The organism is Micromonospora sp. PTRAS2 (assembly GCF_054052245.1).
In genome coordinates, this window is record NZ_JBSWBU010000006.1 from 344,812 (window position 1) to 395,677 (window position 50,866).

Genomic DNA, 50,866 nt, shown 5'->3' on the forward strand with positions numbered 1-50,866 from the left:
CATCGCGCGCCGCACCGTCCACTCCACCGGCTCGTCCTCCTGGCGCAGCACCGCCCCGGTGTCGGTGTGGAGCCGAACCCACTCGGTGGCGCCGGCCCGCCGGCCCGTCGGGTCCGTCCGGTCGGCGTCACCCGCCGGGCCGGACTGCGCCGCCGGCATTGTCGGAGAGGTGATCATCGCGCGTAGGCCGGCGGGGACGACGCTCGTGCGGCCCGTCTGCTCCGGCCGGAACACCCGCCATCCACCGAGCTCGTCGTCGCCGCTGGTGGGCACCGCCCTGATCGCACCGGTGCGCGTCGAGACCTCGATGTCCGCCCCGTGGGTCAGGACCACCGGTGTGACGAGGAGCCTCGGCTGCTCGGTGACCGTCTGGCCGAGCAGGTCGACCAGGGCCTGCGCCGCCGCGTACGGCCGCGGGTGCCCGATCAGGAGGACGCCCTCGACCGGTGTCGACTGGGCGATGATCGCCCGGACGACGGCCGTCGCCCAGCCGGGCACGTACGTGGGCGCGTCGGGGCCGGCGAAGACCACCTGGTAGCCGCGGGGCGCCTGGATCAGCGGCACGAGGTCGAGGACGGCCGGGTCCCCGGTGCCGACGACGGAGGGCAGGGTGTGCTCCACGTCCGGCGGGAACAGGTTCAGTTGCACCGTCACCGGCGGCACCAGCTCGGTGCTGTCACTCAGCCGCATGAGCCGACCCCCGGGGCCGGCCCCCCACCAGCGGGTCAGATCGGCGCCGGCCTCGTACGCCGCCGGCAGGAACTCCAGCCACGGCCGGATACCGTCGGGCCAGTCGACCCGCACATCGCCCAGCTCCGGATCCCACCTCGCCGTCGCCTCCTCGGCCAACGCGTAGACGGGCCGACCGGTGAGGTCCGCGAGGCGTTGCAGGGGGATGACCTTTTCCGAGAGGCTCACCCGCTGGACGACGCGGATGGCGGCCACCTCGTCGGGAACCGGCAACAGGGGTCGCAGCGACCAGTCCGGCTCGTCCAGGGGCAGCTCCACGGTGAGCAGCCCCGGCGGGCCCGCGTGGCGCCACATCGGCCAGAGCCGCCGGTCGGACGGCAACGCCAACTGCACGCCACCCGGCCGGGTCACCGCCGTGCCGGTGACCCGCAGCGCCTCGTCGAAGGCCGCCCCGGCCGCCCGCCGCAGCGACTCCGCCTCCCCCTGTGCGGCGACGCCGTCGACGTGCTGCGCGCCGAAGTAGCGGACCTCCAGCACCATTAGCGGCAGCGCGCCGTTGGACTTGTCGAGGCCATTGAGCACGGTCATCCCGCCGTATCCGAGGTGCTGCCGCACTTCTGCGCGGAGGTAGTCGATGATCGACTGCTCCTTGCCGTCGTTCTCCTTGTCGACAAAGGCGGGGCTGGAAAAGAAGTCACTGGTCAGCTCGACGCCGGTCTCCCTCTGGAAACGCGCCTCGATGTCCGGAACCCGAGTCGTGAACATCCGGCGGAAGAGCTGCTCCATCCTGTTGAGGTTCGCCGTGAAATGGTCCTGTGCCGCCGGTGACAGCTGGTCGAGCAGCATCCGCATGTCCTGCCGGGACAGCGCCGCGACGTTCTCCTTGACCAGGCCCTCGTGGATCCACCACCCCGTGACGCCTGCGGTGTTGGAGTAGAGCACGGTCGCGAAGCCGCGCAGCTCCGCGACGTCCCGGGCGCTGCCCCCCTGGCTGGCGAAGTGATCGGCCACGATGTCGGCGAAGCGCAGCGCGTCCTGCAGGTGCGGGCGGGCATGGGAGGGGGACACGCTCGTCGGGCTGCGCCAGGTGCGCTGGGCGACGTAGCTCAGGAACGAGTGCGCTCCGGCGAGCGGGACGCCGATGCTGTGGTGCACCCGGGCACCCGGCTCGCTGTCCGGCGGGCGCGGCCCGATCTTGACCTTCGTCCCGAGCGGTGTCAGCACCACCTGGGGGAGATGGCCGGCGGCCTTGACCTTGGCCAGGAGGTGGGCGAACGGGACGGGACGGGTCAGCGCCGACAGGGCGTTGCCCAACGCGGTCATCGACGGGAACAACGACTCGTCGCCGCGATGCGCGTCCAGCTCGGCGTCGGTGTCGGGCACGACGCCGACGATGACCTCCAGGATGGCCACCGTCTCCGGGGTCCGCTCCGGCATCGGCGAGCCCTGGCCGTCCGCGCCGTCGACCGTCTCCGGATCCTGTTCCGGCACCGGCTGACGGTAGAGCCTGCCGTCGCGGCTGTCGCGGAAGTAGGTCTTGGTCTCGACCTCGATGACGATCGTTCCTGTGGGATCTGCGGCGAGAGCGCTCGTCCGGGCCCGGGTGGGGACGGTCTCGACGGTGGCGTCCTTGAACATGTCGACGGCCGCGCTGAGGTCGAGCATCTCGAAGAACTCGAACTCCGCGCCGTGCCCCAGGAAGGTCCGGTTCACCGGCGCGTCCACCATCGACCGCGCCACCGAATCCGACGCGACAGGCACGGGCGCCGCCACGTCGACCAGGGCCGCCGGATCCACCGTACCGTCGGGATCGACCAGGACCGCACGGGCCGCGACCTCCGGGCCCAACGCGTTCAGCCGCGGCAGCCGGTTGTCGGCCGCGACCTGCGGCAACACCACCGCACCCCGCTCACCACCGAACTGCACCCACCGCACCGGATCCGTGGCGCGATCCAACCGGTAACCGGCGAAGGCATGCCCCGGCGCACGACCAGGCCGCTCCAACAGGACGAACGCCGCCGTGCCGGGCACGGCGGCGACCAGCGCCGCCTCGACCCGCGCCCAGGAGTCCACCACCGCCCAGTCGGACCGGTCACCGGCGAAGTCGCCGGCCCAGCGGATGCCGATCGCGGCGTCGTCACGGGTCCGACCGACCCGCAACCCCGACCGGGCGAACCCGTCGACGCCGGCGTGCAGGACGGCCGCGAACCGCCGGACCAGAGCCAGACACGACAACGGATCCTCAGGCGGGTTCCAGGACGCCGCCGAGGCGGCCGGATCGGCCGCTCGGACGGCCGCCTGGGCGTCCAGGGTCGCCCGCACAGCCGTCTCCAACCCGGCCGGGGTCAACGGGTGCCGGGTCCGGTCAACCCGCCGGGACACCTCGATCCGCTCGCTCCCGGCTTCACCGGCCGCCACGTCCCCGGACTCGGTGTCAACCGCCGGAAGCGGCTGACCCGCCTGGTCGATCGCGGTCTGCGGCGCGCGGGGCGCGACACCGATCCGCTCGGAGGTGGGGGCCGTCCCCCGGTACGCCCCGTCGGCGTCCGGCTCCCCGATCAGCGCCGCCAGCAGCTGCAGGTGGCGGGGCCGCAGCCCGGCCCACTGCATCCCCCGCAACTGGATCTCCTCCTCGTCGGACAGCTGCGCCAGCTCGTCGGAGGTCAGTGCGTCGCTGGCGACACCGGTGAGGTCACCGAGGAGGCTGCCGGGCACGTCCGGACGGTGCGACGAGGTGCTGTCCCGGTACTCGTCGCGCAGGCCGAGCTGGTGGGCGAACTCGTGCAGTCGTTGCTCCGGTGTGGCGTCGTGTCGCCAGTGGAACTGATCGGTCGGGCCTTCGTCGACCATCTGCACCGCCAGGTGGGCGTCGTCCGCGGAGGTGGCCCGCGCCACGGTGACGTGCAGTCGGTCGCCGTGGCCGTTGGGCAGCACGTAGGCGTCCTCGCCGGCGTGGCTGTCGCCGTTCAGCATCAGGTGCACCATGTCCCGGAGGTCGGCGAGCACCTCGCCGGCAGGGTCGCCGTCGATCCAGACCCGCACGGTCAGGTCGGTCACCGGCTGGCCGTCGTACTCGAAGCGGCGGACCTCGAAGCGCGACTCGACCACATACCGGTCGTGCTGGCCCGGCCCGGGCAGGCTCACCGGGTCCACCCAGCGGTGCTGGCGGACCGCCACCGGCGCCGCCGCCCGCCGCGCTGCCCACCCCGGCGGCTCGTCCGGGTCGCGCAGCGCCGCCCCGGTGTCGGTGTGCAGCCGGACCCACCCGGCGTCGCCGGCCCCCGGGCCGACCGGGCCCGCCGCCGTCGCCGGCGAGGTGATCGCGGCACGCACGGCGTCGGGGACGGCGGTCGTCCCGCCCTGGGCAAACGGCCGGAACACCCGCCAGCCGTCCAGCTCGTCGTGGCCGGTGACCGGCACCGTCCTGACCTCACCGGTCCGCGTCGAGACCTCGATGTCGGCCCCGTGGGTCACGACGACCGACGCGATGCCTGCTCCCTGCGCGTCGGCCACCCGGCCGAACTCGTCGGCCAGCGTCTGCGCCGCCAGGTGCGGCAGCGGATGCCCGACCAGGAGGATCGCCTCAGCCGACACGGAATGCGTGGTGGCCGCCTCGACGACGTCCGCCGCCCAGCGATGCACGTCGGCCGGCGCGTCGGGGCCGGCGACGACCGCCAGGTAGCCCAGGGGCACCTGGATCCGGGCCGCGGCAGCGCGCACCTCCGGATCGTGGGTGACGACGACGGGGGGCAGGTGCTGCCCGGGCGTCGGGAGCAGCTCCCTCGGGTGGACGGTCAGGGCCGGCTCCGAGCCGTCGCCGTCGGTCAGCGGGGTGAGCTGGCCGCCGGCACCGATCCCCCACTGACGGGGCGGATCGGTGGTGACAGCCTCGTACGCCGCCGGCAGGAACTCCAGCCAGGGACGAACGTCGTCAGGCCCGTCGACCCGCACGTCCCGCAGGTCCGGGTCCCAGACCGCCGCCGTATCGTCGGCCAGCGCGTAGACCGGTCGGCCGGTGAAGTCAGCCAGGCGTTGCAAAGCGACGAAGTGCTCGGGGAGGTCGACGTGTTGGACGACCCGGATCGCCGTCACGTCGGCGGGCATCGGCAGCAGGGGACGCAGCGACCAGCCCTGCTCGTTGAGAGGAAGCTCGACAGTGAGCAGCCCGGGTCGGCCGGTGCGACGCGACAGTGACCAGAGCCTCTGGTCGGGCGGCAGCGTGACGGCGCCTGACCGGAGCACCACCGTGCCGGTGACGCGCAACGCCTCGCTGAAGGCCGCCCTGGCCGCCTCCCGCAGCGCCTCGGCCTCGGCCTGGGCCGCAGCCCCGACAACGTGCTGCGCGCCGAAGTAGCGGACCTCCAGCACCACCAGCGGCAGCGCGGCGTTGACGTCGTCGAGCGCCGGGAGCACGGTCATCCCGCCGAACGCCGTCCGCTGGGACACCCGTCCGGCGAGGTAATCGACGACCGTCGGCGTCTGCCCACCGGGCAGTTGGAAGAAGTCACCGGGCAGTTCTTCGCCGTGCCTGTCCCTGAAGCGGTCCGCGAGATCCGGGAAGCGGGCCGTGAACTGGGCACGGAACAACCCTTCGACCTCGGTGAACCCCTCCGTGAAGAAGGTTCTGGCCGCCGCCGGGAGCTGCTCGATCAGCACCGCCATGTCGTGTCGGGACGCCGCCCCGAGGTTCTCCTTGGCGCCGCCGCGGTAGATGAAGCGGTTCGCGTACCCGGCCGCATTCACATACAGCATGGCGGCGAAGCCGCGCAGCTCCGCGACGTCCCGGGCCGATGCACCGGTGGCGGCGAACCGGGCCGCCAGCGCGTCGGCGAACCGCAGCGCGTCGTCCAAGTGGGGCCGGGCGTGGGACGGCGCCACGCTCGTCGGGCTGCGCCAGGTGTGCGCGGCGACGTAGGCCAGGAAGGAGTACGCCCCGGCGAGCGGGACGCCGATGCTGTGGTGCACCCGGGCACCGGGGTCGCTGTCCGGCGGGCGCGGCCCGATCAGCGCCCGCTCTCCCACGGGCGTCAGCCGCAGCTCGGTGAGGTGGCCGGTGGCCTGGAAATCAGCCAGGAGATCCGCGAACCGGACGGGACCGGTCAGGGCGGACAGGGCGTTCTCGAACGCCGCGATCGACGGGAACAGTGACTCGTCGGCGAGATGCGTGCCCACCTCCGCGTCGGTGTCGGGCACGACTCCCGCGACGACCTCCACGATGGCGACCGTCTCCCGGATCCGCGTCGGCGCCGGCCGGCGGTAGAGCCGGCCATCCTGGCTGTCGCGGTAGTAGTCCTTCTTCTCGACCTCGATGCTGATCGTTCCGGCGTCGTCGGCGGCGAGGGGGTACGTCTGGGCGGCGAGGGGCAGGGTCTCGACGGTGGCGCCCTCGATCAGGTCGATCGCCGGGCCGAGATCGAGCATCTCGAAGAACTCGAACTCCGCGCCGTGCCCCAGGACGGTCCGGTTCACCGGCGCGTCCACCATCGACCGCGCCACCGAATCCGAGGCGACAGGCGTGAACGCCCCGCCGTCGACCAGGGCCGCCGAGTCCACCGTACCGTCGGGATCGACCAGGACCGCACGGGCGGCGACCTCCGGGCCGAGGGCGTTGAGCCGTGGCAGCCGGTCGTGCGCCGCGGCCGGTGGCAGCAGCGCCGCGCCCAGGTCGCCGCCGAACTGCACCCACCGCACCGGGGCGGTGGCGCGGTCCAGCCGGTAACCGGCGAAGGCATGCCCGGGGGCGCTGCCGGGGCGTTCCAACAGGACGAAGGCGGCGGTGCCGGGCGCGGCGGCGGCGAGTGCCGCCTCGACCCGCGCCCAGGAATCCACCACCGCCCAGTCGGACCGGTCACCGGCGAAATCGCCGGCCCAGCGGGTGCCGATCGCGGCATCGTCCCGGGTCCGACCGACCCGCAACCCCGACCGGGTGAACCCGTCGACGCCGGGGTGCAGGACGGCCGCGAACCTGCGGGCCAGGGCGAGACACGACTGCGGGTCCTCGGGCGGGTTCCAGTCCGTCGCCGAGGCGGTCGGATCGGCCGCTCGGACGGCGGCCGCCGCGTCGACGGTCGCCCGTACGGCCGTCTCCAACCCGGCCGGGGTCAGCGGATGCCGGATCCGGCCGGCCGGCCGGGGCGCGCCGGCATCGCTGTCCGGATGGCCGAGGACGGCGCCGTCGGACCCGGCATCGCTCTCGGCATCACTGAACACGGCGTCGCTCTCCGCGTCGCCGTGCCCGGGATCGCTCTCGATCGCCGTGGATCGGAGGGTGGCCGGGGCGGTGTCGTCGCGCCAGAGGCCGACCGCCGGGCGGGGCAGCGCGATCGCCTCCTCCCGGGCCTGGGCCAGATCGAGCACGTCCGCCTCCGGCAGCCAGGCCCGATAGTGCCCGTTCGCCAGGTAGAGCAGCACCGGTCCCTCGCTGATCCGGGCCTCGGCGCCGTCGAAGCGCGGGTTGTAGACCGTCCGGACCGACCAGCCGCCGACGGTCGCCTGGGCGCCGTCGTCGGCCTGGTCGTCGGCAGCCGCCCGAGCGTCGTCGTTGGCCCGAGCGTCGTCACCCGCCCGAGCGCCGTCGTTGGCCTGGGCCCCGCCGGTCGCGGGGCCAGCCGGACGGGCCGTCGGGACGGGGGTGGCCAGCACCACGGGCCGGCGCAGCGCCGCCCCGACCAACAGGACGAGGTAGTCGCCGGCGTCGGCCGCCCAGTCCGCCTGCCACCTGCTGACGGTCTGCACGAGTTGGGCGTGCAACCGCCGCTGCGCCCGGACGCCCTGGCCCAGCAGTCCGTCGCCGGCGATCGCCCGTTCCACCTCGGCGAGCCGGCCGTCGACGAGCAGGGCATGGATCTGGGCGCGCAGGCCGTCGGCGACCCGCAGGACCAGCGGGCGCAGGCGGGAGGGCAGGGTCACGTCGACGGGCTCCCGGGCGTCCCGCCATGCCTGGATCTCGTCGAGGTGCCCGCGGTACCCGTCGGGCAGCAGGCCGCGCACCTCGGGCAGCGCGCTGACGACCACGGATTCGAGCAGGCAGAGGCCGTTACGGTTGACATCGACGATCTCCCCGGCGGTGGGGGGAGGGAGGGCGGTGAACTGGTTGTCGGCGACCGCGCGAACCGTCGCCGGTGGCGGTGGCGGTGGCGGTGGCGGTGTCGGCCCGGCCGGGGCCACCGCTGCGATCGACTCGGCCGGCTCACGGTCGGCGACGACCGGCTCGGCCGGGTCAGGCCGCCCGGCCGCCGTCGGGGCGGGCTGTCCACCGGGCGGTGTCGGATCGGTGCCGTCGGTCGGGGGCAGCAGGACCGGCTCGGCGACCGGGTCTGCTGCGGAACCGCGGCCGAGGTGGCCGGCGGCCAGAGCCACCAGCCGTTCGACCTCGGCGCGCGCCTCCCACCACCGGCGGCGGGCGGACACCTCCGCCTCGGCCCGTTCCGCCGCGTTCGCGGCGGCGGCCCTGGCGACCGTGTCGGCGGCGGTGCCGGCGTCGCCCGGGAACTCGGCGACCAGGGCGATCCGTTCCAGCTCCCGCCAGGACTTCAGCGCCTTCTGCGCCTGCTGCGCGGCGTGGACCGCCTGCTCCAGGAGTCCGGCCACGACCACCCGGTCGACGTCGGCGCTGCCGGGGACATCACCGGCCAGCAGGTGGTCCAGGGCTTCGGCCTGGTCGACCAGCACCGGCTGCGAGTCGGGCATGGTCACCTGCACGGCGGTGCGGCGGGTGCCGGTGAGGTCGGTGTGCTCGGCGACGACGACCGTCTCGGTGGTCCACCACACCTTCGCCCGCGCGCCCTCGTCATCCGGCCCCAGCCGCATCACGTCGGTCCGGTGCCCGGTGGCCTCCTGCTGGCTGGAGCTGCCCGGCACGGAGACGCCGAGCGCCGGCACGACCCCGACCGAGGTGCCGAGGGTGTCCGGCAGGGCGGCGTCGGCGCGGGCCACCAGCCGGGCGTCGCCGTGCCGGCCGGCCCCGCCGACACCGGAGGCGCCCTCGGCGGGCACGAGCACGCTGTCCAGCCGCACCGAGGTGACCCGGGTGTGCAGGACGAGGCGGTACCCGTCGGCGAGGGTGATCTCGTAGGGGCCGGCCATCCGGTGTGGGGTGGCGGCCCACAGGTGGGTCCGTCCCAGCAGGGTCATCAGCTGGTAGTTGAGGGTCGATCCGGGCATCCCCACCGTCGGTCCGGAGCCGACGATCCGCAGCGCCCGCAGCGCGGCGGCCTGGAGGGCGGCGGCCCCGTTGAAGCCGAGCGCCGCGTACCGGCCGGGCACCGGCACGGCGGCGTCCCGCCAGGCCAGCCAGTTGTCGGCCGGGATCGGCACCAGCCGCAGCGGCCCGTCCGTCCCGCCGACGGTCAGCGGGGCGTCGGTCACCGCGGCCGGGTCGGGCAGCACGGTGGCCGGGCCGGACGGCCGGTAGGTCAGGTTGAGGTGTTCGGCGGCGGTCTCGGTGCGCAGCGGCACGGTGATCTCGTGCCGGCCGATCTCCTGCCGGCGACGGTGGGCGGTGAAGACCAGGCGCTGCGGGCCGTAGTCGACCGGCAGCCACGGGCCGGGGGTCTCGACGGCGGTGACCGCCCGGCTGACGGCGACATCGCTGGACCGGCCGGCGGCGGCACGCCCGAGCACCCCGAGCGCGTTGAGCGCCGCCCGTTCCCCGACGTGCGCCACCGGGACCACCTCGTCGGTGACGGCCTCGCCGGACTGGCGTCCGCCGCCGACCTCGCTGACGGCGCTCAACTCCAGGTTGCTGGCGCCCGCCCGCAGCTCGCCCACCTGCGGAGGGTCGGCGGCGGGTACGGCCCGGACGATGATCTGCACGGCCGGGCGGCTGAGCAGTCCCGGGTAGCGCAGCACGAAGCTCAGGCCGCCGTCGAAGAGGTCGCCCAGGTGTGCGGCGACGGTCACCGGGTCGGTGTGGTGCAGGACGGTGCTGATGTTCATGCCCGCGTTGCGGTCCTGACCGACCAGCTCCATCCCCTCGTCGCCGCCGAGGCGCAGCGAACGCAGCCAGCTCAGCATGGCCTGACCGATGGCCGGGGCGTCCACCAGCCGGCTGGTCTGGTGCATCACCTGCGCCGCCGGCGGGGTGACCTGGCGCGGCAGCCGCCAGCCGCCGGGGGTCAGGCCGAGGGCCTGCCGGTACTCCTCGGCCGACATCTGACCCAGCAGGGACACGTCGCCCACCTGCTGGTAGCGGGTGAAGGCCCGGTCGGGCAGCACCCACTTCGGTTCGGTGAGCACCACGGCGAGGTGCACCCGCAGCCGACCGTGCACGCCCAGCAGGACCGTCCGGGACTCGGAGTGCTTGATGTTCCGTTCGACCTCGGCGGCGGCGAGGACCGTCTCGCCGCTGGTCCACTCGATCTGCCGCCGGCCGAACAGCCGCAGCGCCAGGGTCGCGGGTGGCTGGGTGGGGGTGCGGGCGGCCGGCTGGGTGGGGTTCGGGGCGGGCGGCTGGCCGCCCGGCGTCGCCCCGCCCGCGTCACCGGGCTGGCCGGCGGGCGCGGCGGGCTCGGCCGCCCGCCACGCCGCGCCACCCCCACCGACCTCCAGCCGGAACTGCCCGCCCCGTTCGGCGGCCGAACGGCGCACCGCGAACCCGGCCACCGCGCTCTCGTACCCGTCGCCGGTGAGCGCGCCGGCCGGTGTCTGGTCGTGCCCGATCACCTCGGCGAAGACGAACACCGTGGCAGGCACGTCGTCGCCGAGGACCACGCTGGGGGCGTGCACCGGCTGGGGTTGCTGGGTCGCCGGTGCCAGCAGCGCCGCCAGGTGGCCCTGGTCGACGAAGGCGTTGAGCCACTGGTGCAGGGGGGTGCCGGGGATGTCGCCGCTGAACGCCGTGCCCCGCCGGCGACCGCCCGCGCCGGACGGCAGGTGCCCGGCGTCCATGTAGTCCGTGGTGGCGCCCCGCAGCGCGTCCAGCAGTTGTTCGCGCAGCTCGGGCATGCCATGGACGTGGTGGGTGACGGTGTGCTGGGCCAGGGCCGCCCCGAGATTCCGGAGCCGTTGCCGCTGCGGGTTCACCGCCGGGGGCAGCAGCTCGCCGAGCGCCTCGCGCAGCACGATGCCCGCGCTCGGCGCACCGGTCGGCGTCGGCAGCACGACCGGCTGCGGCTGCCCGGCCGCGATGGTCTGGGTGAACGGCACCGAGAAGCCGAGTTCGAGGTCGATGGTGGAGTCCCCGGCGAAGCGCAGTGGCTGCGCCTGCACGGGTTGGTCGGCCAGCCACCGCCAGGCGTCGGCGAGGAAGCCGCGGTACTCGACGATGACCGACGCCGACAGCTCCAACTGGACGTCGTCGGCGAACACGGCGACCGCGCCGCCGCCGACGCCGACGACGCCGGCCTGGCTGCCCTGGGTCACCTCGATGACGTCCCGCCAGACGCCCTGGAGTCGCACCCCGATCCCGGCGGCTCCGCCGATCGCGTCGCTGCCCACCGACGCGCCGGCCTGCACGCCCGACGCGACGCTGCGTACCGCCCGGTTCGTCCCCGCCTGCGCCCGGCCCTGGCTGGTGCGCAGCTTCACCGTCGGCTCGTCGTCCTCCGACTCACTCGTCTCGCTGTCGCTGGGCTCGGGGATGTCGGCGGTGACCGGGTCCGGGTGGGTGCCCCGCCGGCCGAGGTACCGGGGTGCCGTGTCCGGGTGGCGACGCCGCACCCCGATCCGCACCTCCAGCGTCCGACCGGACAGGATGTTTCGCACCCGCAGCTCGATCAGCAGCTCCCCGTCGGCGGTGCCCAACAGGCGGGCCGAGTAGCGGCTCGGGCTGTTCTGCGCCGAAAGGCGTTCCTCGTTGCCCAGTCGGTCCAGGGCCCGCCGGATCCGGGCGGTCTGCACCTGTGGGTCGTCCCAGTCGGGCAGGTACTGCCGGTGCACCGCGTTGCGGTCGTCGTCGAGCAGTTGCCGCAGCCGGTCGGCGACCAGGCCGGCGACCAGCTCCCCGCCGTGCAGGAACCCGCGTCCGATCCGCAGCCGGTCGCCCTGCCACAGGTAGTCGGGCAGGGTACGCGGGTCGTCGGGGTCTTCCTCGACGGTGCGGGCCAGCAGGGCGACCAGGTCGCGGTCGGGCCGGGCCGTCGAGGGAACCCGGGGGAGCTCCGCCACGTGCCGCTGCGGCACGACCAGCAGCGTCCGCACCGTCACCGGCTGCGCCCCGCGCCGCAGCCCCCGGTGCGCCAGCGACCGGGTGACCGACCGGTGCATGCTCCACTGCAACGTGCCGGTGTATTCCGCCAGGTAGAGCCCCAGGGCGTGGTCGCCCGTCTCCTGTCCGGCGGTGGTCTCGACCTGCGGTGCGATGGCCTGCGCACGCCGGTCGACGACCGAGACGCTCGGCCCGGCGGAGAGCCGGAACAGGCCGAACGCCCGGCCGATCAGCACCGCGAGGAAGCCGCCCCGGTCCGAGGCGGACTGCACCGACTGACCCGTGGTGGCCGAGGCCGCCGCGCGCAGCAGCGCCGACTCGGGCAGCTCTCCGATCGGGGTCAGCCGGGTCAGCCGCAGGGCGGGCCGGACCCCCTGGGCGTAGGCGGGCCGGCGCAGCCACGACGAGCTGGTCGCGGTCAGACCGGTCGCGCCGGGCTGCACCGCGTCGAGGGCCCGATGGCCGCCCCAGAGCCGCCAGACCCTGAGGTTGCTCCTCCGGCGGACCACGTCGGGAATGCCGGAGAGCACGTTGGTCGCCAGGGCGCCGTCGTCGACGACCTCCACCGAGTAGCTCGCGTCCCGCAGGAACGCCGCCCCGGCGCGACTCACCGTCAGCGCGGTGCCGTCGCTGATCGGCCGCATGGTGGCAAGCACCTCGGGGGTACGGAACCAGAAGCGGTCGCCGTCGCCGGGCACCCAGGCGGCCGGGACGTCGGCCCAGGCCGGCGGGGCGGGCCGCTCGGTGATCTCGACCTGGACGTACACCGCGCTGCGGGTGAGGAACGAGTCGGGCACCCCGATCATCATCCCGTTGTCCCCGGTGGTGAGGGACTGCCCGATCGTGCGGACCGCCCGGCTGCTCAGCACGCCGCCCAGGACGGTCACCCCGACGCCTCCGGCGGGGATCGGCACCACGATCCGGGCGGTGGTGGTCTGTGGCTGGGCCCACGTCGACGCCGACACGGCCGTGCTGCGGCGGTCCTCGATGCCGCCCAGCCCGGGGGCGAGCCGCACCTCGTCGGCGTCGCTCGGACGGGGCACGAGCCGTACCCAGGCGAACCGCTTGCTCCGGCCCACCCGGACCGGGTGGCCGGAGCCGTGGTGCAGGAACTCGGTGGGGTCGGTGGCCAGCGCGTGCAGCAGGGGCCGGGCGGTGGGCATGGTCACGCCCAGCGCGGCCAACCGCCGGGTCACCCGGGCGCCGAGCCCGTCGCCCCACACCGGGTGGTCGGTGTGCGGCACCCCGATCAGCAGCGGCTGCGCGGTGATCGCGGTGCGGACCGCGGTGACCTGCTCCGCGGTGGGTTCCCGGCCCGGCACCTGGCGGGCCGCGCCGGTCGGGTCGAGCAGCAGCACCTGCGCCCGGCCGGTGGACAGCTCCCGGGTCAGGTCGGCGTCGCTGAGGTCGGCGGCGTCGACCCCGACGACCGTGAGCTGGGCGGGCACCGTCGCCACCCCGGGCTCGACGACGAACATGAGCAACCGGCCGGGTTCCTCGGCCCGGGGCAGGTACGCCAGCGCCAACGAGCCCGGCGCGGCGCGGAGGGCGGTGACGGTCGCCTCGACGTCGTGCAGGGGTTCGAACTGCCCGCCCAGCGCGGCGGCCAGGGTGCCGGGGATCGTCTCCGGGGTCACCGTCAGTTGCGCGCCGAGCGTGCGGGGGGTCCGCCCGAAGTAGCCGTCGACCAGCCGCACCATGGCCTGGACCAGGTCGGTGGCGTCGGCCACGACCAGCGCCGGGTCACCGGCGGCCCGGGTGAGCCCGGCCGTCGACGGGGCCAGGAAGTCGGCCAGGTCCATCGCGTCGCCCCGGGCGTCCACCGCCAGCGCGGTGGTGCCGGCGCGGATCAGCGCCGCGGCGGTGACCGGGTCATCGACGGCGGACCGGGCGAACACACCGGACCGGCCGGGATCGACCACCCGGGGCACCACGGCGCCGTCGCGGTCGTCGGCGACCAGCCAGAACACCCGGGCGGGCGCGTCCGGCGGCCGTTCGTGGACCAGGATCATCGCCCCCGGTCGGCGGGTCAGCGCCTGGACCAGCGAGCCGGGGTGGCCGGCGTCGAGCGGTTCCGGTCGCCCGCCCAGCGCCTGATGGAGCCCGTCCAGGGTCAGTGCGGTCACCGCCGTGTCGGTCACCGGGAGGTCGCCGATCCGCCCGTGCAGGGCGAGGTAGGCGCTGACCGCCCGGACCCGGAAGCTGTCCCCGGTGGCGTCGGCCTCGTCGACCTGCACCGCGTCGACCCACTCGGCGAGCCGGGGCAGGGACGGCCGGCCCCGGCGGACCTGCCGGCCGGCCGCGAGGCGGGCCGCCGGCAGCCGGCGCAGCGCCTCCCCGACGGCGTGCAGCGCCGCCGGGGATGGCCCGGCCGCGGCGGGTGCGGTCTCCTGCGCCGAGCCGGTCGACACGGACGCGGTGTCGACCGAGCCGGTCTCCGGCACCGCCTCGCCGGTCGACGCGGAGTCCGGGTCCCGGTCCGACGGCGGGTCCTGATCCTGCCTCCGGTCCGGGGGTGGGTCCTGGTCGGGGTCCCGGTCCGAGGACGGGTCCTGGTCCTGGTCCGGGTCCTGGTCCTGGTCCTGGTCCGAGGGCAGGTCCGGGTCCTGGTCCGAGGGCAGGTCCGGGTCCTGGTCCGCCGGCCGCTCCTGCACGGGGTACGGGGGTGGGTCGGATACGACCTGGCCGCCGAGCACCCGATGGCCGCTCGCGACGCGCACCGCCACCAGCCGTCCGCGCGCCAGCAGCATCCACGGCAGTTCGGTCAGCTCGTCCGGGTCGAGCGGGGTCAGCCGGTCGGCTGGCTCGGCATCCGGCCGCACCAGCGTCAGCGCGCCGCCGGGGGCCCGGTGGACGAGGACTATGGCGTCGCCCAGCCAGACCAGGGCGACCGAGTTGGCCGGCAGCAGCCCCAGGGCCGTGACCGGCACCGGGGCGAACTGCAGCGCGTGCAGCCGCCGGGCCAGCAACGCCGGGTGCTGCCCCGCCGCTCCGGGCAGACCGAGCCGGGTGAGCACGCGCCCCACCGACTGCTCGCCGGAGGGCCCGTCGACGGCGGCCCGCAGCCGGTCCATCCCGAACAGGGCCGAGGCGAGCCGAGCGGCCCGGTCCGCCGGGGTGCCGGCGGGCAGCCCGGACAGCCGGCCCCACAGGTTGACGCCGTCGCGCGAGATGTTCCCGCCCCACTCCTGGCCCAGGGCGTTGACCGCGCCGGCCAGGTCGGCCAGGTCGGCGGTGACCGCCGTGACGGCCTGGTTGACCAGCTGGAACGCCTGGGGTCCCGGCGTGACGTCGGCGGTGCCGGTGCTCGGCCGGGGATGGTGGGCCCGCCACTGCCCGTCATCGGTCCGGACCAGCACCACGGCCGCCAACACGGCGAGCGCCCCGGCGAACGCCTCCGCCGCCGGGCCGGTGTCGAGCAGCACGACGACGGGGAGGCCGGCGGCGGTGTCCGGCAGGATCGCCCGGTAATCGCGGGCGGGCAGCGCGCCGCGCCCGTCGGGCCGCCCGGTGGTCACCCCGTCACCGGTCACCACACCGGGCTCGACGAGGACGCCCCGTTCGCCCAGCAGCGGGCCCAGCCCCCACGCCCAGACCTGGTCGGGCAGGACGCGCAGCAGCGGCCCGTCCCGGTAGGGGACCGCCATCAGCTGCGGCGGCGGCACGTCGTCGGACGGCTGCCCGGTGTCGGTGGCCGGAGGCATCACCTCCCACGCCAGCACCCGTCGGGCGGTGAGCCGGCCGGAGGGGGTCGACGTGATCTCGGTGACCGACACGCCCGCGCCGACCCACCAGGCCGGTCCGACCGGTGCGCCGACCGGCACCGTCCAGTCGGGTACGAGCGTGCGGTCGACCGGGCGGATGCCGTGCTGGCGCAGCGGATTGTCGGTGACGGGATGTCCGACGCCGACGAGACGGGCCAGTTCGAGCAGCGCGAGCCGCCGCTCGTAGGGCAGGTCTTCGGCGAGTTGGGTCGGCAGGATCACGGCGAGCGGCCCGTCGTCCTCGGCCAGGAGGTCGTGCCCGGACTCCTCCAGGATCTCCCCGTCGATGAACCAGCCCTGCAGGACCGGTTCCCCGTCCGGCCCGGGTGCCATGACCCGCTGCACCGAACCCTCCGGTAGCGAGAACAGGTGGTCGTCGGCGCTGATCTCGTCGACAGCGACGAAGGCGACGTCGGTGACGGGGACGACGTCGTCCTCCTGGCCGGCCGCCGTATCGGCCAGGAACCGCACGGCCGACTGCGGCAGCGCCAGTACCGGCGGCGCCGGTTGGTTCTGTTGCCTCAGCACCGGGTCGGTGGCGACCATGGCGGCGACGACGTACGCGAGGTCCGCACCGCTCAGCACCCCGATCCGTTGTTCCTCGTCGGACCACGCGTACGCCGTCCACCTCCCGGGGTCACCGATCGTGGAGCGGGTGACCACCGCGTACACCGCGCCGAAGATCTCAGGGATCTCCCCGATCGCGTCGACCTCGCCGGGCACCACGATGACCCGGGTCCCCGGGGGCAGCCGGTCGGTCAGGGCCGCGACGGCGTCGGCCGCGTCGTAACCCGCCCGGGCACCGTCGATGATGTCGTCGATCTCGGACAGCGGGACCACGGCCAGCCGGGACACCGCACGCAGGGCGGCCGGCAGGCCGGAGCGACCGGGCGACCAGAGCACCACGCCGTCGGCGTACCGGTCGGCGGTGGGCACGGCCGACGCCGACATGCCCGCGACGAGCACGGACGTGCCGCCGCCGACCGGAAACTCCACAGCGACCATCCCGTCGCCCAGCCACACCAGCGACTGGGCGTCGTCGGCCGCACTGCGGTCCACCGCCCAACCCCGGCTGCGCCACGACGGGTGTTCGCGGGTCGTCCGGATCAGGTCGTCGATGTGGTCGGGCGAAATCGGTAGGCCGCCCAGACCGACGTGGTCCGCGTAGGGCCGGCCCACGTTCGCCCCCTGCGCCGCCCGGCCCAGGTCGGGTGTCCAGCGGACGACCGGCCCGGTCGCGATCCGGTCGCGGAGGAAGTCGGTGACCGGGGCGACCGTGGCCAGGTCCACCGTGACCAGGTAAAGCTCCTCGCCGGACCAGCGCTGGAACACCCGGACCTGGTCGGCTGCGACCCGCAGCGTCAGGTCGTGCTGGTGCTGGCGCTGGTTGGAGTCGCCGAGGAGCAGCAGCCCGTCGTGGCCGGTGTCCTCCGCGAACGCCTCGGCCGAGGCCCACCGGTCCAGGTGGAAGTGGACCTGGCCGTCGACGACGTCCTGCCCGTACGGCCGGCCGAGCACGTCGAAGACCGCGCGGATCAGCGCGGTCTGCGTCGGGGTCCGGCGTCGGGCCGTCGCCGCGCCGAGGACCACGACGTCGAACTCGTGCCGGAGCTCGCGCAGCAGGTCCGCGCTGTCCGGGCCGGTCAACTCCAACTGCCAGCCGGGGAGTTGATAGACGGCGGTCCAACCGGCCAGGTCGGCGTTGGGTGCGAGCACGCCGACGCCCCGCTCCAGCAGCTGCTCGACGAACGGGCTCCCCTCCGGTGGCGACCGGTCGAACAGCACGACCCGGGGATGCGCCCGCAGCGCCTCGCTCTCGACCACCTCGTCGACGGTCACCTCCCAGCCGTCGCCGATCAGCCGGTCGCCGTCGAGTTGACCGACGGCGACGACCAGGCCCCGGCCCTGCACGTCCTCACGCTGGGGGATGGTGACCGCTGCCCGGGCCGGGGACGGCCTCGGGACGAAGTAGACCACCGGGTATTCGACGATTCCCCGGGCGGTCTCCTCGACCAGCAGCATCGCCTGGGTCGGCGAGTCGAGGGAGCGGGTCCAGATCACCCCGTCCCGGGCGGACTGGCCGGCGAACATCTCCCGCACCTGCGCCAGTGCGGTGGCCGACACCGGCGCGAAGCGGTGCCCGGCCCCCGGCCAGGCGCCGGGGGTCTCGTCGACGAGCCGCGCCACCCGGTCCCGGTGCGCCAGGGCCAGCAGGTACGGGTCCCAGGGATAGACCCGCTCCGGCTCGACGACCGCCAGCCAGGACCGAAAGCGCGACCAGGGCTCGGCCACCACCCGCCAGGTGTCGGGGTGTTCGGCGGCGTACCTGCCGTCGAGGAGGTACTGCGGCATCAGCGTCCCGCCCCGCTCGGCGTGGAAGGACTGCACCAACTCCGGCCGGGGATCGGTGATCTCGATCATCACGTGGTGCCTCGGCAGCACGGCCGGGTCGATCAGCAGGACCTCGGCCTCCCGCAACTCCGCGCGGAGGGCCTCGACGTTGGTCCCTCCCGGCCATTCGAGCAGGAGCCGCACGGGTGCGGCCGGCGCAGCCAGCAGACCGGTGTCGAAGACCTCGGTGAGCCAGTCGTCGTCCTCATGGATCCGCAGGTCGGGATCGGCGAGCAGCACCTCGGCCAGCTGGCGACCCTCGACCGGGTCGGCGGCGTGCAGGGTGGCCCGGGCGAGCGCCTCGTCGAGCTGGGTGACGAGCAGATTCACCTCGATGCCGGTGACGGCGCTGGTGCCCAGGACGACCCACTGGACGTCGACGGGCAGCAGCGTCGGCAGGACGACGATGGCGGAGGCCCGTACCGCCCGGATGAAGCCGGACTCCGCCGCCGCGGCGTGGTCGAGGTTCGGGAAGAACAGCACCCGGGCGCCCTCGACAACAGGCAGCCGGGCCAGGTAGTCGGCTGCGGTGTAGCGGACACCGTCTGGGGTGACCAGCGTGTCGGACGACCCGGCGTCCAGTGCGCCGGGCTGGATGACGATGCGGTGCGCGCCCCGCCAGCGGTGCCGGTTGGCAAAGGACGCCAGCTCCCCGGCCAGCAGCCGCCACGGGTACCGCACGATCAGCTCGCGGATCTGTTCGTTGTTCCAGTAGTCGACCACGGGCACGTCGTTGGGCATCGCGGCGAGCGCGGCCAGTCCGACGGCGTACGCCGGGGTGTCCCCGAACGTCTCCCAGAGGAGTTCCCGGACCACGCTGAAGACGCGGTTGCGCAGCATCCGGCGCTCGACCACGGTGAGCGGGCTGTCGTCGTGCTGGTCGGGCCGCTCGGCCCGGACCGTGGCGGTCTCGGTCTGCTCCGTGTCCTCGATCAGATAACGCCAGGCCCGCAGGATCATCTCGGGCGGATCCACGATCGGCTGGGCCACCGGGCCGTCGACGAAGTCGTTGCGCCACAACGGCACCACGGTGACCAGGCGCGGATCGACGTCGAGCGTCACCCCCGGTGGCGGCTCCACCAGCGCGTCCACCTCCAGCGCCGGCTGGTCCTCGAACGCGGGCAACGACAACCGGACCAACCGGGCGGTGTCGGCCGGGGCCGCCACGGTCAGCTCCACCGGGGCCGCCCCGGTGGTGTCGGCCGTCGCCACCGGCCATCCGCCGTGCAGCAGCCAGCCCCGGTGCCCGCCAAGGCCGTCGGCCAGGCCGGTGTCCGCGACGGTCACCCGCCGCACCGGGCCGGGCGGGGTGACCTCCGGGCCGCGTGACGCCGCCGCCGGCCGCGACTCGTCCTGCCGTACCCGGTTCGTGGGACGCTGCTCCCGGGGCGACCGCTCGTACGTCGGGGCCTGGTCGCCGGCCGTGTAGTCGGGTGGCGCGACGTACGCCTGCCGGAACCGGTCGGGCAGACCGGCCAGCTGGGCCCGGGAGAGCTGCCCGGCGGGGGGTACGGGGAGCCGGAAGCGGAGCCGGGGCGTCCGGACCGGCTCGGCGGGCACCCAGAGCCGCTCCATGGGCACCACACTCAGGTGGGTCGGCACGGCGAGGCCCTCGTCCAGGCGGCGGCGCAGTTCACGCTCGACGGAACGGCCGAACGCCACGGCGTGCGCGTCGTCGTCGGTGACCACGGTGAGCACCATCGGCGCCCGCCGGTCGACGACCACGGTCGGCGTCCACGCGGTACCGGCCCGCCCCTCGACGAATGCGGCGTCCAGCATCGCTCCGGGCAGCATGCGCTCGCCGAGGACCAGGGCACGCTCGGAGTCGGCGAGCATGACGAGCAGATGCTGGCCGGGCAGGTCCACCGCGTCGGCCTGCCGCACGAGCGTGGTCGCCGTGGTCGCCAGTTCCTCGCCCTCCCAGGGCCACAGCACGGCCCGCTGTTTCGGAGTGCGCAGCACACCCGTCCAGTCGGGCCCCTTGTCGCTGTCACCGGTGTCGTCGACCCGGCGGTTGTCGCCGATGTCGCCGGTCACGGCGTCCGGGGTGCCCGGGTCGTCCGGGGTGACCAGGGCGTCAGGAACCCAGGCGTCGTAGTGGTCCCGCCCGTTGTAGATCAACCGCACCGGCGTCCCGTCGCCGTCCGGCCAGAGCACCGTCACCGACGGCGGGTCGAGCCGCCCCTGCCACACCGGCCGGCCGAGCGCCGCGCCGATCACCAGGGGCAGCACGTCACCGACCCGGCCGCCGTTCTCCGTGTCGTCCTGGCCGGGCAGCAGCCGCTGCCAGTCCCAGGTGTCGACCGCGTCGAGCAAGGTGGTCTGCACGTCCTCCCCCACCGGGAACAGCCAGGTCGTGGCCACCTGGTCGAACAGCCCGACCATCGCCGGGGAGGGGTCGGCCACCCGCCGCAGGATCTCGTCCCGCAGCGCCGCGTCGATGTCGGTCAGGTCGGTGTCGTGGACGCCCGCGCGGCGTACCCGCAGCAGCCGGTCGACCGCGTCCGGCGGCATGCCCGCGATGTCGGCCATCGCCTCGGGCGTCGCGACGGCGACCGCGCTGAGCAGGCAGAGCCCGTCGCCGATGATGCGGATCCGGTCCCACCCGGTCGGCGGCAGCGGGGCGTTGGTCAGCCGTACGCCGCCCGGGTCGGCGGCGCCGGCCCGGCTGGCGTACCCGGCGAAGGGCACCGCGACCGGCGGGTCCGGCTGGCCGGGGTCGACGATCTCGTCGTTGACCACGTCCCACGCCCCGGTGCCGTCGGGCACGAACAGCGCCCACGGCCGGCCGTCGACCGACAGCGGCAGGTGCCCCGCCGGCCCGGCCCCCACCACCAGGTCGCCCTCGGGCGCGAACACGTCGGTGTCGCGCAGGTCGGCCAATCGCTGCACGGACCGCGTGCCGATCCGGCCCGCCGCGCAGGAGAGCAACGCCAGTCGCCGGCCGTCCCGCTCGGGCGACTCCAGCAGGGTGTGCAGCTCGTCGACGGTCAGCGTCACCTCGCTGGTGCGGCCGTCGGCGTGGCGCAGCGGCACCCGGAACCGGTCGCCGGCCCCGTGCACCAGCACCGTCACGTTGTCGGTCGCGGCGGGCAGCCGCGGATTCCGGGCCAGCCGGCGCCACTCCCGGTCAGACAGCAGGGCGATGCTTCCCGGCCGGCCGGGGACGTCGTGGGTCACCACCTGGCCGCTGCCGACCCGCCAGGTCCCGTCCGGATCCTGCCGCAGCCGGCCCGGGGCGGACCGGCCCGCCCGACCGGCCGCGGCGGGGTTACGCAACCGCCGCCGCTCCCGTCCGGCACGGTCCTGGCCGGCACGGTCCTGGCCGGCACGGTCGGCGGGCGCGGGCCCTCGGCGGCGGAGCCGGCCGGCGTAGGCGGGCCCCGGCTCGGTCCAGAGCATCGCCCGGCGGCGCTGCTGCGGCGTCGCCGGGCGCTGCGCGCCGGGGCTCTTCGACCGGCCGGCGCCCCGGCTGGTCTGGTCGACCCGGACCATCCGCGGCGGAATCCCCTCGGTCTTCAGTCGCGCCGCCACCATCGTGCCGACCAGCTCCGCCAGCGAGGCGGCCCGTCGCCGGCCGGTGCGGTCGGCCCGCAGCCGCAGCCGACCCGAGCCGTTGCCGCCGCCCTCGATCCGGACCCGCACCACCCGGGGGCGCTCGGTCCCCCACGCGCGGCGGGCCTGCGCGACGACCTGGTCGACGAACAGGTCCAGCTCGGGCCACTGCCCGGCCTCGGCCGCCCGCTGGCCGGGGGCGAAGTCGACGGTGACGGTGGCCGGCGGGTCGGCGTCGTCGGCACTGTGCCGGACGGGGGTGACGTCCCGGTCGAACCGGCCGCCGACCGCCGCCGCGACGGTGCCCAGCCAGCCCTGGATCTCGTCGGGGGTCGCGGCCGGACGCGTCGCGCCCATGTACTGCGCCGAGCGGTCGTCGACCTGCCACCGCCGGGCCGACTCGTTCCACGTCAGCTCGCCGCCGATCCGCGCGTGCCGCTCGATGGCCCGGCCCCGCGCGTCGAAGCCGACCGCGAGGCCCGCGTGGCCCTGCCCGCCGAGCTGTTCCCGCAGCCGCTCGGCGGTCAGCTCCGGATCGTACTGCCGCATCCCCGCCAGCAGGGCGCGGAAGTCCCGTTGCCGCATCGCCGTGGCGGCGTCGGCTGCGCCGAGGTAGACCTCGCCGTCCTCGGCCACCACGTAGCGCCAGGTGCGGGCCCTCGCCGGGTCGAGCAGGTGGGCCGGGAAGTCGGCCAGCCGGTACCAGAGCGGATTGAGGCGTACGTCCCCGGCGTCGTCGCGTTCCCCCGGCGTGATGCGGGCCGCCCGCACCGCCGGCCCGTACGCGCCGTCGAGATCCGCGCCGGCCGACGACTCGTCGAGTGTGTCGGCGGCATCCGGGGCGGCTGGCGGCTCGGGGGTGTCCCGGGCGACCGGGATGTCGGGGGTGGCCGGGATGTCGGGGGCGGCCGGGGCGGCCGGGGTGTCGGGGGTGGCCGGGCTGCCCGGCTCGGCGGACGAGGCGTCGAAGTGGTCGCGATCGTTGTGGTACACCGTCACCGCGGCGGCGTCCGCCGGCCCGTACACCGCGCGCTCCCGGCCGTCGGCACGGCTGCGCACGCTCAACGACACGTCGAGCGCGTGCGCCAGCAGCGGCAGCAGGGCCAGGCCGACCGGTTCCGACCAGGATCGGGACCAGTCGTGCACGGCGGCCAGGAGCACGTCGAACTCCTGGTCGGTCAGCGGCCCGGCATGGAAGGCGTACCAGTCGAGGTAGGTGGTGAGCAGCTCGTCGTCGGTCAGCTCCGGCAGGCCCGTGTACCCGTGCCGCTCCAGCAGGGCGAGCCGGTCGGCGCGGGAGACCAGGCCGGGGTCGGTCCGTTCCCGGTCGGCCAGCGCCTGACGAATCTCGGGGAGCACCGCCGGCAGGGCGTCCCGGTGGGTGGTCAGATATCCGGCGACGAGGCCGATCAGGGCGTCGGCGGTGCGGTTCAGTGGCGCGTCGTCGGGCACGGACGTCGCGCCGATGGAGAGCTGCTCGGCGTGCCAGCTCACCGCCGCGCGGACATCGTCGGCCTCCGCCAGCCAGCGATCCACCTGCGGCGTCAGCAGCCCGGCGTCCGCCAACCGGCTCGACACCACGCCCGGCGCGGACGTCAGGACCGCGTAGGGCAGGCACCGCCCGTTCGCCGGCACCCGCACCAGGTCCGGCGGCAGCCCCTCCGCGGTCCGGGTGACCTGCTCGACCGTCGGCACGGGCACCGGGTCGACGGACGGGCTGGTCGTGGCGGGCTCCGGGCGCGTCGGGTCCGGCCGGGACATGCCGTACCGGCTGGTGGTGGCGGGGTCCACCAGGGCCCGCACGGTCGCCGTGTCGCCCGGCGTCACCGGCACCGGGGAGCCCTGCCCGTCCAGCACGATGACCCGCGCGCCCACCGGCGGCTCCGGCGGATTCCCGACCGGCCGGACCCGTCGGCCCGACGCCGCCTGGGTCTCCACCCAGAACAGCTCGCCCCCGTCGTTGACCAGGGCGAAGGCGTGGCGCGGGGCGTTCGGCGGCTCCACCAGCACCGCCGCCAACGCGTTCGGTCCGGCCTCGCTGACCCGGCCGACGACCTGCGCCCAGTCGGAGACCGGCTGCCACTCGACGCCGAGCTGCGCGGCGAGTTCCGACTCCGGGCGCACCGGGTCGATCGCGGCGTCGTCCCGGGTCACCCGGGGCGGCCGGGGTGCTGGCGAGAACTCGCCGACCACGGCCGCCAGCCGGATCACGCAGTCCAGCGCCGTGCCGTCGTACGGCGGCAGCACCCCGGTCAGGCGCTGCTCCAGGGTGGCCCCACGGCCCTCGACCGGGGTCCCGAGAGCGGCGGTCACCGCACTCACCGACACCGGCTGCGGACCCACTGGCGGCGTCCCAGGTCCCGACCCGCCCGCCGGCGGTGCGCCGACCGGCTGTGGCCCGCCCGTCCAGGAGCCGACGGCCGGCCGTCCCGGGGCGGCGGGGTCGGCTCCGGACGCGCGCCCGCCGCCCGCCGGCCCGCCGGCTCCGGCCTCCGGCGCGGCACCCGGGACCGGCGCGGACCCGCCGGTCCGGGCAGCCGAGGGCGCGCCGCCGGCCGGTTGGCCGGCGGCCGTTCCGGACGACGCGGGCAGGCCGGAGGCCGAAGGCGCGTCCGCCGACGCAGGCACCCCGGGCGTCGTGGACAGATCGGACGTGGCGGACAGGTCGGACGTCGTGGACAGGTCGTGCGTGGTCAACAGGTCCGAGAGGTCGGTGCTGCCACCGGCGGTGAGACTGCTCGGGTCCACCCGCTCCGGCCCGGCCGGCTCGCCGGGCTCCGTCGACACGCCGTCGGCTCGCCGGAGCCGCCCCGCCGCGTCGGCGTCGGCCTCGGCGGAGCCGCCCCCGGCACCCGTCCGGGCCGCCGGTCCGGTTCCACCGGCCCCGGTGCCCGCCGTACCACCCCGGCCCGCGCCGCCCGGCGTCGTGCCGCCGGTGCCGGTGCCACCCGCGCCGGTCGGGGCGGCACCCACCCCGGGCACGGCGGCCACCGCCTCGGCGTACGACGGTGGGCCGTCGTAGGCCGGCAGGCGGACCGGGTCGTACGCGGGCAGCGGCTCGTCGACAGTCGGATCGGCGGACGCCGGCGGCTCCTGCTCGGCAAGCGCCGACGACTTCGACGTCCGGTCCCGGTCACCGCCGGTGGCCTTGTTGAGCTGCTGCCCGATCGCGGTGCCGGCGACGCTCGCCAGCCCCGACATCGCGCCCGCGACGACGGCCGCCCCGTCGGCGTCCCACTCGCCGGTCGTGATGCCGTTGTAGAGGAACTCGGTCAGCCACTCGCTGACGCCCTCGTTGAGGACCTCCTGGGCCGCCTCGCCGGGCCGGAACCCGTGCGGGTCGGGGGTGTTCGACGATGCCGACAGCCCGACCCGCCGGCCCACGTTCGTCGACCGGGCCAGCCGCTCCAGACCCTGCATGAGCCCACCCAGGCCGAGGCCGACCGCGCCGCCCAGCGAGCCGACCTCGGCGGCGGCGCGGGTCAGCTCGTCGTTCCAGCCGTCCCGGGTGTGGTTGCGGATCTGGTAGAGCTGCACCAGCCGGTCCATCACCGTCTGGAGGCCGATCCCGACGGCCTGCGCCATGGCGACCTGGAACAGGACCCGGGTGGTGACGTTCTGGAAGATGACCCGCATGATCACCCGGCCGACCGCCAGTCGGGCCAGCGCGGCGCCCGGGTTGATCCAGGCGATCGCCAGCGCCGTCAGCAGCTCCACCATCAGGGCGAGCAGCGAGGCGATGATCATCAGCTTGGCGTACTGCACCTCGGTCGCGGTGCCCCGGTAGCTGTCGCCCATCCGGTTGGTGTACTTCGACACCAGGCCGAGGTAACCCGGGCTGTGCAGGACGTAGCGCTCCATCGTGTCGACGAAGGAGTCCTCCGCCTGCCCGTTCACCCCGGCCCGGTACGCCCGCACCCCGTCGCCGAACGTCTCGCTCGACGCGGCCACCTGCTCGGCGGCCCGTCGCAGCTCCTCGGCGGTGGCGAAGAGGTTGGTCTCGTCGGCCCTGGGAAACTTCTCGCCGATCAGGAAGCGCAGGAAGTTGGCCAGCTCGGCCGAAACCTCGATCGCCACCGGAGACCACCCCTCGTCGTCGTACCGTCGTCACGCGTCACGGAACCGCTGCCCGCCTGCGGCGGGAACCACTGCCAGCCGCTAGGAGTGCCGGCCGTTGTTGACCCCGCCGGCCATGTCGGCGTTGGTCGCCTCCACGTTGGCCAGGATCTGCCCCAGCTTCCGCAGGTCGTCCTGGTAGCCCTGCGGCACCGCGCCCAGGAGCTGGATGAGATCCGCGCCGAGCGACGCCTTCGGCAGGTTCGCCACGATCTCGTCGATGTCGGCGTACGGCTCGCCGACGAGTCCGGGATGGTCCGTGTCGCTGCGCCGCAGCGCCCGCTGGACCCGGTCCAGCTCCTCGGTGAACGGGTCGAAGTTCGGGTTCGTCAGCCGGCCGGTGTCGGCGCCGATCGGCCCGGTCGCCGGGGCCATCAGCGGGCACCCGTCGCGGGCGGCGGCACCGGGGCGTCGTCCGGCTCGGCGACGCGGAACACCTCGGCGAGCAGCCGCTCCATCGGCAGCGGGCCGCGTTCGGGGTCGACCTCGCCGGTCAACAGGTCGATCATGGGCAGCCCGGCGGGGAGCAGCGACTCGAACGCGGCGACGGTGCGGGCCAGCGCCTCGTCCCGGGCCGACCCGATCGTGTCGACCAGCAGCTCGCCCAGCTCCGGGCCGGCCATCGACCGGTACGCCGAGGTCGGGAACTTGATCGCCGTGACCGTTCCCCGGCTGTCCACGGTGACCGCGACCGCCCGGTTCTTCGCGGTCACCGTGCTGTACGCGCTGTGCAGGTCGCCCTGGATCTCGTCGATCGCGGCCTTCTGCCGTTCCAGTTCGGCGAGCGCCTGCTCGACCTGGTTGGACAACGGACTCGACATGTCCTCACCTCCTGGTTCACGTGGTTCGTCTCTGTCTCGTGGGGGCACCGGGTGTCAGCCCTGGCCGCGCGCGTGCTCCCGACCGTGGACCACCGGGCCGACGGCCGGTGCCTGCGCCATGTCGACCGGCGCCGCCACCGGTTGCCGCTTCGGCGGATCGGTCCGGCCGACCACGGCCGCCGTGCACGTCGGGTCGGCCCCCCATGCCTCGTCGTCCTCGGTCAACCGGGTGTTGCGCCGCGCGTCGTCGCCGCCCGCCCGGCTCACCGGCGCGCCGATCGCCGGCAGGAGCGGAGGCCCGGCGGGTCGGCCGGGACCGAGCGGTCCGGGTGCCCCGGCACCGCCGCCCGCCGCGCCGGGCGACCCCGCGCCCCCGCCGCCGCCGGAGAACCCCGTACCACCGGGCGAACCCGCGCCGCCGACGCCGCCGGGCGGACCGGCGAGCAGGGCGGCGAGTTCCCGGCCCACGGCGGATCCGCCGACCGCCGCGCCGGCCGGACGCGTGAGCGGCGCGTCGGCCAGGTCGCCGATGTCGACGCCGCCGTCGGCCCAGTTCCCCAGCGCGCCGCCGGAGCGGCGGTCGGCGTCCGCAACGCCGCCGCCGGCCCGTCCGCCGATCACCGGGCCGACGCCGCCGGCCAGGCCCCCCACCCCGGCCAGCGCCCCGCCACCCCACCCGCCGACACCGGTACGCCCGACAGCGCCGAACGCGCCGACGCCGTCGCCGGCCACGCCCGAGGTGTCGAGGCCGCCGGAGCCGCCGGCCAGGCTCGCCGCGCCGAGGGCAGACCCGATGCCCGCCCCGCCGAAACCGCCGCCGCCCAGCGGGCCGACCGCGCCGATCGCCGCCGACCCGCCGGCCAGGACGTTCCCCATCCCGCCGGCCCCCGAGGAGGAGGACGTCACATCCGGCCCGCCGCCCCCGGTGCCGTCGGGCCCGTCGAAGCCGGTGCCGCCGAACTGGGTGCTGGTGAACCGCACCTCGTCGCGGGGCGGGCCGTCGGTGGGGCCGTCCGAGGAACCCTCCGGGGGCGGCGGGGACTGCCCGCCGCCGGAGGGCCCGGTGAACCGGTTGACGATCCCGCTGGTCTGGCGCAACGCGGCGACGAGCTGGCCCAGCGCGGTCCGCATCGCCAGGTCGAGCTGGACGAGCTGCCGCAGCCAGGCGGTGCGGAGCAGCACGTCGAGACCGGTCCAGCCGGCTGCGGTGGTCAGGTCGAACGTGCCGCTGACCGGGCCGGTGCCGTAGGTGTCCGGGACGGTGACCAGCACCGCGTTCAGGCTGCCCCGGTCGACCTGTTCGAGGATGCTGCGGACCGTGCTGAACAACGCGGTCGGGTGGTACGTGTTGTACCACTCGTGGGTGTGGTCGCTGAAGACCCGCCAGGCGTCGTTGATCCGCTCGCGGAACATCAGCAGGTCGTTCGACTGCTCGAAGACCCGGTCCGACCAGGCGTTGGTGTCGTTCGTCGCGTTCATGTCCCGGGTGAGCCGGTCGATGTCCGCGTGCAGGGTGTTCAGGGCCGCCACGAAGACCGCCGAGGCCGACCCGGCGAACCCGGAACCGGCCCCGCTGATCCCGTCACGCAGCACCCGCAGCTCGGCGGCGGTGGTGAGCAGCGTCTGCTCGACCCGCCAGAGCAGGTTGCCGGCGTCGGTGAAGCTGCGTTCGCTGAACCAGCCGTTGGTGCCGGCGTACAGCCGGGTGAGGGCGTTGACGCTGGCCCGGTAGAAGCTGTCGAACGCGCTGCTCGGCGGCGGTCCGCCGGCCCCCTCCCAGAAGGTGATGTGGCCCCGCACGATCTCCCAGAGATCCCGCTGCGGGTCGTCCAACCCGGGGCCGACCCGACGGTAGCCGATCAGCTCCCGGTCCCCCGGGTCCACGGTGGGGCGGGTGCCGCGGTCCAGCTCCTGGGTGCGCCGTTCGACGAACCGGACCCAGGTGACCCCGTGGCCGGCGACCAGGTTGCGGTCGATCAGCGTGCCGCTGAACTGGTCGGCGCCGTCGCGGCCCTCGTTGAGGACGTCCCGCAGCATCCGCTCCCAGGTCCAGCCGATGAACTCCGGGTTCGGGGCGGTCACCGCGCGGCCCGCCCGCGTCGACGGTCAGCCACGGCGACGTCCCGTCGCCCGGGTGGGGCCGAGCGGCCCACCGGGTCGGCGCGGCGCGGCCGGTGCCGTGGTGGCCGGCTCCTCGGAATGCTCGGCCCGGCCGATGACGGCCATCCCGCACTCCGGGTCGGTGCCCCAGACGTCCTCTTCCTCCTCCAGCCAGGTCTTGCGCTCACGGTCCTTCTCCCCCTGTTGGCCGCCCCCACCCATGCCGCCCATGCCACCCATCGGCGGCATCATCGGGAACCCGCCGGCCGCCGAGGTCGCGGAGTCCGCGCCGCGCGCCCCGGTGCCGGCGGGCCCGAGGCCGGCCGGTTCGCCGAGCAACGCGGCCAGTTCGCTGCCGAGGGCCATTCCGCCGGTCGTGGACTCGCCCGGCGAGCCGCCGCCCAGGTTGCCGACGTCGACGCCGTCCACGTCGGTCGGGAACTGCGCCGACGGGTTGGTCGTGTCGTCGCCGAGGCCACCCGCCCCGCCGCCCTTGCCACCGCTCAGGCCGCCCGATCCGCCGGAGCCGCCCAGGCCCGGGGGCAGGCCGGGGACGACACCGCCACCGATGCCCCCGCCGATCCCGCCGCCGAGGCCGCCGCCGCCCGAGCCGGACCCGGTGCCGCCGCCGGGCAGGTCGTCCCAGTCGGTGCCGCCGCCGATGCCGCCCAGCCCGCCGGTGCCGAGATCGCCGCCACCGAGGCCCAGGCCGCCCGATCCGCTTCCGCCGCCCAGCCCCAGGCCGGAGCCGCCACCCAGGCCCAGATCGCCACCGCCCAGGCCGAGGCCCGAGCCGCCGCCCAGGCCGAGGTCCCCACCGCCGCCCAGACCAAGATCACCGCCGCCACCGAGCCCGAGATCGCCACCGCCGCCCAGACCGAGGTCGCCACCGCCACCGAGGCCGAGGTCGCCGCCGCCGTTCAGGTCGGGGCCACCGACGCCGTTCAGGTCCGGCCCGCCGATGTCGGGGGTGCCCCCCGGCGGCGGGGTGGTGCCGGTGTTGCCCCGGGTCGGTGGCGGCGAGATGACGCTCACCAGGTGGGTGACGGACCGCAGCCGGGTGGTCAGCCGCGCCAGCTCGGCACGCATCGTGGCGTCGAGCTCACGTAACTGGCCGAGCCAGGCCCCCTTGACCAGGTTGTTGACGCTCTGCCAGCCGGCCTCGGTCATCAGGTTGAAGGTGCCGGTGTTGACCGTGCCGTTGCCGTACGCGTCCGGCAGGGTGATCGTGACCTGGCTGAAGTTGCCCGTCCTGACCTCGGTGATGATCTTCTTCAGCGAGTCGATCAGCGTGGTCGGGTTGTAGCCGTTGAACCACTGGAACGTGTGGTCGCTGAACTCCCGGAACGAGCTGGCGATCTTGTTGCGGAAGGTGGTCATGTCGTCGACCACGTCGTCGACCTGGTCGGACCAGGCCCGGTCCGCGCTGTTGGCGTTCATGTCGACGGCGAGCCGGTGCACGTCCCGACGCAGGTTCGCCACCGTCCCGATGAACACCCCGGAGGCGTTGCCCTGGAACCCGGACGCGTCGTCGCCGACCCGGTCCAGGATGGTCTTCAGCTCCCGTTCGGTGCTGACCAGGTTGCTCTCCACGTCGTGCAGCATCTTGGCGGCGTCGGTGAAGCTCTTCCAGCTGAACACGGGGTTGGTGCCGCTGGTCAGCCGCTGCAACGCCCCCTCGCTGGACTTGTAGAAGGTCTCGAAGGCGCCGCGCGGGGAGGGCGTCCCCTCGGTCTGCGACTCACCGAAGACGATCTTCACCTGGATGAACTGGGTCCGGGTGGTGTAGTGCGGCCTCCCGTCCCGCAGCGAGCCGACCGTGCTGATCCGGTAGAGGAAGAACTCGTTGCCGTCGAGCGAGTCGATCCGGTTGGTGTAGTCGGAGTCGTCGGGCGGATCCGAGGACTCGGTCACCGCGTCGAGCTGGTCGACGAGGCGCAGCCACCGGACGTCCGGACCGGCCACCAGCCTGCGGTCCAGCAGGGTGCCGCTGGTGCCGTCCGGCCCGTCCTTGCCCTCACCCAGGACGTTCTGGAGCATCGATTCCCAGGTCCACTGGGACATGTCCTGGTACGGCGCGGTCACCGGGTCACGCCGTCGGGTTGGGGGTGCCGGTGTTGGGGGTGCCGGTGCCGGTGCCACCCGTGCTGGGCAGGAACTCCAGGAACCGCTCGGCGGTGATCGAGTTGAGCGACTCGACGTAGTCCGAGTTCGCGAGCAGCTCGGTCAGCCCGACCGCGAGGCTGTTCATCGTGGTCCGGTAGCCGGTCATCCGGGTCAGCAGCGTGTCGCCGGTCTTGTTGACCTGGTCGCGGATGGTCTTGCCCGGCTCGAAGTTGTTCGTGCCGGCCGAGACGGTCAGGTCGCGCAGCGTCTGCGACACGTACTGGCCCTGCCCGGAGGTGGCGGTGTCGACCGCGTCCCGCAGGCTGTTCAGCTTCGCGATGATCTGGTTGATGTACGGCTCGTCGATGACGATCGGCATCGGGTGCTCCTTTCCGCGAGATGGGGGGGCGGGCGGCCCCGTGCCGCCCGCCGCACCGAAGGTCAGACGTTGCCCTGGAACAGCGCGGCGCCCCGCGCGTCGCCCAGCCGGTAGTTGTCGTGGATCTGGTCGAGCCGGGACGACGCGGCGGCGAGCGCCTGCCGCATCTCCTCGATCCCGGTGTTCCACTTGGCCTGCGCCGCGGTGAACGCCTCCCGCGTGTCACCGGAGTTGGCGCTGACGTACGTCTGCACGACGGTGTTGAGCTCGTCGATCGCGTTCTGGATGCTGCTGGTGACGCCCTGCAGCTCGGCCGAGCTGTCCAGCAGCCCGTTGGGGTTGAGTCCGTACGACGGCATGGTCGCCCTCCCTGATGGGTCGGTCGGTGGTCAGGTCCAGCTCGCGGAGAGGGCGTTGTCCTGCTCCACCTGCGCGCTGGTCTGGTAGTGGCTGGTCATCGCGACGTTCAGGTCGAGCAGGCCCTGCTTCACCTTGCTCAGCCCCTCCAGCCACTGCTGGATGGAGTTGGTGAAGACGGTCTTCGCCTCCCCGCGCCACTGGGTGTCCAGGAAGCTCGCGGTGTTGTCGACGGCGCGCTGCGCCGCGTCGCACTGCGCGTCGGTCTGGTTCATCGCGGAGATGGTGCTGCGGATGGTCTGCTCGTCGACTTCGTTGCCGAGTGGCATGTGCGTTCCTTTCCGGTTCGGGCGCTCGCGGCGGATCCGCGGCGCCGGCTCCCCTGCCGGGCCGGCCTCATCCGACGACCCCGCGCGGGTCGAGGGCGGGGCCGGTCGGCAGCAGGTCGATCAGGTCCGGCGAGACGACGGTCGCGTTCGCGGGCGGGTAGCCCAGCCGCTCCGCCACCGCACCGCCGGCGAGGGGGTACTTCACCCCGGCGTCGGTCACCAGGTAGTAGCCGGTGCCGGGCTCCCCGCCGCGGCCGGCGACCAGCAGCCCGCCGAGCCCGGGGGCGACCCCCACCGCGTCGGCGGTGCGCGCGGTCCGGGTCACCCCGACCCCGCCCCGGACGATCCCGGACGCCGTCACCGCCCGGGCCGCGACGACCCGGGGGCGGCCGTCGGCGCCGAACCGCAGGCACCAGGCGAGACCGGGGCCGCGGGACGCCGCCGCCGGCGCCACCTCCGGCAGCTCGTCGGCCAGCGGCGGCCGCGCCGCGACGGGCAGCCGGGCCAGCGCGGCCGGGCTGAGCGGGGTCGGGACCACCGCCCGGCCGTCGTAACCGGCGACGGTGGCCGGGTCGGCGGCCAGCAGCGCGTACGCCAGCGGGGTGAGCCGGACCAGCCCGTCGCGGCGCAGCAGGTAGTGGCGTTCCGAGCCCTCGGCGGTCCGGGCGGTGAAGAGCTGGCCGACGCGGGTCGGCTCCCCGTCCACCACCGGCCCGGCCTCGCCGCGCCCCGGCACGGCCACCGGCCCCAGGTCCGGCCCGGCCGGCAGCAGGTCCAGCCAGGCCGCCGGCACGGTGACCGCCGGCCCGTCGTGGCCGAGCACGGCCGGCAGCCACGGCGCGGTGAGGCGGAACCGGCGGCCGTTCCAGATCAGGTGGCCGGCGGCCGGGTCGCCCGCCGGCCGGGCCAGCACCGCCCGGTCGGCCGGCAGCGCCGTCCCGTCCGCCGTCGCCGCGACGGCCAGGGTGAGCGCGGTCGTCTCGGTGCCGGCCAGGTCCGTGGCGGCGGGCGCGCAGGCGGTCCAGTGGGCACCGGCCAGCCCGCCGGCCGGCAGCACGTCGGGGGCGCCCACGATGCCGACGGGCTGCCCGTGCGCCACCCCGCGCAGCGACTTCGCCGACACGGTGACGACGGCGAGGTCCTCGCCGAGCAGCAGCCGCGCCGAGGCGTAGTTGAGCACCGGGCGCAGCCGCCCGTCGAGAAAGAGGTAGCGCGACCCGGTCTCCTTCTCCACCACCAGCGCCCCGGCCCGCCGCCACGCGGTGGCCCCGCCGGGGGCGAAGAAGCCGTACAGGGTGAAGCCCCCGGCGACCAGCGCGGCGACCAGGATCCCGGCGAGCAGGCCGACGGTGGTGCGCCGGTGCGGCGTCTCCAGACCGTCCGGCTCGCCGGCCACCAGCGCGGCGCTGAGCCGGCCGAGCAGGTGGGACTGGGCCTGCACCTGGTCGCGTCGGGACTGCACGGCGTCAGCCCCCGATCGCCCGGAAGAAGCCGTACCCGCCGAGGACGGCGAGCAGGATCGGCAGCAGGGCCACGGCCGCCGCGGTCAACGTGAGGTCGCCGACCCGCCCCCAGTACGGCGTCACCCGCCGCTCGCTCAGGCTCCGCGCGGCCATCAGCAGGGCCGGCACGGCCACCGGCAGCGCGCCGAGCGCCGCGATCCGGCCCACCGGCCCGAGGCCGGCCAGCGTGTCGACGGCCGCCGCGGTCAGCCCCACCAGCGCCGGTACGCCCTGCGCCAGCCGGTGCCAGGCGCTGGTCATCGGCCGGGCGTTCAGCGACCAGACCAGCGCGACCAGCGCCACCAGGGTCAGCTCGGCCCAGCCCGCCCGGTGCGCCACCACCAGCAGCGCCACGGCGGTCGCGGCGGCCGCACCGGCGTACAGGGCGGTCATCAGCCGGTCGACGGCCCGTGCCCGGTCCATCAGCGGGCCGGCGGGCTCGGGGGCGATGTCCTCCTGGAGGTGCTCGGGCCGGGTCGGCAACGGGGCCAGGCGCAGCCCGGCGAGGCGGAACGCGAGCAGCGGCACGGTCAGCACCAGGGCGGTCGCCGCCACCGCCACCACCGCGCCGGCCTGCGCCCCGGTGAGCCCGCCGGCGGTGGCGGCGGCCCCGCCGAGCACGCCCAGCAGCAGGGCGGTGGCCAGGGCGACGAAGACCGGGGTGGCCGCCCCGAGCAGCCCGGCGGCGAGGACGGCGACGGCCGCCGCGGTGGCGGTGCCGCCCAGCACCTGCGGCACGGCCAGCGGCCAGGCCGCGCCGGCGTCCCCGGGCAGCACGAGCCCGGCCGCCGCGGCGTAGCCGGTCGCGGCGACCGCGAGCAGCACCCCGAAGCCCCGCTCGCCGCCGGCCCGGACCAGGGCCGCCCCGGCGGCCAGCGCCAGCACCGCCACGGTCAGCGCCGCCGCCGCCCGCAGCGGGACCGGGCCGGGCATGAGCAGGGCCAGCAGGCCGACCGCGAGCAGCGGACCGGCCACGGCCAGCGCCACCGGCCGGTTCAGCTCGGGGCGCCACCGGCCGGGCCGGTCCCGCACCCCGGTCGCCATCCCGTCGACGAGGTCGTCGAAGTCGACCTCGGGCAGCTGGTCGGCGCGGGGACGCAGGTAGACCAGGTCGCCGTCGTGCAGGTCGAGCGCGGCGACGCTGCTCTCCTCGTCGAGCGGGGCCGCGCCGGCCCGCTGCAGGACCCAGCCGCCGTGGCCGAGGCCGGTGTCGGCCAGCCCGTCGCCGAGGTGGTGCAGCAGCGCCGGCAGCAGGTCGGCGACGACGACCCCGGCCGGGACGGCCACCTCGATCTGCCGGCTGGGTCCACGCACGACCAGCCGGCACATCTGCTCGGTCACGGTGCCAGTCATGGCCCCTTCAACGGAGCCGTCGGCGGACGGTTCAACGGCGACCCGGATTTTCTTTCCGGCCGACGGCCCGCCCGGCCCGCGCCGCCGCCGGCCGCCTCCCTGGCGGGCCGCCCGCCCCGGCGGACGAAAAAGCGATCGACCCGAAAGCGGCCCGGGTCCGTTGTGGGGGGCGGACCGATGCCGCATGTGGAGGGGGACGGGTATGGGGACGGTGCTGTTCCGGCGACCGGCGCGGCGCGGCGGGCCGGAGATGCCCACCGGCGAGTTGACCCTCCAGGAGCCGCCGGAGCTGAGCGAGCCGCAGCAGAACGGTGCCCGGCAGGCCATGATGGTGCTGCCGATGGCGCTCATGACCGGCGTGATGATGCTGATGTTCATGGGCCCGTCGCGCGGCCCGCTGACCTGGGTGATGGCCGGCATGATGGCGGTGGCCATGGGCGGGGTGATGATCGGCTCGGTCATCGCCAGCAGCGGGGAACGCAAGCAGCGGCACGGCGGCGACCGCCGCGACTACCTGCGCTACCTCGCCCAGCACCGACGGCGGGTCCGCCGATTCGCGGTCGAGCAGCGCGCGTCCAGCCTCTGGCGGCACCCCGACCCGGCGTCGCTGTGGTCGCTGGCGATGACCACCCGACGCTGGGAGCGGCGCCCCACCCACCCGGACTTCCTGGAGATCCGCGTCGGCACCGGCGAGCAGCGGCTGGCGGTGCGGATCGCCCCGATGCAGACCAAGCCCGTCGAGGACCTCGAACCGGTGGCCGCCAAGGCGCTGCGCCGGTTCATCAGGGCGTACAGCACCCTGCCGGACCAGCCGGTGGCGCTGTTCCTGCCGGGCTTCGCCGAGATCCGGGTCACCGGCGAGCGGCCGCTGGCCCGGGCCCTGCTGCGGTCGCTGCTCGCCCAGCTCGGCACGCTGCACGCGCCCGAGGAGGTCCGGGTGGCGTTCTGCGTCGGGCCGGACGGGCTCGCGGCGTGGGAGTGGGCCAAGTGGCTGCCGCACGCCCAGCATCCCGCCGAGCAGGACGCCGCGGGCGGTCTGCGGCTCGCCGCCGACGGGATCGAGCGGCTCGAACGGCTCCTCGGCGCGGAGTTCACCGGCCGCCCCCGGTACGAGGCGGGGGCCACCGCCGACCGGGACGAGCCGTACGTGGTGGTGGTCCGCGACGGCGGCCGGGTGCCGGCCGGGCACCGGCTCACCGCCGGCGGCTACCGCAACGCCGTCTTCGTCGACCTGGACGACCCGCCGGTCGCCACCGGGAAGGGGATCCTCAACCTGGAGGTCACCGCCGACGCGCTGACCATGCTCGGCCGGGACCGGGTCGGCCAGGAGACCCGGCAGGTGCTCGCCGCCCCCGACCTGCTCGGCCCGGCGCGGGCCCGGACGGTCGCCCGGCTCCTGTCGCCCTACCGGCTGGCGGTCAGCACCGAGCTCGCCCCCGAGCCGATGAAGGCCGACTTCGACCTCGGCACGCTGCTGGGCATCCCCGACCTGGAACGGCTGGACCTGGCCGCGCTGCGCGGGCGGCGCGCCCCCGACGCGCGGCTGCGGGTGCCGATCGGGGTCGACGCCACGGGCGCCCCGGTGGAGCTGGACATCAAGGAGTCCGCGCTGGGCGGGATGGGGCCGCACGGCATGCTGATCGGCGCGACCGGCTCGGGCAAGAGCGAGCTGCTGCGCACCCTGGTCCTGGCGCTGGCCGTCACGCACTCCTCGGAGACGCTCAACCTCGTGCTGGTCGACTTCAAGGGCGGGGCCACGTTCCTCGGCCTGGACCGGTTGCCGCACACCTCCGCGGTGATCACCAACCTGGCCGACGAGGCGTCGCTGGTCGGCCGGATGCGCGACGCCCTGCACGGCGAACTGGTGCGCCGCCAGGAACTGCTGCGGGCGGCCGGCGGCTACAGCTCGGTGCTCGACTACGAGAAGGCCCGCGCCGGCGGCGCGCCGCTCGACCCGCTGCCCACCCTCTTCGTGGTCGTCGACGAGTTCTCCGAGCTGCTCGCCGCGCACCGCGACTTCATCGACCTGTTCGTCATGATCGGACGGCTCGGCCGGTCGCTCGCGGTGCACCTGCTGCTGGCCAGCCAGCGCGTCGACGACGGCCGGATCGGGCAGCTGGAGTCGCACCTGTCGTACCGGATCGGGTTGCGGACCTTCTCGGCGATGGAGTCGCGGTCGGTGATCGGGGTGCCCGACGCGTACGAGCTGCCGGCCGCACCGGGCAACGGGTACCTGCGGATGGACGTCTCCACCCTGATCAGGTTCAAGGCCGCCTACGTCTCCGGGGAGTACCGCCCGCGCCGCAGCCGGGCCCGGCAGGAGGTGGTCCAGCGGCAGGTGGTGCCCTACGGGCTGGAGCTCGTGCCGGTCGAGACGCCGGCACCGCCCCCGGACGAGCCGGAGACGCCGCAGGACGAACCGGCCCCGCCGCAGGACGAGCCGGAGACGCCCGCCGCGCGGGCCGTCTTCTCGATCGTCACCGACCAGCTCGTCGACTCCGGGCCGCCGGCCCACCAGGTCTGGCTGCCGCCGCTGGCCGACTCCCCCACCCTCGACAGTCTCCTGCCGGCCCTCGCGCCCGACCCCGACCTCGGGCTGGTCGCCACGGACTGGCCCGGCAACGGCCGGCTGGTCGTCCCGCTCGGCTTCATCGACAAGCCCTACGAACAGCTGCGCGACCTGCTCACCGTGGACCTGTCCGGGGTGGGCGGACACATCGGCGTCGCCGGCGGCACCCGCAGCGGCAAGAGCACCCTGATCCGTACGCTGGTCTGCGCGCTCGCGCTGACCCACCGCCCCACCGACGTGCAGTTCTACTGCCTGGACTTCGGCGGCGGCACCCTGGGCACCGTCGCCGGGCTGCCCCACGTGGGCAGCGTCGCCGGCCGGCTCGACACCGACCGGGTCGGCCGGACCGTCACCGAGGTCACCGGCCTCATCACCCGACGGGAGCGGCGCTTCGCCGAGCAAGGCATCGACAGCATCCAGACCTACCGGCGGCTGCGGGCCGAGGGCAAGATCGCCGACGACCCGTACGGCGACGTGTTCCTGGTGGTCGACGGCTGGTTCACGCTGCGGCAGGAGTTCGAGCCGCTGGAGGTCTCGCTGCGCGAGATCGCGGCCCGGGGCCTCAACTTCGGGGTGCACCTGATCGTCAGCGCGGCCCGTTGGTCGGAGGTGCACCACAGCATGCGCGACCAGCTCGGCATCAAACTGGAGCTGCGCCTCGGCGACGCCGTCGACTCCGCCATCGACCTGCGGTTGGCCGCCACCGTGCCGCGCGCCCCGGGCCACGGGCTCACGCCGGAGAAGCTGCACTTCCTCGGGGCGTTGCCGCGCATCGACGGCAACCCGGACCCGGCGAGCTCGGCCGAGGGGGCGCGGGAGCTGGCCGCCACGGTCGCCGAGTTCTGGCCCGGGCCGCAGGCGCCGCCCGTGCGGACCCTGCCGGCGGTGCTGCCCGCCGCCGACCTCCCGCCCGCCGAGGGCGACCTGTGGGTGCCGCTCGGCCTGGACGAGACCGACCTGCAGCCGTACTGGCACGACTTCGCGGAGCTGCCGCACCTGACGGGGCTCGGCGACAGCCAGAGCGGCAAGACCAACCTGCTGCGGCACCTGGCCCGGATGATCGTCGGCCGGTTCACCCCGGCCGAGGCGCGGATCCTCGTCGTCGACTACCGGCGGCAGCTGTTCGACACGATCCCGGACGACTACCGCCTCGGCTACTCGGTCTCGGCCGACGCCACCCGGGAGACCATCGCCGACGCGGTGGCCGGTCTCAAGGGACGCCTGCCGGGCAAGGAGATCAGCCCCGAGCAGCTGCGCCGCCGCGACTGGTGGACCGGACCCCGGCTGTTCGTGCTGGTCGACGACTTCGAGATGCTCGCCGGGCAGGACAACCCGCTGCAACCGCTGATCCCGTACGTGCCGCACGGCACCGACATCGGCCTGCACATGGTGGTGGTGCGGGGCACCGCGAACCTCATGCGGATGTCGATGGATCCGCTGCTGCGCCGGCTCCAGGAGGCCAACAGCCCGGACCTCGCCCTGTCCTGCCCGCCGACGGAGGGGCCGCTGCTCGGCGGGGTGAAGGGTCGGCACCTGCCGCCCGGCCGGGCCATGGTGCTGACCCGGCGCGGGCACCGGATGATCCAGACCGCGTACGTCGAGCCCGCGCCCTGACCACTGGGCGCGGCACCCGCGCGGCGCGCAACGGGGCCGGGGCAGCGGCGGTCAGGGACGGCGGGGTGCGGCCGGATGCGGCGGCGGTCAGGGGCGGCGGCGCAGTCGCAGGCCGACGGCGAGGGCGGCGAGCGCGAGGATCGCCACCAGCGCGGCGATCGCGCCGGCCGGGCTCCGCCGCTCGACGGTGGCGGTGACGCCGGCCGGCTTGGCGTTCACCGCCGCCGCGGGGTTGATCATGCCCCAGCCGTACTCCCGGTCGCGCTGGCTGCGGGCACCCGCCGCCGCCCCGTCGGCCGTGGCCGTGACCCGGGCCGCCGCCTCGGCCGCGCCGAGCCGTGGCTCGCTGGAGCGCACCAGCGCCACCAGCCCGGCGACGAACGGGACGGCGTAGTCGGTGCCGCTGCCCTCCACCTCGCCCGAGCCGATCCCGAGGCTCACCACGTCCACGCCGGGCGCCACCACGTCGACCTCGCCCGGCCGGTACACCTCGGTCAGCCGGTCGTCGGGGCCCACCGCGCCGACCCGCAGCACCCCCTCGGGCAGGGCCGCGCCCTTCGCCGCCGTCGCCGCCGGGGCGGCCACCACCACGGTGGTTCCCCGGTCGACCGCCGCACGCAGGGCCGCCACCACCCGCTTGTCGGTCGTGTCCACCGACGCGCCGACCATGGCGACCCCGGCCCGCTGCGCCGTCGCCACCCGCAGCGCGGTCACCAGGTCCGCCGAGTCCGCCACCCCGCCGCTCACCCCGATCTTCACCGGCACGATGGTGGCCTCCGGGGCGACGCCGACGAAGTCGGTGCCCCGTTGCGCGGCGGCGGCGACGATGCCGGCCATCGCGGTGCCGTGTCCCGTGCAGTCCCGGTCCCCCCGCGAGCCCTCGCCGGTGCCGGCGGCGGCGTCCGCACCGGGGCGCACCCGGCCGCCCAGCGCCGGCAGCGTGCCGTCCACACCGGAGTCGATGACCGCGACCGAGACCCCCGCCCCCTTGCCGCGCGTCCAGGCGACCTCCGGGGTCAACCGCAGCTGCGCCCACGGCACCCCGGTGACCCGCCGCTTCGACGCCACCGTGCAGACCACGTCGCTGTTCGGCGCGGCGGTCGGGCGGGACCCCTTCGACGGCTTCGGGCTCGCCGGGGTGAACGCCGGCAGCGGACCGTAACCCACCTCGGCGCCGACGGCGTCCCACGGCAGCACCAGGATCCACCCCGGGCGCAGCACGCCGGGGTCGGTGACGGGGATGCCGTCCGGTTGGACCCGCCCCTTGTTCAGGGCGAAGATCTCCAGGTAGCGCTGGGCGTCGCCGAGGACCCGCAGCGCGATCTCCCAGAGGTGGTCGACCCGCCCCTGCTCGGCGCGGACCACCACGTACTTCACGAACCCGCCGGGTGCGACGTCGCGGCCCGGCGGGGCCGGCGCACTCGGCGCGGCGCTGCCGGCGCTGGACGCGGGCGCGGGCGTGGCCGCCGCCGGCGCCGCCACGACCACGGTCGGTGCGACGACGCCGAGACAGCACAGCAGGAGGCCGGGCAGGAGACGGGCCCGCCGGGCCCGCCGGCGCCTCGTCACCGGAAGCGGGCGGGACAGCGCTACCTCCCAGGCGATGATCGCGATCCCGCCCAGGCTACGGCGTCCAACCGGGACGCCCGATGCCGCCCCGATTGCGATTCGGCAAACCGGCAGGCGGTTCGCGGCGGGCCGCGCTGAACGGATCGCCGGCCGCCGCCGTTGTAGGCCCGCAGGCCCACGACGGGCTCCGCTCGGCCCGGATGGAGGAAGGTGCGCGTGCTTTTCCCGACCGCTGCCGGCGGCAGCCGGCCACCGGAGGACCCAGCCACCCGGCGCGGTGCCGACCGGCGCCCCCTGCGGCGCGGCGCCCTCGTCGCGGCGGTGGCGCTCCTGGCCGCGCTCGTGCCGCCACCCGCCCCGGCCGGGGCCGCGCCGTCTCCCGGCGCGGCGGCGAGCGGGAGGTACTACGTGGTGGGCCCACCGGTGGCCGGTCAGCGGGAGTACCTCTACCAGATCGCGGCGCGCACCCTCGGCAGCGGCGACCGGTACCGGGAGATCTTCGACCTGAACCGGGACCGGCCCCAGCCCGACGGCGGACGCCTGACCGACCCCGCCGAGCTGCGTCCCGGCTGGGTGTTGGAGCTGCCGGCCGACGCCCGGGGGCCGGGCGTGCGCACCGGCGCGGTCCCGACCGTCGCCGCCACGGCCACCCCGGCACGACCGGACCCGGCCCCGCCGCGCCGGCCTGGCCGCCTCGCCGGGGGCACCGGACTCGCCGCCGTCGCCCTGCTCTTCGCGGCCCTGTTCCTCGCGGCCCTGCTCCTCACCACCCGGGCACGCCGGGCCACCCGGGCACGCCGACGGGCCCGCCGCCCCGACGCCCTGACCGCCCGCCCGCCCCGGCTCGCGCTCACCGCGGCCCCGGCGGCGGACGACGCCGACACGGCCGAGCCGCCCACGGCGGACGACGCCGACACGGCCGAGCCGCCCACGGCGGAGGTCACCGACCTGGCCCAGCTACCGGCGGCGCCCCGACCCACCACGACGGAACCCCCGCCGGCCACGGACGGCGACCTGCGCACCGAGGTGACCTCGGCCGCCGGCACCCTGACGGTCCGGGTCAGCGGCGCGGCACCGGGCGCCGGGCAGACCCGCTACGCCTGGTACGCCCCGGAGCGCACCCGGCCGGCGATGCGACTCCCGGTGCGGCTGGGCGACCGGCAGGGCTGGGCGCTCTGGGTCGACCTGGCCGGCGTCCCGGACGTGTTCACCGTGACCGGCCCGCCCGGCGCCGTCAGCCGGCATGCCCGGGAGCTGGCCGAGCAGGTGCACGCCGCCGGGCACACGGTCACCGTCGTCGGCGACCTGTTCGGCGCCGACCTGCCCGACGGTTGCGTACACCGGCCGGACTTCCCCACCGACGAGGCGGGCCTGCCCGAGGGGGTCGGGGTGGTGCTCAGCGGCGGCCTGTCCGGCCCCGAGCTGGCCTTCGCCCGCCAGGTCGCCGCCCTGACCGGGCACCGCCTGGTGCCGGTCGTCGTCGGCCGGGCGCTGCGGGCCCGCTGGTCGGTGACGACCCGCGACGCCGCCGCCGGCGAGGTCGACGGCTCCCCCGGCCGCCCCGGCGGCGGGCCCGTCGGCGAACTTTCCGCCGCCGGCGGTGAACCGTGACCGGCGGCGGACCGTTGTCGGCCCGAGGCGCCCCGCCGGCCGGCGCCCGTCCGCGGTGAGGAGGCGGTGGATGATCCGGGTGCTGGTGTCCTGGTCAGGGTTCTCGTGGGCGCGCGCGCTGGGCTGTCTCGTGGCGGCCTGTGCACTGGTCGTCGCCCCCGTCACCCCGGTCGCGGCGGCACCGCCCCCGGCGTACGTGAAGTACTACGCGGTGACCGCCGGGCCCCGGGGCACGGCGGAGGACCTGGCCGGCCTCGCCACCCGGTTCCTGGCCGATCCCGACCGGGCCGACGAGATCTACCGGCTCAACGAGGGACGTCGGCAGCCGGACGGCCGGACCCTCACCGCCGTCGGGCAGCGGCTGGCCGCGGGCTGGGTCCTGGTGCTGCCCTGGGACGCCGTCGGCGACGGGGTCCGCTACGGCCTGCTGCCGGCGGGTGCCCCGAACGGCTCGCCGGCCCGGTCCACGGCGGGTGCCTCGACCTGCGTCGTCGCCGCCTCCGCCGGCACCGGGTCCCACTGGGCCGACGCGGCGCTCTCCCCCTCGCGGGCCTGGCCGCGCAGCAGGGGGGCCGGGACGCTGGTGGCGGTGGTGGACTCCGGTGTCGACGGCGGCCTGCCCGCCCTGGCCGGCCGGGTCGCCCCCGGTGCCGACCTCACCACCGGCAAGGCCCGCGCCGACACCGACTGCCTGGGCACCGGCACCGCGATGGCGAGCGTGATCGCGGCGGACACCGGCACCGGTCCGGGCCGGCCGGTGGTGGGCGTCGCCCCCGGGGCGCGCATCCTGCCGGTCCGGATCGTCTCCGCCACCGCCGACCCCGAACCGGAACGGACCGCCCTCGGCATCGAGGTCGCCGTCTCGGCCGGCGCGCGCGTCATCGCCCTGGGCGGGCACGCGAAGCTCACCGATCCCGCCGTGGCGCGGGCCGTGCGCTCCGCCGTGGCGCACGACGTGGTGGTGGTCGCCCCCGCCGCCACCGCCGACGGCACCGCCGCGCAGGCGCAGGACGGGCTGCTCCGGGTCGGCGGGGTCGGCCCCGACCTGCGGCCCGTCGCGGCGTACCCGGCCGGCGGGGTCGACGTCACCGCGCCCGGCCTCGACGTGCCGACGCTCGGCGTCGGTGCCACCGGGACGCGCCCGCGCAGCGGCACCGAGTACGCCGTCGCCTACGTCGCCGGCACCGTCGCCCTGGTGCGCGCCGCGCTGCCCGAGTCGGATGCCGCCCAGGTGGCCAGCCGGATCAAGGCCACCGCCGACCCGGGGGGCCGGTCGAGCCCGAGCCCCGAGAACGGCTGGGGCATGATCGACCCGATGGCGGCGGTCGGCCCGGACCCGGCCGGGTCGGCAGCACCGGCTCCCGCCGGGGCTGGCGGCCCCCACCCGCTGGCGCTCACCGGCCTCGGTCTCCTCCTGCTGGCCGCGGTGGGGGCGCTCGCCTGGCGGGCCCGTCGATTCGCCCGGCAGACGCCGGACCCCGCCACGCCCGCCCGACCCGGGGCGACGCCGGAACCGGCGCCGCTGCCGTGAGCGCTCCGGCCCGCCGGGCCCGCGCGGGTGCCGTCGGGACGCTGATCGCCGTCGCGGTTCTCGCCGCCCCGCCGGCCCGGGCCGCCGAGGCCGACCAGCCGCCGCCGCTGCCCCACGCGACGGGCACCTGCGTCGGGCCGTCCCCGGTGACGGCGCGGGAGACCCCGTGGGCGCTGCGCCGCCTCGCCCCGCAGGCCGCCTGGCCGCTGACCCGGGGCGCGGGGGTGGTGGTCGCCGTCGTGGACACCGGCGTGAGCGCCGCCGCGCCCGCCCTGGCCGGCTCGGTGCGCGCGGGTGCCGACGTCACCGGCGGCCGGGCGGACAGCGACTGCGCCGGCCGGGGTACGGCGTTGGCCGGCATCGTCGCGGCCCGTCCGACGGGCGACGCCGGCCCCACCGGCCTCGCCCCGGACGCCGAGATCCTGCCGGTCCGGGTCACCGACGCGAACCGTCGGATCAGCCCCGCCCGCCTCGCCGCCGGCATCCGGCTCGCCACCGCCGCCGGGGCGGACGTGATCCTCGTCGCCACCGGGGTCACCACCGACAGCGGCGAGCTGGCCCGCGCCGTGCAGGCCGCCGCCGACCGGGACGCCCTGGTCGTCGCCGCCGTCAACGGCCAGGGGCGGGGCGACGGCGCGGACCCCCCGGTCGGCTATCCCGCCGGGTATCCGACGGTGTTGGCGGTGAACGCGGTCGGCGTCGACGGGGTCCCCGGCCCGGTGGGGGCCGACGCAGGTGTCGACCTCGCCGCCCCGGGCGCCGGCCTCGGGATCGCCCCGCGCGGCGCTGGCCACTACACCGTCGGCGGGGCGGCCGTGGCGGCGGCCTACGTGGCCGGGGTGGCCGCCCTGGTCCGCTCCTACCATCCCGGCCTGTCCCAGGCCGAGGTCCGCGCCCGCCTCGAACGGACCGCGCTGCCCGCGCCGGGCGGCGGGCGCGAGGGCCCAGGCGGGGCCGGCGTCCTCGACGCGTACGCCGCTGTCGCCGCCCTCGACCCCCGCCAGGCCGGCCCGCCGGTGCCGGTCGCCGCCGGCCCGGTCGCCGTGCCCGTCCGCCCCGGCCCGTCCCGGGCGGTACGCGTGGCCGGCCTCACCCTCCTCGGCGCGCTCGTGGTGACCGTGCTCGTCGCCGCCGCCGCGCTCGGCCGGCGGGGCGCCCGTGGCCCCCGGCCCGCCCAACGTCCACCGGCCGGCCCCGGGTGAGTTCCCGTGGCCGGCCGGTGGCCGGATCACGTGTCGTCCGTCCCGGGTGGACGCGGTGCGCCCGCCCGGGACGGGTGGTGCTCAGGAGGCGGTGCACACCGGGGTCAGGCCGGTGGCGCTCCCGGTGCCCTGGAAGCCGAACTCGGTGTACTGGCCGGCGTTCACCGCGCCGTTGTAGCTGACGTTGCTGAACTGCACGGTGCCGCTGGAGCCGCTGGCGGTGGCGCTCCAGGCGTTGGTGACCGCCGTCCCGGCCGGCAGGGTGAGCGCGACGGTCCACCCCCTGATCGGCGAGGTGCCGGCGGTGACCCGCACGGTGGCGACGAAGCCCCCGGTCCAGGAGTTCAGCGAGACCGTGGCCGAGCAGCCGGTGGCCGGCGGCGGGGTGGTCGGCGGCGGCGTGGTGGGCGGGGGCGTGGTCGGCGGCGGGGTGGTCGGCGGGGGCGTCGTCGGCGGAGGCGTCGTGGGGGGCGGCGTGGTCGTCGGCGGGGTGGTGGTGCGTCCCTTGTTCAGCTCGTCGAGGACCGCGTGGTAGGCGGCCTTCTTCTGGTAGCTGCCGTTGCCGCCGGTGAACAGCAGGCCCCGCTCGGAGGAGCGCCACGACTCGCTGTCGGAGATGCCCCAGACGGTGATGCCGGTGCACTTGGAGACGTTCAGGCAGGCCCGCACGACCTTGCGGTAGTTCTCCGCCTGGCCCGCGCCGATGTCGTTGTTGCTCAGGTCGTCGTCGATGTCCACCTCGGAGAGGTGCACCTCGACGCCGAGGTCGGCGAAGCGCTGGATGTTGGCCTGGAGGTCGTTGGTGATGATGCTGTTCGGGTTGTCGTTGAAGTGCGACTGGAACCCGACGCAGTCGATGTACTGCCGGTAGGTGCGGACGATGTCGTACAGGGCGTTGGCCTTGCGGTTCGGGCCACCACCCTGGACCGTCAGGCCCTCGACGTCGTAGTCGTTGATGCAGAGCTTGGTCGAGTACCCGCCGGCCTGCACGACCTGCTTGGCCCGGATGAACGAGTCCCGGATGACGTCGGTGTCGCCGGCGTCGAAGTAGTCACCGTCGCCGTTGGCGTCCCGGTTCATGGTGTGCGGCCACTGGTTGCGGCGCCGGCCGGTGTTGTTGTCCTCCAGGGCCTCGTTGACGACGTCCCAGTAGGCGATCTTGCTGCCCCAGCGGTTGATGGCGTTGCCGATGAAGGTGTTCAGCGTCGCCTGGCTGGCGCCCTGCAGCGCGCCGGCCTGCGAGTGCCACACCAGCGTGTGCCCCCGGACCAGCATGTTGTTGCTCTGGGCGTGGTTGACCAGGGTGTCCGCGCCGCCGGTGTTCTGCAGCCCGCCGCTCGACGTGGCGATCCGGTCCGGCTTCATGTCGTTCTCGGGGGTCAGTTGGTTGAATTCCTGACCGACGATCGGGTAGAGCCGGTTGGGTGAGGCGGCGACGCCGAAGAACAGCCCCGCCTTGGCCGCCGCGGCCCGCAGCGTGGTCTCGGCTGCGGCGGCGGGGGCGGTGGACTGGACCGCCACCGCGCCGCTCACCAGCAACAACACCGCCGCCGGCAGGGCGGCTCTCGTCATTCTCTTCCGCCGTCTCAGGCTGCCGTTCACAGGCCCTCCTTGAGGCACGCCACCAATAATCGAAGTTCATGCATCCTTATCGGAGGGTCAGTATCGATACCGGCCAGCGACAGTGTCAACAACTTCCGGAAATGTTTCGGAAACCTCGCCGGGTGCCCGACGGGCCGCCGACAGCACGTCGGCGCAGGCAGGCGAGCGGGACCATCGGCACCGCAGACTCGGGCGGGAGTGCGCCGCCCGGCCGCCGCCCCTCGGCCACGCGGCCGGTACCGAAACATTCGGAGCCCCGGCCCCCTGGTGCGCCGCGGCCCGCCGCCCGGTCGCGCCGGGATAATGCGTTGCTCGCCGCCGCGGCGATCGGAAGGCTACGCCGGATGGGGACAGAGCCCGAGCACGAGCGCCCGGTCCGGCCGGCGACGGTGTCCGACGCCGACCTGGTGGCCGAGATGCTGGACGCCTTCAACCGCGAGTTCGACACCCCCACGCCGGGGCCACAGGTGCTCGCCGCCCGGCTGCGGCGGCTCCTCGCCGGTGAGCACTTCCTGGTCCTGCTCGGCGGCGACCCGGCCGTCGGGGTGGCCGTGCTCTCCTTCCGGCCCAGCCTCTGGTACGCCGGCCCGGTGGCCACCCTCGACGAGTTGTACGTGCGCCCCGAGACGCGCGGACGGCGGTACGGACACGCCCTGCTGGAGGCCGCCTGCCGGCTGGCCGGCGAACGCGGCGCCGGCTCGCTGGAGATCAACGTCGACGGCGCGGACGTCGACGCCCGCCGCTTCTACGAGGCGCACGGCTTCACCAACGTCGAGCCCGGGGCACCCGAGCCGATGTTCTACTACTATCGCGACCTGGACTGACCCGGGGCGATCCCGACGCCGGCACGCCACCGCCCGGGCCTGGGCGGCCAGCCCCTGCCGCCGCTCGGCGTGACCGGAGCGCGGATCGACTGAGGAGTGTCGGATGGTCGACGTCGAGCAGGTCACCCCGCCCCTCGCCGGGCACGGGGAAGGGCCGGTGTGGTGCCCGGCCGACCAGCGGCTGCGGTGGGTCGACATGCTGGCCGGGGACATCCTGGCGCTGGACCCGGCCACCGGGGTCGTCGCCCGCCGGCACGTCGCCCCGGTGGTCGCGGCCCTGCGCCCGCGATCCGCCGGTGGGCTGGTCGTCGCCGTCGAGCGGGGCTTCGCGCTGTTGGGGGACGACTCGGTGGAGCTGTTGCCCGAGGTCTGGTCGGACCCGTCGATCCGGATGAACGACGGGGCCTGCGACCCCCTCGGGCGCTTCTACTGCGGCTCGATGGCGTACGACGCGGCACCGGGGCGGGCCGCGTTGCACCGGCTCGACGCCGACGGCGCGGTCGAGACGGTGCTCACCGGGCTCACCGTCTCCAACGGGCTGGCCTGGACCCGGGAGGGCGACACCGCCTGGTACGTCGACTCGGCCACCCAACGGTTGGACGTCTTCGCCTTCGACCTGGCGACCGGGGAACTGCGCGACCGGCGGCCGGTGGTGGATGTGCCGCCGGCGGTGGGCACCCCCGACGGGCTCTGCCTCGACAGCGAGGGCGGGGCCTGGGTGGCGCTGTGGGACGGGGGCGCCGTCCACCGGTACGCGCCGGACGGCCGCCGCACCGCCGTCGTGGAGCTGCCGGTCCGGCGCCCCACGTCGTGCGCGTTCGGCGGTCCCGACCACGCGGACCTCTACGTCACGTCGTCCCGCCTGGGCCTGCCGGCCGACGACCGCTCCCCGGCGGGCGCGCTGTTCCGGTTCCGCCCCGAGGTGCCGGGCTTCCCGGCCCATCCCTTCGCCGGCTGAGCACCCGCGATGCCGCCCTCGAAGGCGTTCTCGTCGACGCCCGCCCGCCGGGGAGGAACGGTCAGCGGCGCGGCAGGGTGGCGACGATCAGGTTCGGGTCGGCGGCCGTCAGGTAGGCGGCGCTGGTGACGTACGCGGTGTTCGCGCGCACGGCGACCGCGGTCGGGTTCTGCAGGCCGTCGGCGGCGGTCAGCAGGGTCGTCGACCGGCCGGCGGCGTCGACCCGGACCACCCGGTTGGCGCCGACGAGGGCGGCGATCACGTCGCTCCCGGCGAAGGCGAAGTCGTCGATGCTGCTCAGGCCGCTCGCCCGCACCTCGACCGGCCCGGGCTCGCCGTGGCGTACCGGGATCCTCAGCAAGGTGCCCCGGTCGTGGTTGCCGGCCCAGACCGCGCCGTCGCGGGCCTTGATCCCGTTGACGCCGAGGAACCCCGTCGCGGCCAGCTCCGGCGCCGACGACCACACGACGGCACGCCCGCCCGGCTGCACGGCCGAGATGGTGCCGAGCACCGAGTCGGTGACGTAGAACGTCCCGGTGCGCTCGTCGAGGGCCAAGCCGTTGGGCAGGCCGGCAGCGGGCAGCGCGGCGACACGGCACGGGACGCCGCCACGCGGCAGCCGGTACAGGCCCGTCGTCGCCGCGTCGCCGCTGGCGTACAGGAAGTAGATCGTGCCGTCCGGCTGCCGCACGATGCCCGTGGTCAGAGCGAAACCGAGGGCGGGCGTGTGGATACCGCCGTCGGCGGGGGCCGCCAGCGTGGCCAGGACCCGGACGGTGCCGTCCCGGTCGATCGAGGCGACCTGACGGGCAGCGGCGAACGTGACGTACGCGGTGCCGTCCGGCGCGAGGGCGATGTTCTCCGGCAGCTGCCCCTGGGCGAGGTCGAAGTGCCGGAAGATCCGGGCGGAGGCGGGCGGCCCGGCGAGGGCGGCCGGTCCGGTGCCGGTGGTCAGTAGCGTCGCGGCGGCGAGTCCCGCGGCCACGGCGGCGAAGTTCCTTCTGCGCATCTCTGTCCTGTCTTCGTTCGGCCGCGGACCCGGTTTCGGGCACGCGGGATCGCCGCGCCGCGCACGGCGCGTACTTCTGGGGCGGGTTCTTCTCGGAGCCGGTGGTCAGCTCGCGGCGGTCACCCGGGCGGTGGCGGTGCTGTGCGTGAGCAGCATCATGGCCGCGTGTGACGGCGAGCCGACCTCGGTGGTGGCCAGCACGACCTGCTGGCCACGCTCGGTGCGCAGGCTCTGCTGGGTGACGCTGATGGCGCCCACCAGCGGATGCCGCATCTCGTACACCGGCTCGGCACCGGATTTCACCCGGTGGTCGGCCCACAGGGCGGCGAACTGGGGGCTGCCCAGCGACAGCTGCCCGATCAGCGTCGCCAGCGCCGCGTCGTCGGGATGTTCGCCGGCGGCCAGCCGCAGCGTGCCCACCACGGCGCGGGCCTTCGCCGGCCAGTCCGCGTACAGCTCGCGGACGTGCGGGTCGAGGAAGACCAGGAGGGGCATGTTGGGACGGCTCTCCGCGCGCTGCGGGGCGGCGAAGTCGACGTGACCGGCGAACAGCGCGTTCCCGGTGCGGTTCCAGGCGAGGACGTCGCCGCGCCGTCCCAGGACCATCGCGGGCACCTCGCCCAGCGCCGCCATGAGCTGGCGCACCGCCGCGCTGACCGTCTCCGGCGCCGACCGCCGTCCGGTGGCCCGGCGGCGGACAGCGCCGCCGGCCAGGACGTGCAGATGCCGCCGCTCGGCGTCGTCGAGGCGCAACGCCGTGGCGATCGCGTCCAGGACCTCCGCCGACGCGTTAGACGACTGCCCCTGCTCCAGCCGCGCGTAGTAGGACGGGCTGACCCCGGCGAGCAGGGCCAGTTCCTCCCGGCGCAGACCGCTCACCCGGCGCCGGCCGCCGTAGGTGGTCAGGTCGACGTCCTCCGGCCGCAACTGTGAGCGGCGGGCCTGGAGGAACTCCCCGAGCTGTCGTTTCGCGTCCACGACAGGAAGTATTCGGCAGGCCGCAGGCGTCAGCCACACCTTGCCAGGGTGAGGCACCCGGGCTTCCCGCCCCTCGACACCGGCACCGGCACCGAAGACACCGCCGGTGCTGGTGCACGCCCTCCCAGTGGCCGAGGTCGACCAGCGCGGTGACCTCGGTGTCGCCGCGCAGGGTGGCGCTGCCGTGCCTGCCGAGGTTGGCGCGCAGGATCGCCTCCAGCTCCGGCTGGTCGAACAGGCTCCCCTGCGGGTAGCCGTGCCGGCCCGGCGTCACGTCGCGGGGGAACTCGGCCAGCACCCGCATGCTCCGGTCCACCAGCCGCAGGCCCCGGTGCGGCCGGGAGATGGCCGCGAACTCCTCCCGCAGCCCCAGCCGGGCGAGGATGCGGTGCACCTCGTCGTCGAGGGCGACCGCGCGGGGCAGCGGATAGACCGACTCCCACCGGTCGAGCACCAGGCACTCCACGCCGTGCTGGGCGAGCAGCGTCGCGGCGGTGAGCCCGGTGGGACCCGCGCCGACGATGACGACCGGGACCACGGTCACCGTGCCGCCCGCCTCATCATGGGGAGCTTACCGACGGCGGCGGCTCGCGGCCGGCCGAGGACCGGCACCGGTCCCCCGGCCGACCGACGTGGGGCTGCCCGGCCGACCGCCCCCGGCCGGCACGCGCGATCCGCGTGCCGGCCGGGGGCGGTGCCGGCCGTCAGGCGACCGGGACCGGTTCCTCGGCCACGGTCTCGGGCTGCGGCGCGGGGGTGCTCCGGCGGGCCTGGCGGCGTTCCCGGCGGC

At 75.6% G+C, this 50,866-nt stretch carries 20 protein-coding genes and 1 pseudogene (1 of these 21 cut by a window edge); 6 read left to right on the forward strand and 15 right to left on the reverse strand.

Annotated elements, in window-relative coordinates; all coding sequences use genetic code 11:
• The 10 genes from ACVMYR_RS21280 to eccD form a co-directional block, all read right to left on the reverse strand.
• Positions 1-25,623, reverse strand: partial view of a WXG100-like domain-containing protein gene (locus ACVMYR_RS21280; protein WP_457122531.1) — the 5' portion only. It extends 3,315 nt beyond the left edge of the window; 25,623 of the gene's 28,938 nt are visible here — the first part of the coding sequence; it begins with the start codon at positions 25,621-25,623; its stop codon lies off the left edge, out of view.
• An 81-nt stretch (positions 25,624-25,704) separates the two neighbouring features.
• Positions 25,705-26,037 carry a hypothetical protein gene (locus ACVMYR_RS21285; RefSeq protein WP_077937314.1) on the reverse strand — a complete coding sequence of 111 codons (333 nt, stop codon included), beginning with the start codon at positions 26,035-26,037 and terminating at the stop codon, positions 25,705-25,707.
• Positions 26,037-26,483 carry a YbaB/EbfC family nucleoid-associated protein gene (locus tag ACVMYR_RS21290; RefSeq protein ID WP_077937313.1) on the reverse strand — a complete coding sequence of 149 codons (447 nt, stop codon included), beginning with the start codon at positions 26,481-26,483 and terminating at the stop codon, positions 26,037-26,039. The genes ACVMYR_RS21285 and ACVMYR_RS21290 overlap by 1 nt, the downstream gene beginning before the upstream one ends.
• 54 nt (positions 26,484-26,537) lie before the next feature.
• The gene (locus ACVMYR_RS21295; RefSeq protein WP_228986713.1) at positions 26,538-28,565 is read right to left on the reverse strand and encodes a hypothetical protein; all 2,028 of its coding nucleotides are present in this window, start codon (positions 28,563-28,565) and stop codon (positions 26,538-26,540) included.
• A gap of 24 nt (positions 28,566-28,589) precedes the next feature.
• Positions 28,590-30,668, reverse strand: a complete 2,079-nt coding sequence (locus ACVMYR_RS21300) for a hypothetical protein (protein ID WP_457122532.1) — start codon at positions 30,666-30,668, stop codon at positions 28,590-28,592.
• Between the two features lie 4 nt (positions 30,669-30,672).
• Positions 30,673-31,068, reverse strand: coding sequence for a hypothetical protein (locus ACVMYR_RS21305; protein WP_077937311.1), 396 nt, complete (start codon positions 31,066-31,068; stop codon positions 30,673-30,675).
• A gap of 62 nt (positions 31,069-31,130) precedes the next feature.
• Positions 31,131-31,427 (reverse strand): WXG100 family type VII secretion target, encoded by a 297-nt coding sequence (locus tag ACVMYR_RS21310; RefSeq protein WP_077937310.1) that lies wholly within the window; start codon positions 31,425-31,427, stop codon positions 31,131-31,133.
• A 30-nt stretch (positions 31,428-31,457) separates the two neighbouring features.
• On the reverse strand, positions 31,458-31,754 hold the full coding sequence (locus tag ACVMYR_RS21315) for a WXG100 family type VII secretion target (protein WP_043962984.1): 297 nt from the start codon (positions 31,752-31,754) through the stop codon (positions 31,458-31,460).
• Between the two features lie 67 nt (positions 31,755-31,821).
• Positions 31,822-33,216, reverse strand: a complete 1,395-nt coding sequence (gene eccB, locus ACVMYR_RS21320; protein WP_457122533.1) for a type VII secretion protein EccB — start codon at positions 33,214-33,216, stop codon at positions 31,822-31,824.
• A gap of 4 nt (positions 33,217-33,220) precedes the next feature.
• Positions 33,221-34,609 (reverse strand): type VII secretion integral membrane protein EccD, encoded by a 1,389-nt coding sequence (gene eccD / locus ACVMYR_RS21325; RefSeq protein ID WP_158229404.1) that lies wholly within the window; start codon positions 34,607-34,609, stop codon positions 33,221-33,223.
• A gap of 202 nt (positions 34,610-34,811) precedes the next feature.
• Here eccD and eccCa point away from each other — a divergent pair, with 202 nt between their 5' ends.
• Positions 34,812-38,792, forward strand: a complete 3,981-nt coding sequence (eccCa, locus tag ACVMYR_RS21330) for a type VII secretion protein EccCa (protein WP_457122534.1) — start codon at positions 34,812-34,814, stop codon at positions 38,790-38,792.
• Positions 38,793-38,879: 87 nt separating this feature from the next.
• Here the strand turns inward: eccCa and ACVMYR_RS21335 are convergent, their stop codons facing one another.
• The gene (locus ACVMYR_RS21335; protein ID WP_457122535.1) at positions 38,880-40,361 is read right to left on the reverse strand and encodes a S8 family serine peptidase; all 1,482 of its coding nucleotides are present in this window, start codon (positions 40,359-40,361) and stop codon (positions 38,880-38,882) included.
• A gap of 216 nt (positions 40,362-40,577) precedes the next feature.
• On the opposite strand from ACVMYR_RS21335, the gene ACVMYR_RS21340 reads away from it, so the two are divergent.
• The 3 genes from ACVMYR_RS21340 to ACVMYR_RS21350 all read left to right on the forward strand — a co-directional run bounded on the left by ACVMYR_RS21340 (position 40,578) and on the right by ACVMYR_RS21350 (position 44,705).
• Positions 40,578-41,972, forward strand: coding sequence for a hypothetical protein (locus ACVMYR_RS21340; protein ID WP_457122536.1), 1,395 nt, complete (start codon positions 40,578-40,580; stop codon positions 41,970-41,972).
• Positions 41,973-42,042: 70 nt separating this feature from the next.
• Complete coding sequence (locus tag ACVMYR_RS21345) at positions 42,043-43,503, forward strand: S8 family serine peptidase (protein WP_457122537.1); 1,461 nt, start codon at positions 42,043-42,045, stop codon at positions 43,501-43,503.
• Positions 43,500-44,705, forward strand: coding sequence for a S8 family serine peptidase (locus ACVMYR_RS21350; protein WP_457122538.1), 1,206 nt, complete (start codon positions 43,500-43,502; stop codon positions 44,703-44,705). Before ACVMYR_RS21345 ends, ACVMYR_RS21350 begins: the two co-directional genes overlap by 4 nt.
• Before the next feature lie 81 nt (positions 44,706-44,786).
• Here ACVMYR_RS21350 and ACVMYR_RS21355 read toward each other — a convergent pair whose 3' ends face one another.
• Entirely contained in the window at positions 44,787-46,277 is a 1,491-nt protein-coding gene (locus ACVMYR_RS21355; RefSeq protein ID WP_228986715.1) for an endo-1,4-beta-xylanase, read from the reverse strand.
• A 374-nt stretch (positions 46,278-46,651) separates the two neighbouring features.
• Between ACVMYR_RS21355 and ACVMYR_RS21360 the strand changes: the two genes are divergently transcribed.
• Positions 46,652-47,131 carry a GNAT family N-acetyltransferase gene (locus tag ACVMYR_RS21360; RefSeq protein WP_457122539.1) on the forward strand — a complete coding sequence of 160 codons (480 nt, stop codon included), beginning with the start codon at positions 46,652-46,654 and terminating at the stop codon, positions 47,129-47,131.
• A gap of 103 nt (positions 47,132-47,234) precedes the next feature.
• The gene (locus ACVMYR_RS21365; RefSeq protein ID WP_396788329.1) at positions 47,235-48,089 is read left to right on the forward strand and encodes an SMP-30/gluconolactonase/LRE family protein; all 855 of its coding nucleotides are present in this window, start codon (positions 47,235-47,237) and stop codon (positions 48,087-48,089) included.
• A 61-nt stretch (positions 48,090-48,150) separates the two neighbouring features.
• On the opposite strand, the gene ACVMYR_RS21370 is transcribed toward ACVMYR_RS21365, so the two are convergent.
• From ACVMYR_RS21370 to ACVMYR_RS21380, 3 genes and pseudogenes are all read right to left on the reverse strand, one after another.
• Positions 48,151-49,098 carry an SMP-30/gluconolactonase/LRE family protein gene (locus ACVMYR_RS21370; RefSeq protein ID WP_431892150.1) on the reverse strand — a complete coding sequence of 316 codons (948 nt, stop codon included), beginning with the start codon at positions 49,096-49,098 and terminating at the stop codon, positions 48,151-48,153.
• A gap of 105 nt (positions 49,099-49,203) precedes the next feature.
• Positions 49,204-50,076 (reverse strand): helix-turn-helix domain-containing protein, encoded by an 873-nt coding sequence (locus ACVMYR_RS21375; RefSeq protein WP_077937297.1) that lies wholly within the window; start codon positions 50,074-50,076, stop codon positions 49,204-49,206.
• Positions 50,077-50,227: 151 nt separating this feature from the next.
• A pseudogene (locus tag ACVMYR_RS21380) lies at positions 50,228-50,620 on the reverse strand (FAD-dependent monooxygenase); the annotation flags it as partial.
• Between the last annotated feature and the right edge of the window lie 246 nt (positions 50,621-50,866).

What these genes read in the sequence shown, in the direction of transcription:
- ACVMYR_RS21285 (WP_077937314.1), bottom strand. Translation starts at nt 26,037, where the DNA reads ATGGCCCCGGCGACCGGGCCGATCGGCGCCGACACCGGCCGGCTGACG.
- ACVMYR_RS21290 (WP_077937313.1), bottom strand. Translation starts at nt 26,483, where the DNA reads ATGTCGAGTCCGTTGTCCAACCAGGTCGAGCAGGCGCTCGCCGAACTG.
- ACVMYR_RS21305 (WP_077937311.1), bottom strand. Translation starts at nt 31,068, where the DNA reads ATGCCGATCGTCATCGACGAGCCGTACATCAACCAGATCATCGCGAAG.
- ACVMYR_RS21310 (WP_077937310.1), bottom strand. Translation starts at nt 31,427, where the DNA reads ATGCCGTCGTACGGACTCAACCCCAACGGGCTGCTGGACAGCTCGGCC.
- ACVMYR_RS21315 (WP_043962984.1), bottom strand. Translation starts at nt 31,754, where the DNA reads ATGCCACTCGGCAACGAAGTCGACGAGCAGACCATCCGCAGCACCATC.
- eccD (WP_158229404.1), bottom strand. Translation starts at nt 34,609, where the DNA reads ATGACTGGCACCGTGACCGAGCAGATGTGCCGGCTGGTCGTGCGTGGA.
- eccCa (WP_457122534.1), top strand. Translation starts at nt 34,812, where the DNA reads ATGGGGACGGTGCTGTTCCGGCGACCGGCGCGGCGCGGCGGGCCGGAG.
- ACVMYR_RS21345 (WP_457122537.1), top strand. Translation starts at nt 42,043, where the DNA reads ATGATCCGGGTGCTGGTGTCCTGGTCAGGGTTCTCGTGGGCGCGCGCG.
- ACVMYR_RS21355 (WP_228986715.1), bottom strand. Translation starts at nt 46,277, where the DNA reads ATGACGAGAGCCGCCCTGCCGGCGGCGGTGTTGTTGCTGGTGAGCGGC.
- ACVMYR_RS21360 (WP_457122539.1), top strand. Translation starts at nt 46,652, where the DNA reads ATGGGGACAGAGCCCGAGCACGAGCGCCCGGTCCGGCCGGCGACGGTG.
- ACVMYR_RS21365 (WP_396788329.1), top strand. Translation starts at nt 47,235, where the DNA reads ATGGTCGACGTCGAGCAGGTCACCCCGCCCCTCGCCGGGCACGGGGAA.
- ACVMYR_RS21370 (WP_431892150.1), bottom strand. Translation starts at nt 49,098, where the DNA reads ATGCGCAGAAGGAACTTCGCCGCCGTGGCCGCGGGACTCGCCGCCGCG.